We start from the raw sequence: 56,781 nt of genomic DNA, 5'->3' as shown, positions 1-56,781 counted from the left end.
GGCCTTTGGCGCGGCGACGCGCACGGCGAAGGAGGGCGGCTCGCTGCTGCCGCCAAAACATATTCTCAATTCGCCGACCAGGCTGATGAAGTCGGAAGGCTATGGCGCGGGCTATGAATACGACCACGACGCGCCGGACGCGTTCTCCGGGCAGGACTACTTTCCGGAAGCGCTGGGGCGGCAGACGTTTTACGATCCGCCCGATCGCGGCTTCGAGCGTGAGATTCGCAAGCGGCTGGATTACTGGGCCAAGCTGCGTAAGGAACGGGACAAGCGCGAATGAACAGTTTCGAGAATTATCTGAGGCAGGCTATTTGGGCCGCCGCATGTGTGGTGATGCTGGCGTCGCCGCTTGCTGCCGCGGCTGACAGCGTCGAGGTGGCGCCGGGCGTGCAGGTCACGAAGCGAAGCTATACAGCGCCGACCAACGAGCAGCCGTTTTTCGGATTTGCAGTCAAGAATTCGGAGGAGAAGGCCGCCGACGAGAAATTCGTAAGCGCCATCATCGGGGCGACAGGCTCTCGCGAAAAAGCCTTTGACGAAATAACCCTGCGTGGTTGGAGGGCCGTGAATACCGGCAAGATACGTGAGGCCGCTCTGCGATTTAACCAGGCGTTTCTCATTTCACCGGAACAGAGCGCCGTCTATCACGGCCTCGCGGTGGTCGCGCAATTTCGCTTCAATGATCTCGATGCCGCCGATGAACTGTTCAGGATCGCACTCAAACAGCCCAATCCGGTGAAGGCGCTCAGGGCCGACTATGGCCGCATGTTGCTGATCGCGAAGCGCCCGCGCGACGCGCAGCCCGTGCTGGAGCAGGCGGTCAAGGATGCGCCGGATTTCGGCGACGCCTGGACCAATCTCGCCATCGCGCGCTTCCAGAACGGTGACGCGGCGGCCTGCGCAGCGGTGGAGGAAGCCGCCAAGAAGCGTCCGTCCAACAATTCCGGGGCCGACCTGACCGCGGTGAGAAACGCCGCGCAGTGTAAGTAGCCGGAGCGATGCGGCCCCTCATGGTGAGGAGCGCGAAGCGCGTCTCGAACCATGAGGCCCCCGTCTATGGCCTACATCCTTCGAGACGCCCGCCCTGCGGGCTCCTCAGGAAGAGGGGTTGGGCCCTTCCGCGTCAGCCCGACCTTACTTCGTAGACTCGAATGCTCGAAATGAAAGGGTTGCCTTGCGCCATTTTCTCGGCGTCGTCGAGCGTTGCCGCGTTGACGATTGTGAAGCCCGTGATGGAATCGGGTCCGAGCGGAAGGTCCTTCGTTCCGCCTTTCGAGATTTCGCGACCATTGCCGAAGCCGCCCATGTCCACGGTATGCGGCTTGGTTGCCTCGAACCATTTGCCCCAGGCGGCCATGATTTCCGGAGTGGGTTTTTCAAATCCGTAGTGCAGCAGCACGAACTTCTTCATACTCGGCTCCTTTTCATCGACCGGGGCAATTGCTTTTTCTTTGGAGACGTCGCCTTCGGCGCGATTGCCTCGGCATAGTGCAGCGAAAGATCGATCCAGAATGCGCGCTTCTCCGCGTCGGCCAGTAGCTCCTCTGGCAACCGAACATATTCGCGCATCGGCCGACCTTTCATCGGTTCGAAGATCCGTTCACCAAATTCGGTGGTGAAACGGGCGCGATCTTTCTCCGAGAGCCGCATGACGAAGTCGTTCTGGTGCAGCCCGATAAACAGATTTCCGTTGGCGAAGGCCGCCGGGTAGCCGAACATCTTGCGGCGGGAGATATTTACGCCTGGCGGAACCGACTTGTCGAACAGGTCGATCAGCGACTGCGGTGATTTCGTCCAGGCCACCGGCCCCTCCGTCAGTTTGCAGCGGGCGCTATGCGCCGGCGTTCCGCAAGGTCGAACAGAAGGGGAAGCTTGCGGACGAGGGCCATCGAGCCGCTCACGCTGGCGCGCTTCGCATCGATAGCGTCCTGAAGGGACACGCTCGTCCCGACAATCTGGAGCACCGCGTCGAACGGAGCTTCCAGCGTTCCCCTGCAATCGGTGATGCCCCTCTCAATAGCCGTCCCGAAGCCGCCGCCGGCGACGGTGAAGCCGGCCGATTTCTTGCCATGGGTGACAGTAAGGCCGATTCTGATTTCCGGCACGGGTGAACGCTTTGCAATGGCGTCTAGGCCAAGCAGCACCCAATCCGGCTCGAACGTGTCGCCCGGCACCGGCGGGAACAGGAAGCGGCCGCCCCAGCGGATCAATTCCCGGATCGCGGGCTGAACTTCCCGGCCGATCTCGGTCAATTCGTATACCTGCGCATTGGCCGGTGGCGGCAAGGCGGTCCGCCGTACGACGTTGCACTCGATCAGGGCGGTGAGGCGTGTTGTCAGCAAGGTGGGGCTCATGCCGTCAAGATGATCCAGGAGATCGCCAAATCGCTTCGGCCCAAGAAGAAGCTCGCGGATGATCAGCAGAGTCCAACGCTCGCCGATGATCTCCGCCGCGCGGGCGAGTGCGCAAAATTGCGGATAGTGAAGATTGCTCATGCCGTCGAGCTTGGTTCCTCCGCATCATGTCGGTAGGCGAGGGCGATCAACGGGCCCACGACTGCGAATTGCAGGATCGTGAACGCGGTTTCGAGCAGCACGTAGTCCGGCACGGAGACCATCACATGCTTGGCTGCGACCGCCAGCGTGGTGAACGACCACGACAGCAGGCCAGCCCCAAGTCCGTACAAGAGCCCGTCCTTCAGGAACGAGCCGCTGCGTTGTGAAAACACGCGCGGGAACAACCACGAGAAAATCGCGCCCTGGATGATCATCGAACCCAGTCCGAACGCGATCACCGGCTCGTCGCGATAGATCTGGAGCGCGTGGTATTTCTGCTCGAACAGGACGAGGTGCCAGACATAGGCGATCGGAAACGAGGGAAGCAGGTAGGCGGCAAAGCCAAGCCAAAAGCCGCGGGCGCCAGTCGGACGGGCAACGTAAGATGCTGTCGGCATCGGAAAACCCCAAGCTTACTACATTTTTTATAGTACATGCTATAAAATCTGGAGTCAACTATTCGTGGCGGCAGCAGCTTCGCCGTGCGGCGTTCCGGGCGCGAGGTCGTAATGCGCCCTGAGCTCTGTCTCTATTTCCCTGTCTTCACGAAGTCCAGGAGCTGATCGGTCAGGCGCGTGTCGGCAGTGTTGATCGAATACACCTCCGACATGTGACTGTGCTGCGGCAGCAGGATAGCGCGTGCGCATCCGCTGGCTCGTTTGCAGCTTGCATCTTTCGCGAGATCGAATTGCAGCACGAAGCCTTCCGGGTCCAGTTCGGCGGCAGCCATCATCAGCGGTATATCCGTTGTTGCCAAACCGGACAGCGAGGATCGTTCGGCGTAGCGCGCGGGATCGGTGCCGAAATAGGCGCGCTGCGTCTCGGCGAGCGGCGTCGCAGTCAGGTCGTAGATGCCCGAGAGCATGATCGCGCCAGCCAGCCCGCCACCCTTCATCTTGTGAAATTCGGGATGCGAGACATAGGTTGCGACGTGGACCGCGCCTGCGGAGTGCCCCATCAGATAGATGCGCGTGGAATTGCCGCCGCGCTCGCCAATCGTGTCGGTGACCCACTTGACCGCGGTGGCGAGATCCTCGGCGCCTGCCGGCCAAGGTGCCAGTGGCGCGAGGCGATAGGTGACGTTGACGCCGATAAAGCCGTTCTTTGCCGCCCACAGCATGACGTTGTCATAGAAGGGGCTGGTCGGTGTTCTCCGCTTGTTGCCGCCGACGAAGGCGCCGCCATGGGCAAAGATTAACACCGGCCGGGCTGACGCCGCTGTCTCCGGCACAAAGATATCGAGCAGATTGCGATTGGCCGGACCGTATTTGATGTCCCGCTCGACCTTGACGCCTTGATACGGCTCTTTTTCCTGCAGCGGCGCGTAGAGCTCTGCGGTCTTCGGCGGGTCGATGACGCGGCCGAGTTCCAGGAGCTTCCACGCGATATCCTCCGGCATCGGGCTCCGCTGCGCTTCAGCCGCGTTCGCGAACATTGCGGCCACAACGACCAAAGCCAATCTTGATAGGGCCATCCGGGCTTCCCACGCATCGTCGAAATTAGCCTAGTTTGGCCGATCCGGCGCGGAATTGGCACCGAATTCACCGTGACGATTCGCTGCATTTGCGCTAGGCAACGATCTACCCCTTGGAGCGAAAACCAGATGAGCCGCCGCGACCGAAAACCGCTAGCCAAGTCGCGCACACCAGGCGACCGTCCCAAGGGAGCCACGCCCTTCCGCAGCAAGAAGCCTGGCGACCGGCCGCAGGGCAAGCGTCCAGGTGGCAAGCCTGCGCGGTTTGCCGAGCCGCGCCGGGAGAAGCCGGCTTTCGTGGTGGCAGAGCCCGAAAAGACCAAGGCCGAGGTGCCGCTGCCGACCAAGGTTCAGACCGTCGTCGTCACGGCGGACGAAAACAACATGCGCGTCGACCGCTTCCTTGAGGCGCGCTTTCCCGGCCTGTCGTTCTCCCACATCCAGCGCATCGTCCGGAAGGGCGAGTTGCGCGTCAACGGCAAGCGCGCCGACAGCAAGGACCGGCTGGAAGAGGGCCAGAGCGTTCGCATTCCCCCGCTGCGGCTTGATGCGCCGAAGGGCGCAGGTCCGCTCTCCGAAGCCGCGACCAAGACGCTGCAGGCGCTGAAGGAGATGACGCTGTTCGAAGACGCCGACGTCCTCGTGTTGAACAAGCCGGCGGGGCTGGCGGTGCAAGGCGGCTCCGGCATCACGCGCAACGTCGACTCCATGCTGGAAGTGATGCGCGACGCCAAGGGGCAGAAGCCGCGGCTGGTGCATCGGCTCGACAGGGAAACGTCGGGCTGTCTTCTGGTCGCCAAGACGCGCTTCGCTGCCACCGCACTGACCGGCTCGTTCCGCCACCGCTCCGCGCGCAAGATTTACTGGGCGCTGGTGGCGGGCGTGCCGAAGCCGAAGCAGGGCCGCATCTCGACCTATCTCGCCAAGGAGGAGAGCGAGGAGGACAGCATCATGCGGGTCGCAAAACATGGCGACGAGGGCGCGAGCCACGCGGTGACGTATTACGCCGTGGTCGAGACCTCGGCGCAGAAGCTCGCCTGGGTGTCGCTGAAGCCGGTCACAGGGCGAACCCACCAGTTGCGCGCCCACATGGCGCATATCGATCACGCCATCGTCGGCGATCCCAAATATTTCAACAAGGAGAACTGGAATCTGCCGGGTGGCCTGCAGAATCGGCTCCATCTTCTGGCGCGACGGCTCGTGATCCCGCACCCGCGCGGCGGCGTGATCGATGTCAGCGCGCCGCTGCCGCCACACATGCTGCAATCCTGGAATCTGCTCGGGCTGGAGCACGACCGGTTCGATCCGATCGAGAACGCACCGGAGGAGTAGCAGGTACGCAACGCACCGGCTGGCGCAATAACTGTCAAACGCAAAAACACGCTGATTTGATATTGTGCGATCCGGACGGTCCTAACATCAGGCCGTCAAGTGCAGGGGACCGCGCATGAACGGAAATCTGGTCCGGCTCGCGTTTTGCTTTTTCGCTGTGATAGGAGCGTGCGGCGCACCTGGTTCTGCCCGGGCGCAGATGCTCGCTCTCGTCGGCGGCAGTGTCTACGCTTCGCCCGACGCTGCGCCGCTTGCTGACGCCGTGGTTCTCACTGCTAATGGCGCCATCGGCGCGGTCGGAAACCGCAGCGAGGTGCAAATTCCCTCCGATGCACGTGTCATCGATTGCACCGGCAAGACCGTGGTCGCCGGTTTCTGGAATAGCCACGTCCATTTCACGGAAGAGGTGTGGAAGAACGCCGGCTCAGCTCCTGCCGCACCGCTGGCCGAGCACATGCAGGCGATGCTGACCCGGTGGGGGTTCACGACCGTCTGGGATATCGGCTCAGACGGGAGAGATACGCTGGCGCTGCGCCGCCGGGTCAATTCCGGCGAGGTGCCGGGCCCGGATATTTATACGGCTGGCAGCATCTTCCCCAGGGACGGCCACCCCGCCTATCTGCCCGCCGAGATCAAGCTGCCGGAAGCTTCCACGCCGGAAGAAGCCACGCAACGGGCGTACACCTATATGGGCTTCGGTCTCGATGGCGTGAAACTGTTCACCGGCTCCTTCAAGGGCACCGGCAAGCCGGTCGTGAACATGGACCCGGCGATCGCCAAGGCAGCCGTCGATGTAGCGCATGCCGCGGGCAAGCCGGTATTTGCCCATCCGCAAAACATGACGGGCGTCGACGCCGTCATCGCCGCCGGCGTCGACATCATGGCGCACACGGTGCCCGGCGAGGCGGTCTATTCGCCCGAGCAGCTCGCGCGATTCAAGCAGCAGGGCATTGCCCTGGTTCCGACGCTCTCGCTGTTTGCAAAACTTCCCGTTGCGCCCGATATCGCTGCGCGCCTCGTCGCGACGACCGTCGCTCAAGTCAAGGCGTTCTCCGACAATGGCGGCCCGGTCCTGTTCGGCACCGATGTCGGCTTCACCAAACTCTACGATACCACGCTCGAATTTGAGCTGATGCATCGCGCGCTGTCGGAACGCCAGATCCTGGCCACGCTGACCACCAATCCCGCGCAATATTTCAAGGCGGCGAAGAAGGGGCGGGTCGAGAAGGAATTCGACGCCGATCTCGTGGTGCTTGACGGCGATCCGCTCGCCGACGTCACCAACCTCGCCAAGGTCGCTTACACGATCAGGGCGGGAAAGATGATCTATCAGAAGCAGTGAGAGGACGTCGACGCCTCTCTCCGTCGCTGGTTCGATTGGGGACCCCGAATCGAGGTGGTTTTGATTCAACATGCTGGCTGCGGCGCTTCAGTTGCGCCGCAAAGTCATTTTAGTGTTCTTCCCTGCAAAAAATTCCGCTAAGAGATGGCCATGAAAAACGCTGACGGTCTCGATATTCCACAAACGCTTGAAGAAATCTGCACCCCCGCGCGACTGGCGCTGGTCGTCTATGACATGCAGATCGGGATTCTAAGCCAGCTCAAGAACGCCGACGAGATCGTTGCGCGGGTATCGAACGTCCTTGCGGCGGCGAGAGATGCCGGCGCCCGCATCTTCTTCATGCGGCACCTGTCGTTGCCAAAGGAATTGATGGGCGTCTTTCAATATCGCATGGCGATGGCTTGGCAACGGGTCGACGATCCGGCCAAGGTCAGCCCATGGTTTTTGCGCGACTCGCCGGGATTTGCGATCACGCCCGAAGTAGCTCCGCGTCCGAGTGAGGCGATCTTCGACAAAATCACGATGTCCGCATTTGAAGGCACGCCGCTGTCCATTGCATTGCGCGACTGCGGCATCTCGGCGGTCGCACTCGTCGGCGTTGCCATGGAAATCGGTATCGAGCCAACCGCGCGCCACGCCGCTGACCTCGGAATGATCCCTGTCGTCATTACCGACGCGTGCGGTGCCGGACACGCCGATGCGGCGCAGCGTTCGATCGACTCGCTGAAATTCGCAGGAGACGCGGTGTTGACCGATACGAGCGCGTTCTGCCAGGCGATCCTTTCACGTCGCTAGTCTAGATGTTGCGCACCGGCGATTCTGACGAGCGGAACCCGGCATAAGCAGGCTGGGACGACCAGCCGCCAGCGGAACCAGAATCACGAGTATTCGCCGCAACCCCCTCATCAGCTTTATTTGCATCCCCCGATATCGTATTGTCAGGGTTGGATTATCACTGACCACTGGGCTGCATGCGCGAACTATTCGATGAAGTCGCCGGACATTCTCCGCTCGATCCGGAGGAGGCGGTGCGACGCGCCACGCGCACGCCGCAGCGCAAGCGCATCTACAAGGAAGCAGGCGTCGCGCCGGCCGATGGCGGGTTTGCGGTGACGTTGGATGGCAAGCCGATCCGCACGCCTTCCGGCCGCCAGGTCGTAGCGCCGGCCAGCGGTATTGCCGAGCACATCGCCGCCGAATGGAATGCGCAAGGCGAGACTATCGATCCACTGACCATGCCGCTGACGCGCTTCGCCAATTCTGTCGCCGAAGTCGCCGATCGCGTCGATGTCGTGGCCGACGATGTCGAAAAATACCTCGGCTCCGACTTGCTGTTCTACCGCGCCGGCCATCCCGAGGCGCTGGTCGCCCGGGAAGCCGCGCATTGGGACCCGGTGCTGTCATGGGCCGCGAACGAGCTCGGGGCTCATTTCATCCTGTCCGAGGGGATCGTGCATGTGACTCAGCCGGAGCAGGCGATCAAGGCCGCCCGTAGCGTGTTTCCGGCCGACCCCTGGGCCGTGGCGGCACTGCATGTGGTGACGACGTTGACAGGCTCCGCGCTACTGGCGTTGGCGTTGCTGCGCGGGGCCCTCGATTCCGACCAGGTTTGGGCGGCCGCCCATGTCGATGATGACTGGAACGCCGAGAAATGGGGCGTGGACGAGGAGGTGGTGGCTCGCCGGGCTGCCCGGCAGGTCGATTTCCGGGCCGCGGTGACCATTCTGGACGCCCTGAAGGCCTGAGCGCCTGCTGCCGGTTAAGGAGAGGTTTACGGCGGCGGGGTAGCCTGCGGGCCTGGCCCTGGCCGAGACCTCACATTATGGCGAATTCGATCAATCCCGTTCTCCCGGTGCTATCAGCCCAAGAAGCTGGCGGCATTGCGCCCGAACTCGTGCTGCAGCCGGGTAGCGTGGTCAACGCCCAGGTTCTGAAAGTGCTGTCCGCCGATCTCGTCCGGATTGCGATCGCCAGCCTCTCGATCGACGTGGCCACGGAAATTCCGTTGCAGCAAGGCCAGAACCTGCAGCTTGCGGTATCGCAGACCAAGGACGGCATCCGCCTGGCCGTGGTCGGGCAGGGCAGTGATGCCGCCGGGGCATCCGCCGACGCCGTCACGTTGTCGCCCGATGCGCTGGCCGATGCGGCCGTCAATCGGCCGGCCATCGTGTCGGCGAAGAACGTGCTGACGCCGCTGGAGCGCGCGGCCGTCTCCGCCGCCGCCCAAGCTGCAGTTACCGAACAGGATAGCCTGGCGCCGTTGTTTGCCAATCTGGGCGCGGCGATTTCGTCCAGCAATCTGCCGCCGAAATTGCAGGCGGCGATCGCGCAGGTGCTGGCGCAACAAACCAGTCTCGATCAGAATCTCGACGGCGCCGACATCAAGACGGCGTTCCAGAAGTCCGGGATATTCCTCGAGGCGTCGCTGGCGTCGGGCTCAGTCCCCCCAAGCGGCGTACCCGATCTGAAGGCCGCGCTGATCGTGCTGCGTCAGACGTTGCAGTCGGCGCTCGGCGTCAATTCGGCGATGCCGGCGGCGACACCGGCCGGCGCACAACTAGCTGCGCCGCCACAGGCCGCCGCGAGCCTTGCGCCGTCTTTGTCGCCCAACGTCGATGTGCCGGAAGTCCTGCTGCCGCAAGCGCGATTGCTTGCAGCCGAAAATCTCGCGCTGCCGCTCCACGCCCGAAGCTCACTTGCGGCTCCGCCTGATGCCGGCGGAACGCTGAAGTTGCTGCAGGAAGCGCTGCAGGAACTCGGCATTCCAATCAGGAGTGCCACAGCCACGCCGAAAGACGTTCGGGGCGACGTCACCTTCCATACCAACACGCCGCCGCCGCCCATCCGCGGCGGACTGCCGGCCGCCCAGCCGATCGCTTCTCCCACCATTGCGCCGCATGCGCCGCTCGAGGCGGCCGCGCATCATTTGCTCGATGATACCGACGCTGCGATTGCGCGGCAGACGCTGTTGCAGGTCGCGTCCTTGCCTGATCGCGTCGATGCGGGGCCGAAAGCCGACGCCACGGCGCCACGCTGGAATTTCGAAATTCCCTTCGTGACGCCGCAGGGCACCGCGATGGCGCAGTTCGAGATTTCCCGCGATAGCGGCAGCGAGGCCGTCGAGGCGGTCAAGCGGGTGTGGCGCGCGCGATTTTCGCTCGACGTCGAGCCGGCCGGTCCGGTTCACGCGCTGATATCGCTGACCGGCGACAAGACTTCAGTGCGGATCTGGGCGGAGCGGCCCGCGACCGCAGAGCAACTGCGCGCCGGGACATCGCAACTGAGCGAGGCGCTCAGCCGGGCCGAATTGCGGCCTGGCGATATCGTGATCCGCGACGGCGCGCCGCCGCAGACCGCGCCCACCGCCCGTGCCGGTCATTTTCTGGATCGCGCGCTATGAGCGTCGAAACCAGAAGCAAGCTTGCGGTCGCGCTGCATTATGACAAGACCGGCGCCCCGCGGGTCGTGGCGAAGGGCAAGGGCGTCATCGGTGCCAAGATCATCGAGCTGGCTCGGGAACACGATATTCCGATCGAGGAGAACGAGGTGCTGGCGGGCGCCTTGTCGCATGTCGAGATCGGCGACGAGATTCCGCCGGAGCTCTACAAGGCGGTCGCCGAAGTGCTGATCTTCGTGCTGCGGCTGTCGGGGCGAATACGCTAGTCTTACTGTCATAGCCCCTCATGGTGAGGAGCGCGAAGCGCGTCTCGAACCATGAGGCCCGTCTGTGGCCTACATCCTTCGAGACGCCCGCGCTGTGGGCTCCTCAGGATGAGGGGACAGCCTTGCTGTGCCTTCGCGATTTGATGCTAGCCGGACCTGGCTGGCAGGCGGATTGTCATAGTTTTTCCACGATGCCATCCGCATCGTCGGCATTCCTCAACCAGTTCGGATATCCTCGTGATCAATCGTCGTTATGCGCTCGGTCTCCTTGCCGCGACCACGCTGTTTCCCGCGCGCGGCCTTGCCAACGTTTCCTATCAGCGCAGCGAGTTTCGCGACGATCTTTCCAAGCGGTTTTTCGATCTCGGCACCGTCGGCACCTTCGTCGGCTACAAGGTGGACGACTACCTCATCATCGCCAGCGACAAGGTGCGCTCGGGCGAGGGCAGGCCGCCGGCCTCGACCTTCAAGATTCCGAATTCGATCATCGCGCTGGAGACCGGTGTGGTCGAGGATCCGGACAAGGACGTCTTCAAGTGGGATGGCGTGACGCGCAGCATCGAGCCCTGGAACAAGGATCATACGCTGCGTTCGGCGATCGCGGCTTCAGTGGTGCCGGTGTATCAGGAGATCGCGCGCCGCATCGGGGCCGAGCGCATGCAGAAATATGTCGACCTGTTCGACTATGGCAACCGCGACATCGGCGGCGGCATCGATCAGTTCTGGCTGACGGGCAACCTGCGCATCGACCCGATCCAGCAGATCGATTTCGTCGACCGGCTGCGGCGCGGCGTGCTGCCGGTCGGAAAGCGCAGCCAGGAATTGACCCGCGACATCCTCCCAGTGACGAGGGTCGGTGACGCCACCATCCGCGCCAAGAGCGGCTTGCTGGGCGCGGAAGCGGGCAAGCCGTCCTTGGGCCGGATGGTCGGTTGGGCCGAGAAGGGCAGCCAGCAGACGGTGTTCGCCATGAACATGGACTGCAAGGAGCAAAGCCACATCGCCGCCCGCATGACGGTGGTGCAGCAATGCCTCGCCGATATCGTCGCGATCTAATTCTGCTGCGTCATAGCTGCGGACCCCTCATCCTGAGGAGCCCGCGGAGCGGGCGTCTCGAAGGATGTAGGCCACAGACGGGGCCTCATGGTTCGAGACGCGCTTCGCGCTCCTCACCATGAGGGGATGATGACGCAGTAAGGCTAACCGGCGGCTAGCGGCGGTTGAGCGCCAGCGAGACTGACGTGACGTTCGTGCCCTGGGGCTGGATCGACACCGTCTGCTTGCCGCCACGGGTCGTCAGCGACAGATGGGCCGAAAAATTGTCGCCTCGGGCGGCAGCCTCGACATGATCGCCGGCGGCGCGGCCGGTCAGCGTTCCGGAAGCGTTACGGCTCGCTTCGCTCCATGAGCCCGAAATCGCGCCGCCACGGTATTCGACTTCGCTTGCGAGATCGAAATTGTAACTCTGGCTGGCGCACCTCAGGTTGAGTTGAAGCTGATCGCCCCTTCCGGTGACGTCGTACGACGCGCGGCAGCGCAATTGCTCGCGTTGTCCGTCACTGGTGCTGAGCACGCCGCCGCCCGACCATGTACCCGCCATGGCGGTGAAGGGCGAGGCGGGTGCGGCCAGCGCGCTGCCGCTCAGGCATAACGATGTGGCCACTAACGCTGTTCGCGCAAAATGATATCCAGACATCTTGATGGCCTCCTTCGGTTTGGCAAATCAACGCCCCCAACGGGTTCACGGTTCCTCCACCGGCACAGTGCGCAGCGAGGTTCCGTGCCCGAGATTGCAGCGATGCTTCTCCGATATCCGGACAATGCATTGGCGACCGCGTCCGGTCGACTGGTGCGCGGGAGCAAGTTGTATTAGCTTGCCATGGCTACCAGGGGGATCGTGCATGCCGCATCGTCGCTCGGTGCTGTTAGGAGGCTTGGCGTTTTCGCTTTGGCCGGATTGGGGTTGGGCCCAGATGTCACCGGGGCAGGATGTTGCCGCCATCCTCAAGGAGAGGGTGGATGTCGGGCATGAGACGATGGGCCTCGTTGCCGCCTTCCTCGACGGGGACCGGCACAGCATCACGGCGTATGGTCAATCCGGCTCCCCCGACAATCGGCCGCTCGATGGCGACACCGTGTTCGAGATCGGCTCCATCACCAAGGTGTTCACCGCGCTGGTGTTTGCCGACATGGTGCTGCGCGGCGAGCTCGCACCTGATGACCCTGCGGCGAAATATCTGCCTGCCAGTGTCAGGATGCCCGATTTCGAGGGGGCGCCAATCACGTTGATGGACCTTGCGACGTATACGTCGGGCCTGCCGCGGATGCCGTCCAATTTCGCGCCGAAGGATTGGAGCAATCCCTATATCGACTACACAGCCGAGCGTCTCTACGACTTTCTCTCGACCCACAAGCTCGCACACAAGCCCGGCAGCCACTACGAATACGCCAATCTCGGTTTCGGCCTGCTCGGCCACATCCTCGAACGGCGCGCCGGCAAGAGCTACGAGGAGCTGGTGGTCTCGCGGATTTGCGCGCCGCTCGGCATGGAGGATACGCGCATCACGCTTTCGAGCTCGATGCAGCAACGGCTGGCGCGTGGCCACAGCGCCGCGCTGACACCCGTCGCGAATTGGGATTTTTCAGTGCTCGCCGGCGCCGGCGCGTTCCGTTCGACGGCGAACGATCTGATGAAATTCTTGCGGATGTGCATGAATCCCGACGGGTCGGTCGCTTCGGCGCTGAAGATGACACTTTCCAAGCGTCGTCCAATGATGGAGGAGAGTGACGTGGCGTTGGGTTGGTTCATTTCGTCGCGGTTCGGCGATGAATTGATTTGGAAAAGTGGAGGCACCGGCGGCTATGCAAGCTTCATCGGCTCCTCGACCAAAACCCGACGAAACTGCATCGTGCTCTCCAATGCGGCTGACTATAACCCGAATATCGCGCTTGGCATGCATCTCATCAATGCGGCATACCCGCTCGCAAAAATTCGCCGCGAGGTGCCGATCGATCCTGCCGTGCTTGCAACCTATGCCGGACGTTACGAGGTGTCACCGAACTTCATCCTGACGGTGCGTGCGGAAGGTGCGCGGCTGTTCGTGCGGGGGACAGGTCAGGAAGAGCTCGAGGCCTTCGCCGAGAGCGAGACCGAGTTTTTCAGTCGCGTGCCCGATGCCCAGATCACTTTCGCGTGGCCAGAGCGCGGCGTGGCGCCGTCGTTGACACTGCATCAGAACGGCAAGCATCTGCCGGGCAAGCGGCTGCCTTAGTGATCCAAATGCTGCCAATGTCAGTTCGAAGACTTCCCGATCCGCCCCAGATGCGTAAAGCCAAAGCCGCGGGTGTATTTCAGACCGTAGCCGAGCGCGCGGTCGAGGCCGATATGGGCCAGCCAGATCATGGCGATCGAGAGTGTGAGCGGCGCGGCGGTGGCAAAGCCGGTGGTCATGATCGCCATCGGCGCGAGGTAGCTGTGGGCGGCGTTGTAGACGAAGGCCCCGGTTCGCGGTCCTCCCAGATAGGCGGCAAAGCTGAGGTCCGGCACGAAGAACAGCAGGGCGTAGACCCACCACGATCCGTCCCAGATATAATAAAGCAGCGTCATACCGATAAAGAGCGCTAATCCCTCCAGCCGCAGCACCGTTCGCACACCCCCTGTAACGGCGCCCGAGGCGTCGGCGCTTGCGGTATCGGTCATTCCGGTCCCCATGGTCAGGATGCGCATATAGGGGCCGTGGGGCGGTGGTACCAGAGGGTTTCCGCTTCCGAAAAGGCCGTGTTAGAAGGCCTTCAAATCGTTACTCAAAAGGCGGGCGGAAGCACCATGAAGGATATCCTGGACACCCTCGAAGAACGGCGCGCCGGCGCCAAGCTCGGCGGCGGCGAGAAGCGCATCGAGGCGCAGCACGCTCGCGGAAAATTGACCGCCCGCGAGCGCATCGAGCTCCTGCTCGACAAGGGCTCGTTCGAGGAATTCGACATGTTCGTCGAGCACCGCTCGACCGAATTCGGCATGGAGAAGACAAAAGTGCCAGGCGACGGCGTCGTCACCGGCTGGGGCACCGTCAACGGCCGCAAGACTTTTGTGTTCGCCAAGGATTTTACTGTGTTCGGCGGCTCGCTGTCGGAAACCCACGCGCTGAAAATTACAAAACTGCAGGACATGGCGATGAAGGCGAGGGCGCCGATCATCGGCCTCTACGATGCCGGCGGCGCGCGCATCCAGGAGGGCGTGGCGGCACTGGCGGGCTATTCCTACGTGTTCCGACGCAACGTGATCGCGTCAGGCGTGATTCCGCAGATCTCGGTCATCATGGGCCCCTGCGCCGGCGGCGACGTCTATTCGCCGGCGATGACCGACTTCATCTTCATGGTGAAGAACACCAGCTATATGTTCGTCACCGGCCCCGACGTGGTGAAGACCGTCACCAACGAGGTGGTGACGGCGGAAGAACTCGGCGGCGCCTCGGTGCATGCGACGCGCTCCTCGATCGCCGACGGCGCGTTCGAGAACGACGTCGAGACGCTGTTGCAGATGCGCCGGCTGATCGACTTCCTGCCATCCAACAACGCCGACGGCGTGCCGGAATGGCCGAGCTTTGACGACATCGGCCGCGTGGACATGTCGCTGGATACGCTGATCCCGGACAATCCGAACAAGCCCTACGACATGAAGGAGTTGATCCTCAAGGTCGTGGACGAGGGCGACTTTTTCGAAATCTCGGAAGCGTTCGCGAAAAACATCGTCACCGGCTTCGGCCGCATCGCTGGCCGCACCGTCGGCTTCGTCGCCAACCAGCCGATGGTGCTGGCCGGCGTGCTCGACTCTGACGCCTCGCGGAAAGCCGCGCGCTTCGTCCGCTTTTGTGATGCCTTCAACATCCCGATCGTGACGTTTGTCGACGTGCCGGGCTTCCTGCCTGGCACAGCTCAAGAGTATGGCGGCCTGATCAAGCACGGCGCAAAACTGTTGTTTGCGTACTCGCAATGCACGGTGCCGCTCGTCACCGTCATCACCCGCAAGGCCTATGGCGGCGCCTTCGACGTGATGGCGTCCAAGGAAATCGGCGCCGACATGAACTACGCCTGGCCGACCGCGCAGATCGCGGTGATGGGCGCCAAGGGTGCGGTCGAAATCATCTTCCGCGCCGACATGAACGATCCCGAAGCGATCGCCAAGCGCACCAAGGAATACGAAGACCGCTTCCTCTCACCCTTCATCGCCGCCGAACGCGGCTACATCGACGACGTCATCATGCCGCACTCAACGAGGAAGCGCATCGCAAGGGCGCTGGCGATGCTGAAGGACAAGAAGGTCGAGATGCCCGCGAAGAAGCACGACAATCTGCCGTTGTGAGGGGGCCGGCATGCAGGAAGATGACAACAATTCGGTTGTTCCTGCCGCAGACTCTTCAATTGGCGATACGTCCGGAGCGGATATCACTGATGCCCAAATACTGGCAATCAAGGGATCCTATGAAAGTAACTTGACCCGCAACAGTGCTCTGCTTGACGAAGTCGTTTTTATATTGACGGAGCGTATCGCCGCGGCAGGTGTGAAAATTCATTCGATTGAGCATCGAGTCAAAGCGTGGCCGTCGGTAGCCAAGAAATGCCACCGCAAGGGAATAACCAATGTTGACGATTTGGTCGATGTCGTCGGCGCGCGCGTCGTTTCTTTATTCCGATCGGATATGTCGCGAATTGGAAAAATAATCACCGATAATTTCGAGGTGATACATGTTGATGATAAGCTGTCGAGGGAGCAGGGCCCGCTGGGCTATATGTCTGTTCACTATGTTTGCAAAATTCCTTCGCGTTACAGCGGCCCTCGATATGACAACACAGCCGGCATTAGGTTCGAAATACAGGTGCGCACCCTTTGCATGCATGCTTGGGCCGCAGTTTCTCACTACCTTGACTACAAAGGCGACTGGGATGTTCCAGTTGAGCTGAAGAGGTCGCTCAGCGCCCTGAGTGGCTTGTTTTACGTCGCTGATACCGAATTTGAGCAGTTCTACGCAGCTCGCGTTGACTCCAAGAAAGACGCCGAGCGGTCGATCCTGGCTTTAGACACGACTGAAATAAATCTGGATACGGTGACAGCATTTCTCAGGCGGAAATTTCCTGATCGGCGACAGACGCATGAAGATAGTTACTCAACCTTTGTGCGGGAGTTGAAGCGTGCGGGATTCCAATCTTTGGTTGACGTGGAACGGGAGATCGATCGTGCCCATGGAGCGTTCCTAGAGTACGAGAAACTTCATCCGCCAACAAAGCAAAGGCAATACGCCGACCTTGGTGTCGCGAGACTGTCGCTGGGATTGGCCTCGAAAAAATACTACTCGCAGATCAAGAAAGATCGAAAAACGCAACCTGACAAACTCTTGGAGTTTAGAGAGTTCATGGACTGATGCTTTGCGGGCCGGATTTGTGGACGCCTCAGTTTGCCGAAATTTTTCATGTGAGTTATGGCGTCTAGGCCCATCGGCGATACTATGCATATCGGGGATAGTGCGACTGCTCGACGCCGCTAGGTTGGCTGCACCGACGCCAGACCAGCGAGAGGCTCAACGGCGCAGCTTTGTCTACGGCAACACTCGGCTTGAAAACGAACTGATTACGCGCGAGTTGGTCGATCGAGTGGCTGAAGGTTTGGTGAAAGAGAGAGGCTGTTAGCGGCAGCGCGTAGGGCGGGTCAGGCGAAGCCGTAACCCGCCGCCTCCGTGACTGGCAGATTGGCGGAATCCGCCTACGAAGCTTACGCGTTTCGCCTACGCCGCCTTGTGCTGCTGCTTCATGAACTCCGTCGCGCGCTTCTTGAGTTCAGTCGGTGATACGTCCTCGATATGGGTGCCGATGTGCCAGCTATTGCCGGCCGCGTCCTTCACACTGCCGCTGCGGTCGCCATAAAATTGATCCGCGGGCTCCATCAACGATGTCGCGCCGGCCTTCAGCGCCTTCTGATAGACTGCATCGACGTTGGGTACGTACAGATGCAGCATGGTGGATGTTGCTTGTGCACGCTCCGAGGAGTCGGAAACCATCACGATGGAATCTCCGATCTTGAACTCCGCATGCATGATTTTGCCGTCGGGCCGCATCATCGGCTCGAATACCGGTTCGGCTCCGAAGGCCTCTTTCATGAAGCGAATGACCTTATCCGCCCCATCGACGACGAGATAAGGCGTGACGGTGTGAAATCCCTTGGGAACCGGCTTTACCTGTGTTGCCATGGCTGTCTCCTCTGGTTTGATGGACTTGATCCATGCAGAACGGCCCAGCCCGCTTATTGTTTTGCCCGGGATTTTCGATCCGGTCTTTGAGCAAAGTGTGGCGGCTGCGGTCCGCGCACTGGCGGTCGCGTCAACGTGTCCGCTGCCAAGTTCCCCTAGCCGACGAAGCTAACCCTGCAAGAGAGGAACAAAATCGTATTCGCCGACCCCTTGCAGAACCAGGAAGGTGAGCGACTTCGTACTCCCGTTGGTCACCAGATGCGGTCGCGTGGGCCTGACGACATAGACTTCGCCGGGGCTCAAATTCACTTCCTCTTTCGGATCCTGCAGGAACAGCCTCATCCGGCCTTCCAGAACGTAAAAAGTATCGGAGACATTGGTGTGGGTGTGCCACGGCACCTTCTGGGTTGCCGAGAGCTGCAACTCCATGATGCGAAAGCCGGGGCGCGCGGCGTGCTCGGCACGACGCTCGACTTCGTAAAGGTGACTGGCGTCCTTGATGGGCTGCGGCTGGTTCATGACGGCCTCGTTCGGATCATCCGCCCCCATCGCCCGGTGATGCCGCGCAAATGATAGCCTTGCTCTGCCGTTCGCGAAACCTGTCAGGGGAGGTCCGCCGCGGTTCGTAGGATGGGTATCGCGCAGCGAAACCCATCCTACGAAGCTGCTGTCGTTCACTCCTTGTCGTCCCTTATGCGCTGCTCCCCTTCGCGCAGCCGTTGCGCGATCGCCGTTCGTCTTGGGATCAGCGCGGCTTCGTCGGCGAGCCGTTGCGCAAGGTCGGAGTGATATTGCTGCACGACGTCGAGCACCGCTTCCTTGGCGAGTCTTCGGTGGTAGTCGGCTAGGAATCGGTGCAGGTCAGCAAGCTGTTCGTCATCCATCTCTATCGCGCCTCAGCCGCGATGGGCGGAATATACCGCAACCCGTTGATCTCGCACAGCTTGCATCACCCCAATCTCGGTGGGATTCACCACCCCGCCGAGCAAGGTGGCGGCCGCGGCACGCTCAAGCCGGCGCCTGGCCGCCCTTTAACAGTTTGTTAACCATAGGGCCCCTAACTTAAGGAAACTATCCGGTCATCATCAGACGATTCCAGTACGGTTCGTTCGAGGAGAACAGCCGATGTCCGTTGAGATTCTGACCTATGCAGCCCTGGGCGCCCGCCTCAACATCTCGGCAGCGGCCGCCCGTTCGCTTGCCAGGCGGCTCCGATTGCCGCGCTCGCTTTCCGAGGATGGGAAGGCCCTGGTGAGCGTTGATCTCGCTGAAATCAGGCATACGCCACACCCACCGAGTGGTCACCGGGCGGGCGAGGCCGCTCAGTTGAGGGCACTCGTCGCAACGCTGCAGGCGGAGGTCGCGCAGTTGGAGGCCAGGGCAGCCGGTCACCGCGCAGATTTCGAGTACGAACGCCAGCGCGCCGATCACCTGATCGCGGAACTGCTGCAGGCGGCTGCCGAGACCAAAGCCGCCAGGGAGGCGACGGCGCGGCTTGAGGGGGAGGTGGCAGCGCTTCGGACTGCTCTCCGAACTAGCAGTCCGAACGAGAATCACGGACATTCTGCGCGCCGGCTGGGGCATCTGGCTGCGAGCTTGGTGGAAGCAGACCGCAAGGCTGGTCGTGGATAACAAATCTCTTCCTATTCCGCGGTTTGGCGGAGCAACCGTGGGGCAAAAATGGGTGGCACCGATATTCGCGAGTTGAGGGCGCGCATTATCGTGTTCGGGGTGGGCGGTGCCGGCGGCAATGCCGTCAACAACATGATCGACGCGGGGCTTGAAGGCGTCGAATTCATCGTCGCCAATACCGACGCCCAGGCGCTCACCAGCTCAAGGGCCAGGCGCGTCATCCAGATGGGCACGCAGGTGACCGGAGGGCTTGGCGCCGGCGCCCAGCCCGATATCGGGCGCGCGGCGGCGGAAGAGGCCATCGACGAGATCCGCGATCATCTGACCGGCGCGCACATGGTGTTCATCACCGCCGGCATGGGCGGCGGAACCGGCACCGGAGCCGCGCCCGTCATTGCCAGGACCGCCCGTGAACTCGGCATCCTCACCATCGGCGTCGTCACCAAGCCGTTCCAGTTCGAGGGCCAGCGCCGCATGCGCTATGCCGAAGCCGGCATCGCGGAACTCTTGAAGGCGGTGGACACCCTCCTGATCATCCCGAACCAGAACCTGTTCCGGGTGGCCAACGAGAAGACCTCCTTTGCCGATGCCTTCGCGATGGCCGACCAGGTGCTCTATTCGGGCGTGGCCTGCATCAGCGACCTCATCGTCAAGGAAGGCCTGATCAATCTCGATTTCGCCGACGTCCTCTCGGTCATGCGCGAGAAGGGCAAGGCCATGATGGGCAGGGGCGAGGCTTCCGGCGACAAGCGCGTGCTCAACGCTGCGGTAGCTGCGATTTCCAACCCGTTGATCGAGAATCCCTCGATCAAGCGCGCCAGCGGCCTGATCGTTTCCATCACCGGCGGCAGGGATTTGACGCTGTTCGAGGTGGACGAAGCCGCCACCCGCATTCGCGACGAGGCCGATCCGGACGCCAACATCATCGTCGGCGCGACCTTCGATGCGACCCTCGAAGGCATCGTCCGCGTTTCGGTCGTGGCCACCGGCATCGACAATCTCGACGCGACCGGCCAGACGAAAGCCGCGGAAGGCCTGCTCACGGACCTCGCCGGTAGGCTGAGCAACGACCGGCGTCGCATCGCCGAGCGTGGCGTATCGCCGCCGCAATTCGCCAGCCCGCCGTCGCTGATCCCGCCGCCGCGCCACCTCGAAGCACGGCCGCCGATCGCCGAACAGGCGCGGCATGTGGCACCGCAGCGCCTCGATCCATACGGTCGCGCTTCTCCCGCGCGCAATCCGATCGAGGAAAAGGTTCTGGATATCCCGGCTTTCCTGGGCAGCAAGGCCAACTGACCCGTCATAGGAGCCTACTCGCCTCAAGGTTGTATACCGCCGCGATCCGACTTCAACAGGTCCCTCGTCGAGGCACCCGGGCGGTGCCTGAAGCTCTAATGCCCAAAATCGGTCCTATACTTTCCATCCTCCAGCCTTGCTTTGGTCAAAACGGCGGTAGGAAGTGTTTAAAATCCGACGACCGTCCATTCAGGTGATCGCAAACCGGGCAGGAGGCGCTCATGGATACCGCGGTGAATACCAGGCAAACCGATCCTCGCGACGTTAATCCGGGACTGTCCACGCAAGATATCGAACTGGTCGCGCGCGCCGATGAACGGCTCGCGCATGCTTATGAAAAGATCGCGCGCGCGGACGAACAGCTCGCGCTTGTCAATGAACAGATTGCCAGGCTGGAGAAAAAGCCCGTTAACAGGCTTCGTCAGCCATCGCGCGGCAGGCCGGCGCTGCGCGGCTTTGTCGGCCTGCTGTTGACAGCGGGCATCTGTATCGCTGCTTTCGCTTCGCAATCCTATGGCGAGGCGGCGAGGCTGATGATCGCCCCGTGGGTACCGCAGCTAGCTCCGGCTTCGTCGTTGCCATCGGAAGCACCGAAGCTCGCCGCCCAGCAGAGCGAGCCTATGGTTCAGGTAGCTGCGGCGGATGCTTCGGTTTCGCAACTTCCACCTCCGGCCCAGGCCGCACCGCAAGACGCAGTCGCTGCCCCGATCTCTCTCGAGGTGACACAGTTGCTTCAAACGATGGCGCGTGATCTCGCCAACATGCAGCAGGAGATCGAACAGCTCAAGGCTGGCCAGGAAGAATTGGTCCGCGAAAATGCCAGCACCGCCGAGCAGCTCAAGGCAAACCAGGAGCAAATGGCGCGCGTGATCGCGAACGCCTCCGCGCAACAGCCGCGGCCCAAGGCACCAGCGACGACATCAGCCAATCCGCCACCGCCGATTGCCGGCTCTTCGCGTAAGCCCGTGTCGACGCCTCCGCCGACACAAACCAGAGTGCAAGCGCGAGCGCCGGTGCAGTTGCAGTCCGGACAACAGTAGTTTTCGTCGGCGCTGGCCGAAGGCTTGTGCCGGCGAGAGGACAAACGACAGTTGGACTAGCCCTATTGGGTCACCAAATCCTCATGGTGAGGAGCGCGAAGCGCGTCTCGAACCATCTGGCCCCGTCTGTGGCCTACATCCTTCGAGACGCCCGCTTCTCGCGGGCTCCTCAGGATGAGGGGTTGAGACAACTTGTTCCACCGGGGCTTCGATCCTAGATAGCGGACGGTGCCTTCGATTTTGGATGGCCGCATGATCATGAAGATCTTGCTGCTGCTTGTTCTGTCCCTGGTTGTCGTCGCGCGGGAAGCGCCGGCACAGGAAGTACAATGCGACCGCGAACGCGCGGCCATGGTTGAGTCCATCAGAGCCTACGCCCGTCATTCCCACGCCAGTGTTTTGGGACAACAGGGCCTCTCCGAGAGAGTTCTTGAGGCCATGGGGCGAACGAAACGCCATCTGTTCATCCCTGAGCGGTCCTGCTCCATCGCATACGCGGACAGGCCGGCTTCGATCGGCCACGGCCAGACCATATCGCAGCCGTTCATCGTGGCCTTGATGACAGAGTTGGCCGGGGTCGCGCCCGATCATGTCGTGCTCGAAGTCGGTACGGGGTCGGGCTATCAAGCCGCCATCCTTGCGCATCTGGCACGGAAGGTCTGCACCATCGAGATCGTCCAGTCATTGGCCGAGGCCGCCGCGAAAACACTCAGAGAACTCGCATATGACAATGTGAGCGTCAGGCATGGCGATGGCTATGCTGGCTGGCCCGAATGCGGTCCATTTGACGGCATCGTCGTCACCGCGGCACTTGGCGAGGTGCCGCCGCCGCTGATCGAACAGCTTAAGGTGGGTGGCCGGATCGTGATGCCGGTGGGATCGGCCTATGCCAGTCAGCAACTCACGGTCGTCGAGAAAGTGGCCCCCGACAAGACGACGACGCGTGCCGTCGCTCCGGTGCGCTTTGTGCCCTTTACGCGTTCAAAAGATTAGGAGCCGGTGCGACGGCTCCGATAGAAAAAAGCAGGGAGGAGGCCGTGAGCGGTGCAAGGCTAAAACATTACGGCTGGGGTCGCGAAGACGAAGGCATGACTGCCGAGGAGCAGGCTTTTGTGCTCGGCCGCTACAGCGAAAAATTTGCGCGCGATGCGTTTGAGACCAAAGTTGTCCCGCGCCTCGAGGACCTGGCATTGCGCGCGCCGCGCGTGGTACCACCAGCCTCACTTGCGGCTTTTTGCACGAGCGACCGATACGACCGCGTCGCGCACGCCTACGGCAAATCCTATCCAGACTACGTGCGAGCCATGCTCGGCGATTACGATAGCGCGCCCGACGTGGTCGCCTATCCCAGCAACGAAGCAGAGATTGCCGCTGTCATGGACTGGGCCGGCGGCGTCAGCGCGTCGCTTACGCCGTTCGGGGGCGGGTCGAGCGTTTGCGGTGGTGTCGAGCCGCGCGTTGACGGTATCAGATATAAAGCGGCCGTCACACTGGACTTGCGCAATCTCGGCAACGTCGTCGAGGTGGATCAGATATCGCGCGCCGCACTGATCGAGGGTGGTGCCTTTGGTCCATCGCTGGAGAACCAGCTTAAGCCGTATGGCGTCACGCTGCGTCATTTTCCGCAGAGTTTTGAGTATTCAACCCTTGGCGGCTGGATCGCGACGCGGTCGGGCGGTCATTTCGCCAGTCTCTACACGCATATCGACGATTTCGTTGAAAGCCTGCGCGTCGTGACGCCGCGCGGCATAATGGAAACGCGTCGCCTGCCGGGATCGGGTGCCGGACCGAGCCCCGACCGCATGTTCATAGGCTCCGAAGGAACGCTCGGGGTGATTTCGCGCGCCTGGATGCGATTGCAGCCGCGCCCGAAATTCCGTGCCGGCGCATCGGTTCGTTTCGATTCGTTCTTCGGTGCGGCCCGCGCGCTGCGCGCGATCGCACAGGCTGGCCTCTATCCGTCGAACTGCCGCATCCTTGATGCGCAAGAGGCATTCAACACCGGGGCTGCCGACGGCAGCGTCGCGATTATGGTGCTCGGCTTTGAATCGGGCGACCATTCGCCGGATGCCTGGATGGCCCGCGCGCTCGAATGCTGCGCCGACCATGGCGGGATACCGGAGGCGGCAAAGGTCAGCGATGCACATCTCGAAGGCGCGGCAGGAATCTGGCGCAACGCATTCATTCGCATGCCCTATGCGCGCGAGTTTCTGACCCCGGCCGGCATCATCAACGACACCTTCGAGACCGCCATCACCTGGGATCGGTTCGAAAGCTTCCACGACAAAGTGAAGGCGGCAACGGAGCGTGCGATTCTCGATGCGACTGGCGTAAAGGGCGAGGTCACATGCCGCTTCACCCATGTCTATCCTGACGGGCCCGCGCCATATTTTTCTTTCCATGCACTTGGCCGCCACGGTGCTCTTCTGGAACAGTGGCAGGCGATCAAGAATGCGGCCAGCGATGCGCTGATCGAGGCGGGCGGGACGATCACCCATCATCATGCCGTTGGCCGTGATCATCGTCCTTGGTACGATCGTCAACGCCCGGAGCTTTTCGCGACCGCGCTTCGGGCTGCAAAAAGAGAGCTCGATCCGCAAGGCATGCTCAACCCTGGAGTGCTCATCGACCCGTAAGGAAATTCCACTCAGCTTTGCGCCTTATGGTTTGCGGCCGATCACGGTGCCGTTCGCGGCGGGTGCGTCGAACCAGACCGTCTCGACGTGCCGAAATCCGGCTTCCTCAAGCCACGCCGAGTATTCGGCCGGCGCGTAGTTTCGTCCTTCCGTCTCGATCAGCATGTTGAGGCTCATCAGCGCGGCCGGCGCTGGTCCGGTCTTTTCGTCATTGACGAGAAGCTCGCTGATGACGACGGCGCCGCCGCTCGGCAAAGCCTCGAAGGACCGGCGCAGCAGGGCGCGATCCTTCGCCTCGTCCCAATCGTGCAGGATCATCGACAGGAGATGCACGTCGTGATCCCCGGGAAGCTGCTCGAAGAAGCTGCCGCCTGCGGTCTTGATCCGGTCGGTCAAGCCGGCCTCGGCAATCTTTCCCGCGGCAATCGCGGCCACATGCGGCAAGTCAAACACGGTCGCACGCAGCGCCCCATACTGTTTGCAAAGCTCGATGTCGTACGCGCCCGATCCGCCGCCGATGTCCAGGAGGCGGCGGAAATGTCCGAAATCCACGGCTTCGCCGAGCTTGCGCGCGGTCATCGTGGAAAGCGAATGCATCGCCTCCCAGAAGAGTGCCAGCATCGTCGGATCCTCGCCGTCGAACATGGAAGATTGCACTGCCGGGTCCCACGTGGTTGGCCGGTTCGTGCGCAGCGCCTCTGTAAGCCTTCCCCAGCCCGCGTAGAGCCGCTTGTCGGCCATCTGCACGAAGCCACCGAAGTAATACGGCTTCCCGCGCACGAGATAGGCTTCGCTTAACGGCGTATTGCGATAATGGCCGTCCGTCTTCTCCAGAAGCCCGAGTGAAGCGCAGCCGGTCAACAGCATCTCGGCCGGGCGTGGATGCAGACCGAGCGCTTCCGCCAGCCCGGCAACCGTGATGCCGGCGCCGCCCGCAAGGCGGCTGAAGAGGTCCAACTCGTGCGCAGCGGCCAGAGCCTTGAAGGCCCAGAAGCCGGTCGAAAGCGCCATCAGCGGGACGGCGGAAGGAAGCTCTGGCGTGGCGGCAATAGTTTTTGTTCGAGGCATTTCGGCCTCCCATGTTCCAGACTACGACCGTGGCTTGCACGACCGTGTTGGCGAACATTGCCATCGTCGTATCGTACGAAGTTACAGGAATGGTAGAAGTGCCAATTCATGGATTATCGGCCAGTCCAATTCTGCGGACATCTCTCGTCCTCATGTTCGTTCCAGCCTACCTCGGCCGAGCAATAAAGTTCCCTGCCAGCATCCACTCGGCCTCCTCATGAAGGAACTGGCTCTTTCGTCAAGCGTTGGATTGCTCGGTTGATCGAGTGGTTTCTCGCACCATCCCGCGCCAACAGTGACGAGTGCCGATAACGACCAATGCCAAGGGTGACAGGCGTCCGACGGGACCGACGTCTCAACGGCAAAGGGTCCAAAGGTCAGGGTCTAAACGGCCAGTGCAAAGCGAGCATCAACCCTGCGGCAGCCGCCAGTCTGTCCGCAGCTAACTGGCAACGTAAATGCAAGACGAAAGCCTCAAGGCTTTTAGGACCATCGGTTGTTCCGATGGTCCTTTTTTGCAAAGATTTTCCCAGGAAAGCTCAGCCGTCGCTCATAGCTGATGGATGCCTTGGCAGACAATAGTGACCAGTGTCCGAGGGTCTGTTGTCTAGGGCCAAGCGGACAAAAGCTTTGATGGCCGGTTGCGTCTGCAGATGACCCACGAGAGACATCAACCGAATCGCGAGATGGAACGAGCACCTCCGGGTGCGTTGATTTTTCTGGGCACTACGAAAGGCAAAACTGCACAGCGCCACGTATATGAACCTCTCATCCATCCAACCGAGACCCGACCCTAACTGGGCCTCGGCACGAAAGATCAATCCAATTTCTTAGGACCGAAGCGGATAGGCGAGGCACCGTCGCGACCGGTCGTTGCAAACCTCGGCAAGTCATCGAGCGCCTCGAACCAAGGTAGCTGTTCATCAACGAAGACGTGGCAGCTCGGCGACGCATAATTCGCATCGAGCAGCGACACCGCATATATGTGAATTTCTCCCTCTATCCGTTCATTTTCATATGTGAGGGGTGACCCACAATTCTCACAGAAACCACGCCGAACGCCCGGCGAAGAATGGAAATAGCGGGGCGCGCCCTTCGTGAACGCGAACGCGCTGCGTGGGACTGAAATCCATGTCGTCATTGGGGAAGAGGTTGCTCGTCGACAACTCTCGCAATGGCAATGCAACGTCCAGTTCGGTTCCCCGGTGTATTGGAAGACAATCGAGCCGCAAAAACATCTGCCAGACACTGAAGTAGCATCCATTGCCGCACCTTGTTCCTGTAAAGGACTGTTCGATTGTGCCGATTGACCATCGTGCGTCAACGATGTCGGCCTACTGGCCGATTTTGTTGCCCTTTACCGACCTCATCATTGCTTCGAGCGTCCGCTTTGCGCCAACAGCGGACCTCCCTACGAGGTCGCGTTTTGACCCAAAGCCGTGCTGCGCCGCATGTCGCGCTTGCGATCACCATGCGCACCCGCAGTGTGACCGCCATTTCCCCACTGCCGTCTTGTCTGGCCGAAGATGCGGTATTCGGACTTCCCTTTACTGATGTGGCCGCCGAATCGTGGCGCCTTCCTTTCCTGCGATACTAGCCTCGGGGCTAACGGGGCCCTTCTCGGCTGACATGCCGATCGACGGCACCCAGCGGCTTGCAATGATCACGATGGCGCAGACCGCATAAGAGCACACCCCCAACGCATAGGTCTTGGCGATGCCGAACTGGATCGACAACGCCACACCCAGCACCGACGCGAACATCGACGTAATTCCGTTGGTGCTCCAGAAGAACGGCAGCAGTTCATGATGACGGCGCCAGACACCGAGGCCGAGCGGAAACATCATCCCCATGCAGAATGCAGGAGGAGCCAGCAGCAGGACAGACACCAGAATACGCATGTCCGTTGACAGCGACCGCGCCCAGGTGGTGACCAGCGGCGTCAGCAGCCCTGCCACCACGAGCGTGGTGAGGAGGGCGGCAATCCTGAAGACGGTGACGCGTGATCGGGAGGAGGTATCCGCACCGACCGTGGCACTGCCAATCCCGCTAAAGAGAAGAATTGTGAATAGCACGACGCTCAGCCCGTAAACGGGATGTCCGAGAAAGACCATCAGGCGCTGCATCTGCGATATCTCGATCAGCATGAAGCCCATCCCGATCGCGCTGAAATAGACCACGGGCGGCGTCAGCGTCGCCATTGGCATCCGCGTCGCAAGACGGAGGAAGGGCAGCACGATGTAATATCCGCAAGCGCAGAGCGCTACGATGATGAGCAAACCGGTGATGCCGATCGCGACATTGTTGCTCATGATGTCCCAACTTTGCGTGCTCACGAAACTGCTGAAGCGGGACGTATAAAAGAAGAACGGATTGTCGTCCGTCGAAGCAGTGATGTTTTCGGGCAGCGAATCGAAGAAAGCCTGGTCCGCCTTGTCGGACAGCAATGTCGAGGTGACGGCATCGAAGGTGATGTCCGGCCCCAACAATATCTTGAAGCCCTGCGCCTGAAGTCTCTCACGCGCGCCTTGCCATTCTGCGTCGCTGAACGCGTCAGGCCGGGTAATCACCGTCACGATGCCGCCGACGTTGACCGCGACGACGTGATGCCGCAGCTCCCCGGCCGACACTCCCTTGCGCTGCAGCGCGCTCGCGGCAATAGCGATCAGGCGGTATAGCTCGTCACGGTGCTTCTCGGCATCGTACCAGCGCGATACCGACAACAGCCCGCCGGGCTTGAGCGCCCGGTAAAAATCATCCCACGCCTCCACGGTATAGAGACGATTTTCGGTGAGCGTCAGGCCACCGGCCGCCGTCGCCGCCCAGGTGTCGATGAGCGAAATCTGCACCAGGTCGTACCGCTCGGACGAGTGGTTGATGTAGCTTCGCGCTTCGGCATTGACCAAGGATACGCCGGGCTGACGATCGAGATGGCCGGAGAAATCGGCGAATTTTTCGGTGAGCACTTCGAAGATCGCCGGGTTGATTTCAATTCCGCGAATCCGGCTGGCGCCGAAGAGCAGACCGGAAAGGATGTCACGACCTCCGCCCACGCCAACGACAGCGACGTCGGCCGCCGGCTGCACGAGGTAGGCTGCATTGATGACATCATCTTTCAGGTAGGCGAGCTTTCCGATGTCGCCATCATACCTGGTGATGACCGTGCCTGCATCGGCATCGATGTCGAGATAGTGTTGGTCGACCCGGGCATCAGGAGTGCCAACCAGACCCCAGCCAAACGGGACCTTCTCGGCCAACTCGCGCACCCTTACCCGCGAATAGGTATTCCAGCGTTCGAACAGCGTGCCGGTCTGTTCAGCGCCCTTGGCCCAGAACACACCGAGATGGCTTCGACCGGTCAGGTCAAGGCCAGAGTGCACGGTGGCCGCGACGGCCAGCGTTAGCGCGACAGCCCCGCTCAAACGCACACTGCGGACATCATTGCTGGCTCGCACGACGATCCAGCCAATGCCGGCAGCAAAGGCTCCGATCCATAGCGTGGCGCTCACGGGGTCAATCACCAGCAGTATGAAGATCACCCCGAGACATCCAACTGCGGCGCCGAGGAGGTCGGCTGCATAGAGCCACCCGCCGCTATATGGCAGACGCGTCAGCAACAACGTTATGCAAACCCCGCCTTCCGTGAACGGAGCTACGAAGGCGATGATCGCCAGCGCCAGGGCGATGGGCACATTTGCCGCGGATACCAGCAACGGCACGCACAGGAAGACGATCATTGCGCCAACGCTGCTGAGTGCGAACCATGACGCGTGGCGCGCGAATTCGATTCCAACCCGCTCGGTGGCATAACGGGCGGGCTTGCCGTAGACCTGCATCGCTCCGCGGGTGAGTCCCAGCATGGCAAGTGAAATGGCCGCGAATGCGAAATGATAGTGGAGCATAACGCTGAAGAAGCGCGTTATCAGGATTTGGTAGGAAAGGGTCGCGAATGCCAGCACGAAGATTGCCAGATAATAGCGACCGGGAATCCTCGATATGGATTGCAATGAGCTACCCTCTTGGTGGAGCCTTGGTGGGCTCTGTTGGGTGCGCTTTGACCAACTCGCGCTGCGTCGCTGCTCAAGCATGTCATCGCGAGTATTTGTAGCGATCAACCAATCCAAATTCTACGAGCAAACAAGGCGGTGTTCATGAACAAGGATGCGCCGAAGAGTCCTATCACCCCTGCCAAAAGCCACTTTGCTCGCAATACTAAATCAGCCAACGTCACAAACAGGGGAAATGAAACGAGATTAAATCGACTCATGGAGACGAAGCCTGCTGGCCCACCGCTGAGTGTTAGATATGGCAGCAACAGGACAGCCATGGCGAACAGCGTCCAGCTTGAGCGCAGCCGAGACCAGCCCAAGACAATCAAGATAATGAACAATAACGTAAACCAGCTAGCTTGTCCCCAAGGATTCCAATCATTGAGCATCATTCGTGTGAACGGCTCAAGCTTTAGTGCTGCAATCAATCTTGTCGCTAGCGTCGTTCCTTGATGGAATGCCGCCTGCCCATCCGCAAAAGCAAACGGAGTTCCGAAAGCGCTCCAGAGGTAGATCATGAATAGCCAGATGCCCGACGTCGCAAGAAGGACGCATGGCACGAGGGCAAGAAGGAACTTCGTCTGATCGCGATTGGCCCACATCTCCCAAAGAAGGACAGGCAATAGGACAACGCCGGTCGATCGGGTAGAGACTGCCAAGCCTGCAAGCAGTGCTGCCGACAAGTAGTATTTTCGTTTCAAAGCAAGAAAAAACGAGACGATTAGCAGCAGTGCCAAGGGCTCGGTATACCCGGCCGACAGCAAGACCGAAGCGGGAAAAAAGCTGAGCAGCGCGGTTGTGGCGAGAGCCAGTTGATTACCAAATTCCTCGCGAACCAGCTTGAAAAGGACGACAATCGCGAGCAATCCCGCGACGTTCGATACCAACAGCAATGCATCCGCAGGCGTGAGACCGCTAATCGTCGCCAGGCCCCGTGCGAGCATCGGATACAGCGGGTAAAATACGATGTTCTGTTGAACAGTCGGATCGCCGTTATACTGATAGCCATCTGTGACGATCTTGAAATACCATTGCGAATCCCATTGCAACAATTGGTGGTACCAGATCGGTCCCGCAGACCAGACGTCAGCCCTCCCGATGGTCAGATATTTTTGAGAGAATACCAGTCCGAGCGCGACCACCACCCGCGAACAAAAAAATATCAAGATGGCCCAACAATAGGGAAGCCAGGAAGGATCTTTCCAGATCGGATAGCGCGTCTCCATGTCCATACTGTCGCTCCGTAAGAGCTCAAGATCAATCGCCCAGGTGTACCGCTTTGACATTTGGCAGGCATGACGCGGCAGACTTCCCGAACGTCCTGCGTTGAGATCGATCTCGGCCAGCCCTGAAGATCTGCATCGATTCTTGGAGGACGCGGGCTGTGGCAACCGTGATGTCTGCTTCTAGGGGAAGAGCGAACCTGGTAGGCCGTCTGAACGTCGCCTACTGGCCCTTTGTCGATCTCATCATTGCTCCGAGCGTCCGCTTTGCGCCAACAGCGGACCTCCTTCCGTTCACGAGCAACGATCGCGGTCTGCCGTCCATTGTTTGAGGCGCTTGCAACCTTGCATCGGCTGGGTCGACGCATTCAGGGATCTGGCCAGCAGCGGCGCCGTACCGGCGAAGCGACGCGTCGCGACTTCAAGCGCGCTCGGGCAAGACGTCATCTTGTTTGCGTGCGACGGCAGTCAGGCTGATCGGACCAGAGGATGAGCTTTCGTGACTGATACGAGGATATGGCCCGCAAGAAGTAAAGTCGGGCACTCTGCACACGAACTTAGGATTCTGCTCGGACGTCAAACAATCGTCCTCCGTCACGAGGCGCGAAACAGCCATACGATCTCCACAGTACATCAAATCAGGTGGGGTGGTGGAGGCCGAGGTATTCCGCAACACGAAAACGAGCAGCCAACCTATCCGCACTGCGGCTCTACGAAGAAGCAGTCCCGTCGGTGTAGTGTGGTCTTCATCGCCCTCGGCCGATGAGCCTTTCGAGATTTCCGGAACGGCCCGGCGGGAAACGGCGTGCATCGCATCGTACATGTAACGCTCCTGCTTCGTTGAGCGTGCGCACGATGGGGTCCGGATGTCGCAGAACTTTGCCGACCGCTGCCGGAAATTGTCGCGATCTGTCTCAGGAATACTGCATTGCATAGTTCGCGACAGTTGCGGCCAAGGTGATGGCCGCTCCTGTCATCCGCTCCTGAATGACCTTGCTCTCAATGCGGCTTCTTAAGTTGCATCAAGGCTGAACAGGCATACCGGTTTGCGACAAATTGCGACAAAGTTGGCTCACCGGGACAACGTTCTGCGACAGCTTGCGCCTAGATTGTTTCAGCCAGATCGGGGAATCATGCACCTGAGGCCGGTTCCCGCTCGGATCGGCCGGCATCGGGATCCTGCGATCCCGATGCCGCGACGCTGTCAGTGAAGCCAGCCACAAGCATTTGATTTCGCTCGATCATACGCGGCCGATACATTCTGTTACACTTTTTCGATGGGGTGGGTGCAGGACTTCAGTATGATCCGGGACGGAGCAAACTAGATGGACTCGGCACCTCACATCGCCGTAGTGGATGATCATCGCGATATTCGCGATCTGGTCGGCAAATACTTGATGCAGCATGGCTACCGCATCAGTCTTGCGGAGAGCGCTGTTGCACTCCGCCGCTTGCTCGAACGAAGTGCTCCGGACCTGGTGGTTCTTGACGTCATGATGCCGGGTGAGGACGGACTGTCCCTCTGCCGCCATCTGCGCAGCACCACGGACCTTCCCGTTATCCTGTTGACTGCGATGGCTGAAGAGACCGATCGAATCGTCGGCCTGGAAGTCGGTGCCGATGACTATGTGAGCAAGCCATTCAATCCACGCGAACTCCTCGCCCGCATCAAAGCAGTGCTTCGACGAGTCCAAAGCCTGCCGCCGCAAAAGGGCCGGCTTGCGACCAAGGTTGTACGTTTTGATCGATGGACCTTTGACGTCAACAGGCGCGAGTTGACGGGAGATGACGGCGTTGCTGTGCCGCTCAGCACGGCGGAGTTCCGCCTGTTGTGTGCATTTCTCGACCATCCCGGCCTGGTGCTCAGCCGCAATCAGCTCCTCGACCTGACGGTCGGCCGGGATGCCGATCCGTTCGACCGGAGCATCGACAATCAGGTCAGCCGCTTACGGAAGAAAATTGAGGCCGACCCGAAAGTACCAGCCTTGATCAAGACTCACTGGGGCGGAGGATACAGCCTCGCCGCGCAGGTCGAGCAGCCATGATGGGCTTGTGGAAGCGTAGTCTTGCGGCCCGTTTCATCTGTTTCACGCTGCTGTCTTTAGTGCTGTCGCAAGCCATCGTGTTCTTCATTTCCTGGGATGAGCACGGGCAGGCGATTCGGAAGGCCGCGAAAGGCGAGATATTGAGCCGGTGCGCCTCGCTCGCCCGGGTCCTGGAGGCGATGCCTCCGGCGCTGCAGAGCGATATCCTTAATGCCAGCAACACCAGTTCAGCGAGATATTGGATATCGACCAACGGTCTGAAGGATGCCTCCGCGTGGCGAGAGGAAGCATGGGAGCGTTTGGCGCAGCCATTGCCGCGCGTGACCTTTGCCGGCCACAGCGTGCCCGCCGAGGTGCGACCGGATTTCGCCCGAAACTCCGCCAGCAGTAGCAGCGCCACCTCCTCACATTGGATCGACCTGAGGCCGGAAGCCTGGCCGCTGTCCCGACCAGCGAAGTTTCTCTATCTCGATGATGCCACCGGCATGGGCTTGGCCGTTCAGTTGGCAAACGGCGCATGGCTGAACACAGCGTTTGCCAAACCCGCGCAAGACGGCTTCTGGACCTCCAAATCCACCTTGGCACTCGGCCTTTCCGCGTTGTCGTTGTCGATCATTGCCGTATTCGCCGCTCGAGGCATCGCGCAACCATTGCGCCGCCTGGCGGTAGCGGCCGAAGCCTTCGGCCGTGGTCAGGAGATCGTACCGCTGCCGGAAACCGGCCCCGACGATATCCGGCGTACTGCAGAGGCATTCAATCGCATGCAAGAGCGCCTGCACCGTTTCGTCGACGACCGCACCAAAATGCTGGCCGCCATCGGCCATGATTTGCGCACACCTCTGACCTCGCTCCGTTTGCGTGCGGAATTCGTGCCCGACGAGGACATTCGCGCGAAAATGCTCTCCACAATTGCCGAGATCCAGACGATGACGGAGGCGACTCTCGCATTTGCTCGCGAGGATGCAACCGCAGAAAGCACGCGGACTGTGGACCTCTCGGCCCTCGTGGAAAGTCTCTGCGATGATCTCGCCGAACTCGGTTATGACATCTCCTTTTCTGAAGGGCAGAAGATCAGCTATAGCTGCCGGCCAGACGCACTGCGCCGCGCGTGCCGCAACCTCGTCGAAAATGCCATCCGGTATGGCGAACGAGCGCGCGTCAGCGTGGAAAGGCAAGCCGATAGTGTCGAAATCACCGTCTCGGACGACGGCCCAGGTATTCCAGACGGTGCCAAAGAGCAGGTCTTTACGCCGTTTTTCCGGATGGAGAATTCGCGGAACCGCGAAACAGGGGGCGTAGGTCTCGGCCTTTCCATTGCCCGGACCATTGTCCGCCACCACGGCGGCGATATCGTCTTGACCAACAAGCAGAAGGGGCTGCAGGCGACCATTAGCCTGCCAGCCCTGGACGGCGGGCCGCCGCCTCCCATCAGCCGCCCGGTCGCAGGAGCGAAGGACGTTACCAGCGCGCTCGAAAAGGCGGAGCCTTCGCCGGTGGCCACGCCAACGGCGGCCATTCATTGATCAGAGGTTACGCAAAGATAACTGACTTGGAAGGTCACATTTGTGCAGCGCGTCGGGTGTGTTGCGGCAAGCGGGTGCAATAGGAACTCGCTACTCACGGATGAGTTTATGGGTTCACAGATCTTCAATCCGGAGGGAAGCCATGGAGCATCTCCGCTACCCGAACGAAACCGCCGAGTATCGTGCTGCCAGAAACGCGCTTCTAGACGAAGAGATCGCGCTGCGTGCCCACATTGAAGCTGTCGCAGCCAAGCGCCGCGCCTTGCCGCTCGGCGGCGAAGTACCGGAAGACTATGTATTCGAGCGGATCGGCAAGAATGCAGCGCCTGAGAAGGTCAAGATGTCCGAGCTGTTCGGTCCGCATGACACGCTCATTCTGTACAGCTTCATGTATGGACCCGAGCGGGAGCTGCCATGTCCCGGCTGCACGCACCTGCTCGATGGGATCGACGGCGCGGCAAGGCACATCGGCCAGCGAGCTGCACTTTACATCGTCGCGAAATCCCCAATCGCACGTCTTGCCGCGTGGGCTCACGAGCGCGGCTGGGACCATCTGCCGCTGGTGTCTACGGCGGGCAATAGCTACGACGCGGATTATTTTGGTGACACGTCGAAGTTTCCCAAGGGCTTGCGTGCACAGCATCGCGTTCCGGACGGCGAGAACTGGGACGAAACGATCTTCAACGTGTTCAAGAAAAGCGGCGAAGCAATCCGTCACTTCTGGGGTTCGGAGATGAGCTTCGCACCAACCGAACCCAATCAACATCATCGCGCCGGGGATCTGGTCGACCCCTTGTGGGGTCTGCTCGACATGACCCCCGAGGGGCGTGGAGACTTTTTCCCCAAGGTAAAGTACGATTGACCCTTGGATCGACGGTGAGTGACCGAGGGAGCGACACGATGTCGGCGGTGCCGGAAGTCATATCCGCAGACGCGAACAACCGGGCAAGCGCGATCAGCACCATTGTGCTCGGCTTTGCGGCCGACCCGATGGCGCGTTTTGCTTGGCCCGATCCGTCCGTATACCTCAGAATAATGCCGCGGATGGTCAATGCTTTCGGCGGCGGTGCTTTCGAGCACGGCACAGCCTACATCACCGAAGGGGCTCGCGCTGCCGCCCTATGGCTGCCACCAGGCGTCGAGCCGGACGAAGCGGAAATGAACGCAATCATGGAGGAGTCCCTGCGCCCGGAGATATCAGGGGATATCGGGGCCATCATGAAAGGAATGGCCGAACATCATCCGCATGAGCCGCACTGGTATCTGCCCCTTATCGCCGCTGATCCGAAATGGATCGGGCAGGGACTTGGCTCGTTGCTGATGAAACATGCGCTCCGACGATGCGACGAGGAGGGGATCGCGGCCTACCTCGAAAGCTCGAACCCGCGTAACATTTCGCTCTATGAACGCCACGGCTTCAAGATTGTTGGCAGAATCCAAAGCGGCTCTTCGCCAGTTGTGACGCCGATGCTGCGTCCGGCATCCTGAACTCGAGTTCACTCAACCGAGCATCACCGCACCACATTTTCCAGCTCTCGGAAAATTGCAGTTCCAGATGCTATCATCGAGCTGACACGCCCGCGAGTTGTGGCGAAAGATCCGGATTTTGTTAACTGCGCTAATCTGTCCCGGCTTTCTGTTATGGCAGAAGCCGGGTGATGGGATACCCTCTTTGAAAAACCAAGGAGGAAAGATGCCCTTAAAATTCAACCGCCGTCATTTCATCGCGGCTGGTACCGCCGCTGCCGCGATGCCTTTGCTGTCGCGTGGCGCCTCCGCGCAAGCAGCGTGGCCGTCGCGGAATATCCGTATGGTCTGCAGCTACCCGGCAGGCGGGCAGACGGATCTGCTCGCGCGCGCCTTCGGCGATTTCATCTCCAGGCAGGTGGGGCAGAACGTCGTCATCGAAAACAAGGCGGGCGCTTCCGGCTCGATCGGCGCGGCGGAAGTGGCGCGCGCGGCGCCGGATGGCCACACCATCCTGTGCTCGATTTCGACCACCTATGTGATGAACCGGGTGATGATGAAGAACCCCGGCTACGACATGGACAGAGACCTGACGCTCGTCAGCATCATTCCGGGCGCCGGGCTGCTGCTGGTCGCGAGCCTGGCGTCCGGCGTCAAGACGCTGGACGATTTCGTCGCGTTCGCGCGCAAGAAGGGCCAGGTGAATTTCGGCACCTATAGCGCGGGCTCGGCCCCGCATATGACGATCAACGAACTCAACAAGCAGTATGGCCTCAAGATAGAACCGATCCACTACCGCGGCGAAGCGCCGATGTGGACGGGCCTGATGGACGGCACGCTTGACGTCGCGATGGGCAGCTACACGGCCGCTCAACCCGTCCTGCAAGGCAACCACGGTGTGGTGTTTGCGGTGCATTCGAAGAAGGTCGCCGCGATCCCGAACGTCAAGACCCTTCCCGAGCAAGGCGCGACATCGAAATTCACGGGCTGGGCGGTACCGAAGGCGACGCCGCAACCGATCGTCGATCGGCTTTCGGAACTCTGCGTGGCCGCCAACAACGATCCGAAAGTGAAGGAAGTTCTCGCGACGTTCGTGCTGGAGCCGGCGCTTGGTTTCAAGGAAAGCAATGCTCTGTATCAGCGCGAATTGCCAACCTGGATCGAGACCGCGCAGGCCCTCGGCTTGGAGCCGGCGTAGGTGTTGGACCCTCATGGTGAGGAGGCGCTTTAGCGCCGTCTCGAACCATGGGGCCCCGCTGGTGCCATTCATCCTTCGAGACGCCGCTGTCGCGGCTCCTCAGGATGAGGTCTGGCAGTAGATGTAGGGGTGGGCAAAGCGCAAGCGTGCCCACCATCATCCAAATGAGATTGTGGATGAATGGTGGGCACGGCGCAAACGCGCCTTTGCCCACCCTACAAGCCTCACTTCATCCCCGTACAACTCGCGTAAAACGTTGTCGTCGCCGGCCAATCCGAGAACATGCCGCGGATGCCGACCTGTTTGGCGAGCACGTCCAGCACCGTCAGCGTATCGCCGTCACGGTCAACCGCCGATTTGATCGACTTGTGATAGAAGCCGCCGCCCTTGTTGAGCGGGCCGTCGCGTTCCAGCGACCAGCCGATCAGGTCGAGGCCGGCGGCCTTGGCGGCCTTGGCGTATTTGGACGGGACGATTTCTTGTCTGTCGTTCAGCGTCAGCATTGTCCAGATCGGCGGGCCGAGGATCGCGACGCCTTGCGCCTTTAAATCCGCCATCGACGGTTTCCACGTCTCCGGCTTGTTGGGATCGAGACCCTGCTTTTCGTAGCGGTCTTCGAGATAGACCGCCTGTTTCGCGAATTCCGGTTCGGTCTTCACCCAATAGAGCACGTCGGCGAGATTAAAGCTTTGCGCAAAGACATCGCTCGGCGGAATGCCGGCCTTCTTGTAGGCGTCCAGCATCTGCGATGCGTATTTCTCCTGGGTGTAATCGCCGTCGAACGGCATGGGCACCTCGGGCGCCTTGAGCTCAGGCGTGAACTTGGCGCCGAGACTTTTGATCAGCGCGATGCTCTCATCGTGCGTCATCAGCGTGCCGGAGTTCGCATAGAGGTCGGTGCGCCAGCGCGGCGTGCCGTTCTGATATTCCTCAGGCGTCTTCGCGTCGGGATTGAAGCCGTCCATCTTCGCGCGCAGCCGCCGGAATTCGGCGAGCGTGATATCTGACGTGCAGCACTTTGCGGAGGCTTTCTTACCGGCCGCGGAATCAGCCGGGCTGAAGGCTTGCGTGCATTTTGCGGCAAGCTCGGGCACGGTCAGAATGTTGGTGGTGGTGTGCAGGTCGCATTGCGAATGGCGGCAGACGAGCTGGCGGTCTTTTGTAAACGTCACGTCGCATTCGATGATGCCGGCGCCCATCTGGGCGGCGGCGATATAGGACTCCCTGGTATGCTCAGGAAATTCCAGCGCGGCGCCGCGGTGGCCGATGGAAAAATCGGTCTTGCGAAACGGTCCGGTGCACTGGCTGAGTTGTTGCTTCAGCGGGCCGTCTTTCATCTTGTCGACGAGATAGAACGGCCGCGGCCCGATCTGCGGCTCGCGGGGCAGCAGGATGTCCTCAGCCGCGGCAGGAAGGATCGCGGTCAGGCACAGGAGCGCGGATAACAGGGCGGAGCGATGGCGGACGGACATGGAAGACACCTCGGATAACGCATTGCGCGCGGCCTTGATATCACGGAGCATGTGACAGTTGCGTGTTGAAGGGATGTAGGGTGGGCAAAGCGCAGCGTGCCCACCATTCCCTCCAACAACGCTGAATGAAATGGTGGGCACGGCGCTGCGCGCCTTTGCCCACCCTACAAGAACTGAGGGAGAAGAAACATGCCCGCAGCCCTTTTCGTCGTCCGCGCCACTGTGACCGATCCGGCCAAGCGAGCGGCCTTCGACACCTGGTACTCGCGAGAGCATCTGCCGGACGCGATGAAATCGTTCGGCGCGTCGAAGGCATGGCGTTATTGGAGCGCGACCGATCCGTCGCTGCATGAGGCGATGTACCAATTCACCGATAAAGCTGCGCTCGATCGCGCGATCGAGGGACCGGAGATGAAACGCCTGGTCGCAGACTTCAACCGCGACTGGCCGGACGTGACGCGGACGCGCGAGGTGCTGGTGCTTGCCGAGGAGCGCGTGGCGTAAGACGCGAGACGACGTGTCCGCCGTAGAGAAGACGCGTGGTCACACATGCGCGCGACGCAGAAATACCGCAAAGACGACAAAAGTTCCGCTGCAAACAACAGCGCGCGAAAATAATTCTCGATCGACTCCGTTCGGAGCAAAGCTGAACACGCAGTTCACTGCGCGTTCATCTCAGCACATCGAAACTCTCTTTCTTGCACACAGCAAACGGAGGAAGGGATGTGATGGAACGCCGCCACTTTCTGAAGCTCGCCTTTGGATTTGCCGCGGGCGGTGTCGCGCTCGCAGCGAGCGCGGAGGCCGCGCCGCTGATGCCGGCACCGCTCGCCGATGACGCGAAGCTGCCCGCCAACAAGGATGCTCAACCTGCTGTCACGTCAGACAAAGAGGTCGATCGTCTCACGCCCGAAGAAGTGGGCTGGGGCCGCGGCCGACGTCGCGGTTGGGGCCGAAGGTACTGGGGCTGGCGCCGCCGCCGTTGGCGCCGCAGGCACTGGGGCTGGTATCGCCGCCGTCGTTGGCGCCGCCGCTACTGGCGCCGTCGCTACTGGTAAGACTTCGCCGCGGATTATTTAGAAGCAATAAAAAAAGCCCCGCGCGAGCGGGGCTTTGTCATGCTTGCGAATTCTCAGTAAGCACGGCAGCGTCCGTAGCGCCAAACGGTGCCGTAGGGGCACACGCGGCCGGGCCGCACCACGACGGTCCGAGCTGGAGGCCGCACCACGACGACCGGGGCTGGACGAACCACAACGGCCCGGCGTACGGGCTGGCAGCGGCCATAGGGGCCGCGAGCCCAGCCGGGGCCGCATCCTTGCGCGGCTTCCGCCGCGCTGAAGCTGGCAACGGTACCCAGGGCCAAAACTGCTGCGAAAAGGTACTTCATATTTTCTCCCGTTCTTGGCCGCAAGGCGGCACGTTCGCAACCTAGTAGCGAACACCTGAATGGAACATGAATGTCGTGATTTGTCATGTGGTGATTTGTCATGGGGCGACAGCGAGAAATCCGAGCAACAGTTCGTCGTATTTCGCCGGCGCTTCCAAAAAGACCAGATGTCCCGTGTTCGGAATCACCTCGGCCCGGCCGCGTGCCATCTTGGCGGCGAGCCCCTTGGCCAGCTCGGCGTTCTGCCCCATCTTCGGGCGCAGCGCGTCCGGCGCATTGGCTTTTCCCGGCGCGTTATGATCGTCGGCGCCCATCACGAACAGCGTCGGCTGCGTGATCAGCGGAATCTCGTGCGCGACAGGCTCGCGATAGATCATCTGTGCCGAGCTGACGAACGCGCGCAGCCAGCGGGGATACTCGGCGCTGCCCTTGATGTTGAAGCGCGCGTCGATGAAGGGCGTGATCTGTTCGGGCGGCAGTTTGAGGGCGTAGTTGGTTTCGAGCTGTTTACGATAGGCGTCCGCGGTGAGTTTATCTTCGTTCTCCAATATCTTCTGGGTCGGCGTCGGCGGCACGTAGAGCCGGTAATCCTCCAGCCCGATCGGAGCGGTCAGCACCAGATGCGCGATCCGGTCAGGGTAGGCGCGTGCGATCCGCACCCCGAGCATGCTGCCGAGCGAATGCGCCACGATGTCGGCCTTGGCGATTTGCAGATGATCGAGCAGCGCGATCGTGTTGCGCGCCAGCGTATCGAAATGCAAATCGCCTTGCGGCTTCGATGATTTTCCAAAGCCGATCTGGTCCGGCACGACCACGCGGTAACCAGCATCGCTCAAGGTCTTGATGACCGGCGCCCAGTAGCTCGATGGAAAATTGCGGCCGTGCAGCAGCACCACGGTGCGTCCATTCGCTTGCGCGGGAGCTATGTCCATATAGGCCATCCGCACCTGCTCGCCATCGTTGACCAGCGGCAGCATATGGACCGGGTAGGGATAGGCAAAACCTTCGAGACCAATGCCGTAGGGTTCGCGTTGCGCGGCTTCCGCGGCTCCGGCCGGCAGCAAGGGCTGAGTGCAAAGGGCGGCAGTGAGCACGCCGGCAAGAATTGGTCGCATCGCAAACTCCATCTCAAGATGAAGCTGAATTGATGCCGTCCTCGCGCGCTGTAAAGACTTTGCATTTCACGTTTTGGCGAGAGCGCGAGTTGATTAATCCTCATGGTGAGGAGGCGCGTAAGCGCCGTCTCGAACCATGAGGCCCGTGGCCCATCCTTCGAGACGCCGCTGGCGCGGCTCCTCAGGATGAGGGCGGAGGGGGGCAGCACAGCATCGCTTGGTTTGTGCGTACGTCCAAGAAGTTCAAGCCATCACGAATGAGCTTCGCTGCCGCCAAACAGCGCAGCGAACCGCTTTTCGCCGGTGCGCGTGAAGTTCACGACGCGGCTGCCGGGCGCGGGATCGCGCGCCGCCCAGTTCAATTCGGTGAAGCGGTTCATTACCGCTGCGCCCAGCGTGCCGGCGAGATGGTGCCGCCGTTCGCTCCAGTCGAGACAGGCCTTGCACACGGGCCGGCGCGGATGGGCGAGCATGTCTGCGTCGATCTGCAGCGCCTCGGCGATGAAGCGCTTGCCCTCGCCGGTGAGTTCGATCGCCTGTTTGGTTTGTCGGACCAGCTTTTGCTTTCGCATGCTGTCGAGCATCTGCACGCCGAGATCGCCGGCCAGATGATCGTAGCAGATCCGGGCGCGGCGCAGCGCCGGCTCCTTCGGCCCAGTGCGCACGCGCGTGTGCCCGGCGCGCTCGGCAAGGCCCGCCAGCCCTTCGAGCACGCCCGCAACATCGGGGCCGGTGAGACGGTAATAGCGATGGCGGCCCTGCTTCTCCGGCTCGATCAGGCCGCCGGTCTCAAGCTTGGAAAGATGCGAACTCGCGGTCTGCGGCGTGATGCCGGCCTGGTGCGCCAGCTCGCTCGCGGTCAGCGCGCGGCCGTCCATCAGCGCGGTCAGCATGTTGGCGCGGGCGGGATCGCCGACCAGGGAGGCGACCATAGCGATATCAGGACCTGCTTTCATAGTTCGATGATAGCCGAAGCATCGCGGTAGGGCAAGCGGGTAGTCTCGCCTCGAACGTCATTGCGAGGAGCGCAGCGACGAAGCAATCCATTCCTCCGCTTGTGGAGCGATGGATTGCTTCGCGGAGCCTGTCATCCGGCGGCGCTTTGCGCCGAACGGGTGGCTCGCAATGACGGGGAAACATTGGAGAGCATCATGACCGTCACCGTCTTCATCCGCTATCAACTCGACCCGTTCAAGCGCGCCTTGTTCGAAGAATATTCCAAAAACTGGCTCACCATCATTCCGAAATGCGGCGGCGACCTGATCGGCTACTGGATGCCGCACGAGGGCACCAACAACATCGCATTCGCGCTGATTTCGTTCGACAGCCTTGCATCTTACGAAAGCTACCGAACGCGGCTGCGCGCGGACAGCGAAGGCAAGGCCAATTTTGATTTCGCCGAGGAGAACAAGTTCATCCTCGCGGAGGAGCGGACGTTTCTGCGCAAGGTCGTGGCGTGAGACATCTGGCGGAGCAGACGCAGCGTTACTATGTAGGCGGCGCCAAGCAAACCGAGGGGAGCGACCCATGCTGACATCTGCTGACAAACGCGCCGCATTCAGGAAGTTGCACGAGAGCGGATGCTTCATCATCCCCAATCCGTTTGACGTCGGCAGCGCGAAAGCGTTGCAGCATCTCGGCTTCAAGGCGCTGGCGTCCACCAGCGCCGGCTTCGCCTGGACGCTGGGCAAGGCCGACAACCATGTCACCGTCGACGACGTCTGCGCCCATCTCGCCGCGATCTGCGCGGCGGTCGATATTCCTGTTAATGCCGATTTCGAGGATGGCTTTGCGCACGAGCCGGACAAGGTCGGCGCCAATGTCGCGCGCGCGGTTAAGACCGGCGTGGCCGGCCTGTCGATCGAGGATTTTACCGGCGACAACGCAAAGCCGCTGTTCGATCGCGCGTTGGCGATCGATCGCATCAAGGCAGCGCGCCAGGCAATCGATGCCGACAAGAGCGGGGTGCTGCTCACCGGCCGCTGCGAGGCGTTCCTGCGCGGGCAGAAGGATTTGAAGCTCGTGATCGACCGGCTCACCGCCTATGCCGACGCCGGCGCCGATTGCCTCTATGCGCCCGGCATCGCGACGCCGGAAGAGATTTCGGCGGTCGTGAAAGCGGTGCATCCAAAGCCGGTCAATCTCCTGGTCGGCGCGGCCGGCCCGTCGCTGCAGGCGGCGTCCGATCTCGGCGTGCGTCGCGTCAGCGTCGGCGCTTCGCTGGCGCGGATGGCATGGGCCGGCTTCATGAAGGCGTCAAAGGAGATGGCGGAGAAGGGCACCTTCGGCGAATTCGCCAACGGCTATCCCGGCGGCGACATCAACAAGATGTTCAGCTAGGTCCCAAAATGGCCGAAGGCGTCAGATGACTGCTGCTTCTCCCGCATAGCGGCCATCGATCTTTAAAGGTGGTAGTCAATCGCGAGCCGCCCGTGTCATGCGAGGCGGGCGGCTCGACTCTCAACGCGGTTCTGTCTTTCGCGCTGAGACCAGGAGCATCATCGGCCGCTCCAGCTCTTCGGCCAGTTCGGGCAAGCGCTCGATCTGTTCGCGCGTCGGGGCGAATTCCTCGACCCGGCGCAACTCGAAGCCCGCATCAATCAGCGTGTTGAGCGTCGTTCCGAGGGTCCGGTGATACTTAAGCACATCCTTGGCGAACCAGTCCGCGCGGCGCTCGCCCTCGACCGAGTAGCCGTTGACCGGCCAGGTCTTGCGGCCATCTTCATCGGCGATCCAATGCGGATGCGCCGCAGCCATGAAGATCGGATGCTCGATCGTGAAGACCAGATCTCCGCCGCCGGCCAGCGCCTTGTGGATCATGCGCGCGAGGCGCCGGAAATCCTCGACATAGTGGAAGGTCAGGGCGCTGTGGATGAGGTCGAAAGCCGCTTCGGGCAGCTCCAATGTCTCGAGATCGGCGAGCAGATATTCAATGGCCGGGTCCGAGGTATCGACCTTGGCGCGTGCGATCATGTTCTGCGACAGATCGAGGCCAAGCACCGAGACCGCGCCCTGCGCGCGCATCCAGCGCGAGGCCCAGCCGAAGCCGCAGCCCAGATCGGCCACGCGCTTGCCGGTTAGCGCGGGCAGCATAGCCCGGACAGCCGGCCATTCGGGCGCGCCGTCCAGCCCCTGCACCTGGCGAGGTAATCGGCTGTAGCCGGCGAAGAAATCGGGATTGTCGTATATATTCTGCGCCACGTTTATCTCCATAAGGAGGGCGAGGCACGTTTCGAGGGCCGAAAGACCTCGTCCGCGAGGAGCGAGGCCAGGGTTGGCCAGTGTGCATCGCGCAACCGTTATCCTCTGGCTTTGATCAATCGGTCCTGAGCCTGGACAACGCAAAAAAAACAGCGGGCCATTTTGCCCGCTGTACGTCATTTGGGATTGATCAACCGCTACTGCTTGGAGCGATCGACCTCGGTGCCGGTCGGTTCCTGCGATGGCGGCGTCGGGCGATTGGTCGCGGCACCGGTGGTCGTGCCGGGGTCAGTGTTGCTGCGCGGCGTTACGTCACGCATGCCCGGAGGCGCCGACGGGTTGGCCGGTTGCTGCTGCGCGGCCTGGTTGGTCGACGAGGTACCGGCCTGCTGCACGGTGGTGTTGTTCAGGCCATAGAACAGCGCGCCGAGTACGAGCGCGATGGCAACGGCGAACATCGCAACCTTGCCGCCACTCGGCGGACCCTCGGACAGCGCGGGATCGGGTTGCAGCTCATTGTCGAGACTGTTGAAGCGGGCCTGACGGCGGACTTCTTCATCGCTCAGGCCGGCGCGGTAAGGATCGTTCGGATCGGGTTGGTGTGCCATGAATGGGTTCCTCCGTTAGCATCCCGAAGTGAAGCGTGAGGACAATGGCTGGCGTGCGCGGATGTTCCGCGCCAATGTTGCAACCCCGTAATGTTGGAACCCGTGATTTCCCAGGAGTTCCTGAATGAGATTGCCTTGCGCTGGCCGACGTTCCCCGGAGCAGCGTTTCCGGACGATGCTTTGCATCGCCGTCACCAGTGGCGCGGCATTGCCCAGGCATTGCGGAAATAGTTCGTCACGTCGGCGATCGCTGAAGCGATAGTTGAACGGGCCAGCGCAGCTCTAGCGCACGCGGTGCGTTCGTGACCGGTGTCAGTGTCGCCAAATAGGCGTCGATTGCCAAAATGTCCTGCCGCGTCAGTTAAAATTCGGATAGGGGAAGGCGGGGCAGTAGCGCGATCCGTCGCGCGCCACGCCGAAGCGGAGCGCGCGGTAGAAATCGTCATCGCTCCATGCGCAGAGCGCCGGCGTCCGTCAGCGCCTTGCCGCGCGCGATGTCCTGGGCCATCGCCGGTTCGCCTTGGGCTGGGCATGACCTTCGCCGGCTGTGAACGCAGTGCACAAAAGCAGTGCCGGGAGAATCGCCCGCATGGTCGTCCCTGCACCGATTGACCTTCCGGAGCGTTATAGCGCGAAAGCGCACACAGCGGGGGCTCATGCCATTTCGCGCCGCGGCTTCCGGACGACACAAACCGAAATGCCGCGCCGATTTTCCCGGCACGAAATTGCGAAGTTTGAGAGCGCGGCCTTCTTGCCGAGATTTGTGGTGCGCGGCCCGGAAAATCCGACATAGACTGGTTCTAACGAGTTCAGATGCTTAGCTAAACGAGCGTCGTCACGATCAAGGCTTACCGCCAAAGAGGGCTGCAATGGGAATTAACCAGGGTCCGATCAGTCTCGATCAGAAGTACACGCAAGGCTCCGGCCACATCTTCCTGACCGGGATCCAGGCGCTGGTCCGCCTGCCGATGGCGCAAATTCGCCGCGACCGTGCCGCAGGGCTCAACACCGCGGGCTTCATCTCCGGTTACCGCGGCTCCCCCTTGGGTGGTTATGACCAGCAGCTCTTCGCAGCCCGAAAACATCTCGAACAGTACAACATCAAGTTCCAGCCCGGCGTGAACGAGGATCTCGCGGCCACCGCGATCTGGGGTTCGCAGCAACTCAATCTCTCGCCCGGCGCCAAGTACGACGGCGTGGTCGGCATCTGGTACGGCAAAGGCCCTGGCGTCGACCGCTGCGGCGACGTCTTCCGCCACGGCAATACGGCCGGCTCGGCTAAACATGGCGGCGTGCTGTGTCTCGCCGGCGACGATCACGGTGCGAAATCCTCCACCGTCCCGCATCAGTCGGACCACGCCTTCATCTCCGCGCTGATGCCGTATCTCTATCCCTCCAGCATCCATGAAATGATCGAGATGGGCCTGTTGGGTATCGCGATGTCGCGCTACTCCGGCTGCTGGGTCGGCATGAAGGTGATCACCGAGACGGTGGAAACCACCGCCGAGATCGACCTCACCGACGAGATGACGCCGTTCGCGATCCCGACCGATTTCGAGATGCCGCCGGGCGGTCTCAACCTGCGCTGGCCCGACGATCGCTATGCGCAGGACCTGCGCCTGCAGGACTACAAGGGCTATGCCGCGATCGCGTTTGCGCGCGCCAACAAGATCAACCGCATCACGATGGATTCGCCGAATGCCCGCTACGGCATCATGGCATCCGGCAAGAGCTACGAGGACATCCGACAGGCGCTGCGCGAACTCGGGATCACCGAGGAGGTCGCCGCCAAGATCGGCTTGCGGCTTTACAAGATCGGCATGCCCTGGCCGCTCGAGCCGGAAGGCGTGCGCAATTTCGCCATCGGCCTCGAGGAAATCTTCATCGTCGAGGAGCGCCGCGAGATCGTCGAGAACCAGGTCAAGCAGGAGCTGTTCAACTGGCGCGACGACGTCCGTCCTCGCATCGTCGGCAAGATGGACGATCACGACAAACGGTTTCTCACCTTCGCCGCGGAGCTTTCCGTTGCTTCGCTAGCGAGCTCGCTGACCGAACGCCTGCTTCGACTTAATCTCAACCCCGAAATCGCCGCGATGCTGCGCGCCAAGGCCGACTGGTTCAATGGCCGACAGGCCACCCAGATGCAGGCGGTGGCACCCGTCACCCGCACGCCGTATTTCTGCTCGGGCTGCCCGCACAACACCTCGACCAAGGTGCCGGAAGGCAGCCGCGCCTTTGCCGGCATCGGATGCCACTTCATGGCGCTGTGGATGGACCGCAACACCGAGACCTACACCCATATGGGAGGCGAGGGCGTGCCGTGGGTCGGCGTCGCACCCTTCACCAAGGAAGAGCACGTGTTCGCCAATCTCGGCGACGGCACCTACTTCCACTCCGGCAGCCTCGCGATCCGCCAGGCGATCGCCTCGGGCGCCAACATCACCTACAAGATCCTCTATAACGACGCGACCGCGATGACCGGCGGCCAGCATGTCGACGGCGAATTGTCGCCGCAGCAGATCACCTTCCAGCTTCATTCGGAAGGCATCCGCAACATCTACCTCGTCTCGGAAAGTCCCGACGCCTATCCAGCCTCCGAGATCGCGCCCGGCGTCAAGACCGCGCATCGCGACGAGCTTCAGGACGTCATGAAGATCTGTCGGGCGCTGAAGGGAACTTCGGCGATCGTGTTCGTGCAGACCTGCGCCGCCGAAAAGCGCCGCCGCCGCAAGCGCGGCCTGATGGAAGACCCGGCGCGCCGCGTCATGATCAATCCGGCCGTGTGCGAAGGCTGCGGCGATTGCTCGGTGCAGTCGAACTGCATCTCGGTCGAGCCGCTGGAAACCGAGATGGGCCGCAAGCGCACCATCAACCAGTCGACCTGCAACAAGGATTATTCCTGCCTCAAGGGCTTTTGCCCATCCTTCGTCACCATCGACGGCGGCAAGCCGCGCCGTCGCGCGCCGGCCAGCCTTGATGGTACAGGTCTTGGCGACATCGGCGATCTGCCGGAGCCGGCCTCGTTCCCGTCGTTGGAACGGCCCTACAACATTGCGGTCGGCGGCGTCGGCGGCACCGGCGTCTTGACGATCGGTGCGCTGCTCGGCATGGCTGCGCATATCGAGGGCAAGGCCAGCATGATCCTCGACATGTCGGGCCTGGCACAGAAGGGCGGGGCGGTGCTCAGCCACGTCCGTCTTTCCGAACACACCGCCGACGTCACCTGTTCGCGCATCGTCACCGGCACCGCCGATCTCGTGATGGCCGCCGACGAGGTGGTGGCCGCTGCCAAGGACACCATCACGCTTTGTGAAGCCAGCCGCACCGTTGGCGTCATCAATACCCACGTGATCCCGACTGCCGACTTCATCCTCAACCGCGATTTCAACTTCCAGAGCCGCAAGGTCAACCACGTGCTGGAGACCGAGCTGCGCAAGGATTCCTGGTTCTACGATTTCACCAAGCCGGCCGAAGCGCTGCTTGGAGACTCCATCGCCACCAACATCATGATGCTGGGCTATGCCTATCAGAAGGGTCTGCTGCCGCTGTCGGCAAAGGCGATTCTGCAGGCGATCGAGGTCAACGGCGTCGCGATCAAGATGAACACGCAGGCCTTCCAGCTCGGCCGTCTCGCCGCGGCCGATCCGGCGCGGCTCGAGGCCATGATGAAGGGCCAGGACGAGCCGGTGGTGGCGAAGACGCTGGAGACGATGACGCTGGACGAGATCATCGTCCATCGCAGCGCGCACCTCGCCGACTACCAAAATACCGCGCTCGCCGAGCGCTATCGGGCTCTCGTGAAGCGCGTGCGCGATGCGGCGATCGACGGCGGCTATGGCGAGGCGCTGCCGCGCGCGGTTGCGGTCAACTACGCCAAACTGCTCGCTTACAAGGATGAGTACGAAGTCGCGCGGCTGTTCACCGATGGCCGCTTCGAAAAGCAGCTCCGCGACCAGTTCGAAGGTGAGTTCAAGTTCAATTTCAATCTGGCGCCGCCGATCCTCGGCGGCGGCCTCGACGCGCTCGGTCGCCCGAAGAAGCGCGCCTTCGGCGCGTGGATGATGCCGGTGTTCCGAACGCTCGCAAAGCTGCGCTTCCTGCGCGGCACGCCGCTCGACATCTTCGGCTACAGCGCCGACCGCAAGCTCGAGCGCGACCTGATCGTTGCCTACGAGAAGGATGTCGAAACCGTGCTCGGCTTGCTGTCGCCGGTGACACACGACACCGCTGTCGAGTTGTTGTCCTTGCCCGACCGCATCCGCGGTTATGGCCCGGTCAAGGAGAAGGCGGTAGCGGACGCCAAAGCCCGCCACGCCCAACTCACCGCCGACCTCGCCAGCCCACCCCCCGCGCCAAGGCAGTTGGCGGCGGAGTAAGCCCCGTGTCCCGGACGCGGCGCAACGCATAGCGTTGCGCCGCAGAGCCGGGACCCATCTCACCGCATAGGCCCCGGCTCAGCAGCGCAGCACTGTCGCGCCGCGCTGCGTCCGGGGCACGAGAGCCGCGTAGGGCGGACAAAGGCGCTCTTCGCGCCGTGCCCACCATCCAACACTCCGCTCGTGAATGGTGGGCACGCTTCGCTCTGCCCACCCTACGATTCACTGCTCAGTTGAATCAGACCTTGTCTCTAGAGCTTTGATGGGGTGTAGTCGCCATCAGCTTGCCATTGCGTTGACGCATTGCCTGCTTCACACCAGCAACGGGTTAGCGGATGGATTAGGCCCTCGCCGACATCGGCATCATTTCTGCCTATCGCTTCGCGGGCGACGGCTCCGCGACGAAGCTCGATGTCGCCAACCTCGATGCGGAACTCGCTGATCCGCACGGCTGGCTGTGGTTGCATTTCAATCTGTCCAACCGTCGCTGCCACGACTGGCTCGCCGGGAGTGCTGCACTGTCCGATGTCGCGCGCGAGACCCTGCTCGATGCCGACGAGCACATTCGCCTCGATATTTTCGACGAGGAGATCGCCGGCGTTTTGCCTGACCTGCGCCAGGAGTTCATACAGGAGGGCGACGATCTCGTGCGGGTGCACTTTGCGATATCGTCAAAGCTGATGATCACGGCTCGGCGCAAGCCGCTGCGCGCGATCGAGCTGACGCGGCGTGCGCTCGATAGCGGCCGCAAGTTTCCAACCCCGGTGTCGCTGTTCGATGCGATCGTCGACCAGTTCGCCGATGTGATCGGACGCTATTCGGCCAGCCTCGGGGACGAGCTCGACATCGTTGAGAATCATGTCCTGCACGATGAGATCGACGATGAGCGGTTGCGGCTCGGCCGCGTGCGCTTGCGGGCGATCCGCACGCGGCGGCAGTTGTCGCAGATCCGTGCGCTGTTTCATCGCATGGAGACGCGCGAGGACGTCGAATCCGAAATCCTGCTGTCGGCGATGCGCTAGCTTGCGCAGAAGTTCGACGCGCTCGACTACGAGTTCAGCGCGATCTATGAGCGCGCCCGGCTGCTGCAGGACGAGATCGCCGGCCGCATGACGGCGATCACCAACCGCCGCCTGTTCACGCTGTCGGTCCTGACCGCGTGCATGCTGCCTTCGACGCTGGTCACCGGCTTCTTCGGCATGAACACCAAGGATATGCCGTTCCAGACCGGCGACGGCGGCACCTGGTACGCGCTTCTGCTGGTGATCGCCGCGGGAGCACTGACCTGGTGGCTGCTTAGGCGGACCAAGGCCCTGTAGGCCGATCATGGTGTGACAGGAGCTTCCGCCGGCATCCCCGCGAAGCAGGCATCGCCCAGCTATGGCGAACGTGGCCGCCTCCGCTCGTTATGGTGGGCACGCGGAGCCTGTCATCGGGCGCGCGTTCGCGCGACCCGTTGGCTTTGCCACTCCATGCGGAATTTCATGAATCCGAAGAGGCGGTCAAATGCCCGCTTTTGTGCACATTCCGGACCTTACTCTCCGCTCTTCCGGGGGCGTGGAAAGAGAGTTAGAGTTCAGTCGATCAGCGCCAGACAGACGTGCCGAAATCCTGTGATTGAGGGCAACGTCGGTGCCTTCAACGGCAAGCATTGCACATTCATTCAAAACGGTTGCAGGCGCAGTTTGCCGCGCAGTGGACCGGTGCGCGCAATGTCCGGGCACAGAGCAACAAACCGAGATTGGAGAATAAGGAGGGACAGAGAGAGGTATCTGATCACTGAACTTACGGACGATTACAAGGCTCAAAGGAGACTCACGATGAACGCGAAATCGGGACGAACCTTATTTGCCGCCGGCGTGATCACTGCGGCGCTCGCAAGCGGCGCAATCGGCCAGCAAGACGAAAAGCTCGGTAAGGTGAGCTTTCCTATCTCCTGCGACCCCAAAGTCCAGGTCGAGTTTGACCGCGGCGTCGCCATGCTTCATTCGTACTGGTTCTTGATTGCCCGCCGAAAATTCGAAGAGATCCTGCAGCAGGATCCCACTTGCGCCATGGCGTATTGGGGCGTGGCCATGGACTTTCTCGGTAACACCCTTGCAACTACTCCGTCACGAGCGGATGCGCAGGCAGCTTGGGAGGCACTCGAGAAGGCGCGAGCTGCCGGGCCGAAGACCCAGCGCGAGCGCGATTGGATCGAGGCGCTGAGCGCCTACTTCCGCGACCATGACAAGGTCGCCGTAAATGCCCGGCTGGCGGCCTACAATGCCGCGATGGCGCAGATGGCGCAAAACTATCCTGACGACTACGAAGTCCAGGCCTTTTATGCCTTGACGCTTCAAGCCGCGGCACCGAAGAGCGACCTCACATATGCCAATCAGATCAAGTCGGCGGCGCTTCTGGAAAAACTCCACGAGCAGAACCCGCAGCATCCGGGCGTGACGCACTACCTCATTCACGCCTACGATTTCCCGCCACTTGCCGAGAAGGGGATCGCATCGGCGCGGCGCTATGCCGGCATTGCGCCGGCCGTGCCACATGCGCGGCACATGCCGTCGCACATCTACTCAATGGTGGGGCTTTGGGAAGAATCCATCGCCTCCAACGCGTCGGCGCTTGAAATCCAGCCCGACTACTATCACGCGTCGGATTTTACGGTTTACGCACATCTGCAGCTCGCACAGGACGCCAAGGCCGAGGCGATGATCAAGAAGTCGCTTGCCACCGCCGACCGCGGCGATCGTCCGATCAACTTCGTGAATTTCACCGCCAAGGCGGCGATGCCGGCGCGCTACGTCCTGGAAAGAGCGGATTGGGCTGGCGCTGCTGAGCTGCCGATGACTGCCACCCAATATCCGATGGCGGATTCGTTGATCCGCTTCACGCGTGGCCTGGGCATGGCCCGCACGGGTGATCTTGCAGGCGCCAAAGCAGAGATCGAAGCGATGAAGGCGCTACGAACGACACTGCAGCGCGCCGACCAATCCTACTGGGCGGATCGGACCGAGGAGCAGATGCTTGCCATTTCGGCCTGGATCGCACTGAAGGAAGGTGCGACGGATCAGGCGCTGCGGTTCATGCAGGCCGCGGCCGATGGAGAGGACGGTAGCGTCAAGCACGTGGCGATGGAGAATCGTCTGTATCCGTTCCGCGAATTGCTGGCCGAATTACTTCTTGAGACGGGGCAGCCTGTTGCAGCCCTGAACGAGTTCGAGACTGCACTCAAGCAGACGCCCAACCGCTTCCGCGCGTTCTGGGGAGCCGCTCGCGCGGCTGACAGCGCAGGTGATCGCCAGAAGGCCGCCGATTACTTTGGCAAGCTGGTGAACTTGGCCAGCAACGCCGATACGGAGCGGCAGGAAATCCGTGTAGCCCAGGCATACGTGCGCCGGGACGAGACGATAGGTGGTGTACGAAAATAATTCCTGGTTGCCCGGGCCAGTGGCCTGAAGCCATCAGGTCGGGAAGGTGACGATGATCCGGTCGGTCGCATTGGCAATGATGCTCGGCGTGCTGGTGAGCGGCGTGGCCGCCTATTCGTTAAGCTCGCCGGGCTGGCGGACCGCGACGACAGCGCCGTTCGACGGGCTCGAAAGTCGGGCTGATGCGGCCACCACGGCAGAAGCCTGGCCGATCTGCACCACCATGGCAGCCGTTGAGTCAGACACCGACTGGGCGCAGCTCGATCCTGATTTCACGGCCGGCAAGAGGGCACTGCGCGCGGAGAATTGGAGTGGCGCAATCGCAGCGTTCGAACTTGCGGCACTGCGCGATCCGACCAATGCCGATATCCAGAATTATATCGGCTATGCCTATCGGCGGCTGCGTCAGATCGGGCCGGCGATTGGCCATTATCAAAAAGCTCTGATGCTGAACTCACGTCACCGCAGCGCCCATGGGCATCTCGGTGAGGCTTATCTGGTGCTGGGGGAGCCGGCCAAGGCACAGCAACTGCTGGCGGCGCTGGAAAATCTCTGCCTGCTTCCCTGTGAGGAGTACGACGACCTCAAGCGCGCCATTACGGCGTACAAGACACTGGCCAGGCACTGAGATCGATTCAGATCGCGTTCGCGGAATGGCGTTGAGTTCAGCTCAGATCGGGGGCGGAGCCGCGGCCCGCCAGCAGACGTCATCCATCCTCAACGACGCGGCATTAACGACGAGACCATCTCCTCGCTCGAGCAACGTGAGCAACGACTAGCCTGTCGCTCGCAGTCGATGTATAATGATCGCCATGGGTTGGGATGCGAAAGACGTAGCACTGCTCAAAAAGCTCTGGGCCGACGGCCACAGCGCCGGTCAGATCGCAAATCGGCTGGGCCTGAGCCGCAATGCCGTGAGCGCCAAGTTGCAGCGCATGGGCCAGAAGCGCGGTCGTAAGCCGCCTACCGCGAACCCCAGGATCGTGTCGGTGCCGAAGCGAAAGACGGCGCTGTCGGCCTGCACCCGCCCGGTGGACAAGGTCATGTCCCCGCGCAAGCCAGCGGCAACGCAGCCCAAGGAATTCACCAAGCGCCAGCTCTACGCGATGCTGGTTGATGCGGTCAGGAATACCGGCTGACGCTTGCTGGTTGGCCCGTCAGCAAATCAGCGGCCGCCGATCGTGCGGCACCCATCCAAAACCGCCCCCAAGCCCGCTGCCGTCACCCGGCATTCCCTGCGCCTCTCATAAAGGAGGGCAGGCGACCATGCAGAACTCGGGCGCGCCGCGCCGCCAGAACGCGGCGTCGTGAAACGTGAAGCCGAACGGCCGACGCACGCTCCGGCCTGATAAGATTTTCGCCGATAATCATCCCGACTTGAGTCTAGTCGCTACGCTCTCGCCCGGCGGAATATTTCCGCGCTTGCCAAGGGGGCGGCGACAGGCCAGAAAAACTTTCGGAAAGAAGAAACGCCAACGGAGAACGATTTGACCATCAAAGGCAAAGCCTACATTGCCGGGATCTACGAGCATCCCACCCGGCACGCACCCGATAAATCAACGGCACAGTTGCACGCCGAGGTCGCCAAGGGCGCGATCGAGGATGCCGGGCTCACCAAAGCCGATATCGATGGCTATTTCTGCGCCGGTGACGCTCCCGGCGGCGCCTGGCCGATGGTCGATTACCTCGGATTGAAGGTGCGCCACGTCGATTCTACCGAGACCGGCGGCTGTTCCTATTTGATCCATCTCGGCCACGCGGCCGAAGCGATTGCCGCGGGCAAATGCTCGATCGCGCTGGTCACGCTCGCGGGCAAGCCGCGCACCGGCCCGATGCCGCCGCGCGCAGCGGGCGCAGAGGCCGATTTCGAGGCGGCCTATGGCGCCACCACCCACAATGCTTATGGCATGTGTGCCATGCGCCATATGCACGACTACGGCACCACCAGCGAACAGCTCGCCTGGATCAAAGTCGCGGCCTCGCATCACGCACAGTACAACCCGCACGCCATGCTGAAGGAAGTCGTCACCGTCGAGGACGTCATCAACTCGCCGATGATCTCGGATCCGCTGCACCGCATGGACTGCTGCGTCGTCACCGATGGCGGCGGGGCGATGATCGTGACCACGCCGGAGATCGCCAAGAGCCTGAAGAAGCCGCTGGTGCGGCTGATCGGCCATGGCGAGGCGATGAAGGGTCCGCGCGGCGGCAAGGATCTCGATCTCACGTATTCCGCCGGCGTCTGGTCCGGCCCGCGCGCGTTCGAGGAAGCGGGCGTGACGCCGAAGGACATCAAATACGCCTCGATCTACGACAGCTTCACCATCACGGTGCTGATGCAGCTCGAAGACCTCGGCTTCTGCAAGAAAGGCGAGGGCGGCAAGTTCGTCGCTGACGGCAATCTCATTTCGGGCGTCGGCAAGCTGCCGTTCAACACCGATGGCGGCGGCCTCTGCAGCAATCACCCGGTCAACCGTGGCGGCATGACGAAAATTCTCGAGGCCGTTCGCCAATTGCGCGGCGAAGCGCATCCGAAGGTGCAGGTGCAAAATTGCGACCTCGCGATCGCCCATGGCACCGGCGGTCTTCTCGGCGTGCGTCACGCCGCCTCAACCTGCATTCTGGAGCGCGTGTGATGGCAGATAGCAAGAGATATCCGGCGCCGGCGACCAATCCCGAAACCGCCCCGTTCTGGGAAGCCGCCAAGGCCGGCAAGTTCATGATCAAGCGCTGCACGGCTTGCGGCGAGGCGCACTACTTCCCACGCTCGATCTGCCCGTTCTGTTTTTCGGACAAGACGGTGTGGGAGGAAAGTTCGGGTGAAGCGACGGTCTACACCTACAGCCTGATGCGGAAATCGCCGACCGGTCCATATGCGATCGCTTATGTGACGCTGAAGGAAGGCCCCTCGCTGCAGACCAACATCGTCGATTGCGATCTGGAGAAGATCAAGATCGGCCAGAAGGTGAAGCTGGTGTGGAAGCCAACCGACGGCGCCCCACTGCCGTTCTTCACCGCGGCCTAGTAAGTACCTTCTCCCCTTGTGGGAGAAGGTGGCGCGAAGCGCCGGATGAGGGGTTCTCTCCGCGAGGGACATGTGTCCGCGGAGCCAACCCCTCACCCAAAAGAGTTTGAGGCGCTGCCGGTGTAGCCCTCTCCCGCAAGGGGAGAGGGCGCTGTAACGGGCGCCAGCAAAAGAGGTTCGGGGAGAAGAAACGAAATGCCGATCAACTACGAACAGCTCATGGCCCTGAAAAATCTTGGCCAGAAATACGCCTATACCGATCGCGAGGTGATGCTCTACGCCTATGGCATCGGCATGGGCGCCGATCCGATGGATGAGAACGAACTCGCCTTCGTCAATGAGGGCACGCTGACGCCGCGTCCGCTCAAGGTCGTGCCGACCTTCGCCTCGGTGGCGGCCTGGGGCTCAAGCCCCGGCGAGATGAACCTCAACCGTGTCATGGTGGTCGATGGCGAGCGCGACATCACCTTCCACAAGCCGCTGCCAAGCGCGGCCAAGATCACGGCCGACTCCACCGTGCTCGACGTCTTCGACAAGGGCAAGGATAAGGGCGCGGTCATCCGGCACCAGACCGTGTTGAAGGATGAGAACGGCGACAAGCTGGCCACGCTCGTCGCTTCGCGTTTCGCACGCGGCGACGGCGGCTTTGGCGGCCCTTCCGAAGGCCAGCCCGAGCCGCACAAGGTGCCGAACCGGGCGCCGGACAAGATCGTCGACATCACGACGCGGCCGGACCAGGCGCTGGTCTACCGCCTCTGCGGCGACCGCAATCCGCTGCACTCAGATCCCGAGTTTGCGAAGAAGGCCGGCTTTCCGCGGCCGATCCTGCACGGCATGTGCACCTACGGCATCACTTGCCGCGGCGTGCTGCAGACCTACGCCGATTACGATCCGTCCGCGTTCAAGCAGCACGTCGCGCGCTTTTCCTCGCCGGTCTATCCCGGCGAAACCGTAACGATGGAGATGTGGAAGGACGGCAATATCGTCTCGTTCGAGGCGAAGGTGAAGTCGCGCGGCGTCACGGTGATCAAGAGCGGCAAGACGGTGCTGGGTTAGAGGCGAGGGCGGTGCGCTCCCTCGCCCCGCTCTTGCGCAGGGCTGTCCGGGGAATGATTCACTATGTCGCGGTGCATGCTCGGCGAGACCGAGGCAAATCGGCCTTTTCTGGTTGTCGAGACACAGAAGGCCGAGCATGCGATTTCGCGATAGCATTTTTGGAAGGCTCCTTGAACCGATCAATCGGCGGCAGTTTCAGACAGTTGTGGATCGTCTGGGCGGGGATGCCTACGACAAGTCATTCAAGAGCTGGGATCATCTGGTGGCGCTGATCTACGCGCAGCTGAGCAGGAACGACAGTCTGCGCGGGGTGGTGGCGGGCTTCAATGCCAATC

At 61.5% G+C, this 56,781-nt stretch carries 54 protein-coding genes and 1 pseudogene (1 of these 55 only partly in view); 35 read left to right on the top strand and 20 right to left on the bottom strand.

Annotated features, from left to right (window positions below; all coding sequences use genetic code 11):
- Window positions 1-283, top strand: the 3' portion of a protein-coding gene (locus tag YUO_RS0120875) for a replication-associated recombination protein A (RefSeq protein ID WP_028349027.1). 1,055 nt of this gene lie to the left of the window's left edge; only the last 283 of its 1,338 coding nucleotides appear in the window; its start codon lies off the left edge, out of view; the stop codon is at window positions 281-283.
- The gene (locus tag YUO_RS0120870; protein WP_028349026.1) at window positions 280-993 is read left to right on the top strand and encodes a tetratricopeptide repeat protein; all 714 of its coding nucleotides are present in this window, start codon (window positions 280-282) and stop codon (window positions 991-993) included. Before YUO_RS0120875 ends, YUO_RS0120870 begins: the two co-directional genes overlap by 4 nt.
- A 133-nt stretch (window positions 994-1,126) precedes the next feature.
- Here YUO_RS0120870 and YUO_RS0120865 read toward each other — a convergent pair whose 3' ends face one another.
- The 5 genes from YUO_RS0120865 to YUO_RS0120845 all read right to left on the bottom strand — a co-directional run bounded on the left by YUO_RS0120865 (window position 1,127) and on the right by YUO_RS0120845 (window position 4,032).
- Window positions 1,127-1,414, bottom strand: a complete 288-nt coding sequence (locus tag YUO_RS0120865) for a YciI family protein (RefSeq protein ID WP_028349025.1) — start codon at window positions 1,412-1,414, stop codon at window positions 1,127-1,129.
- Entirely contained in the window at window positions 1,411-1,806 is a 396-nt protein-coding gene (locus tag YUO_RS43865; RefSeq protein WP_051379554.1) for a TfoX/Sxy family protein, read from the bottom strand. Before YUO_RS43865 ends, YUO_RS0120865 begins: the two co-directional genes overlap by 4 nt.
- Before the next feature lie 11 nt (window positions 1,807-1,817).
- Window positions 1,818-2,498 carry a winged helix-turn-helix transcriptional regulator gene (locus tag YUO_RS43860; RefSeq protein WP_051379553.1) on the bottom strand — a complete coding sequence of 227 codons (681 nt, stop codon included), beginning with the start codon at window positions 2,496-2,498 and terminating at the stop codon, window positions 1,818-1,820.
- Window positions 2,495-2,956, bottom strand: coding sequence for a hypothetical protein (locus YUO_RS41275; RefSeq protein ID WP_051379552.1), 462 nt, complete (start codon window positions 2,954-2,956; stop codon window positions 2,495-2,497). The genes YUO_RS43860 and YUO_RS41275 overlap by 4 nt, the downstream gene beginning before the upstream one ends.
- Before the next feature lie 131 nt (window positions 2,957-3,087).
- Window positions 3,088-4,032: an alpha/beta hydrolase gene (locus YUO_RS0120845; protein ID WP_028349024.1), complete on the bottom strand. Its 945-nt coding sequence runs from the start codon at window positions 4,030-4,032 to the stop codon at window positions 3,088-3,090.
- Between the two features lie 129 nt (window positions 4,033-4,161).
- On the opposite strand from YUO_RS0120845, the gene YUO_RS0120840 reads away from it, so the two are divergent.
- From YUO_RS0120840 to YUO_RS0120810, 7 genes are all read left to right on the top strand, one after another.
- A complete protein-coding gene (locus YUO_RS0120840) occupies window positions 4,162-5,364 on the top strand; it encodes an RluA family pseudouridine synthase (protein WP_028349023.1) in 1,203 nt (400 codons plus the stop codon).
- Between the two features lie 199 nt (window positions 5,365-5,563).
- Window positions 5,564-6,706 carry an amidohydrolase family protein gene (locus YUO_RS0120835; protein WP_051379551.1) on the top strand — a complete coding sequence of 381 codons (1,143 nt, stop codon included), beginning with the start codon at window positions 5,564-5,566 and terminating at the stop codon, window positions 6,704-6,706.
- 150 nt (window positions 6,707-6,856) lie between these two features.
- Complete coding sequence (locus YUO_RS0120830) at window positions 6,857-7,501, top strand: cysteine hydrolase family protein (protein WP_028349021.1); 645 nt, start codon at window positions 6,857-6,859, stop codon at window positions 7,499-7,501.
- A 176-nt stretch (window positions 7,502-7,677) separates the two neighbouring features.
- Window positions 7,678-8,451: an ATP12 family chaperone protein gene (locus tag YUO_RS0120825; protein WP_028349020.1), complete on the top strand. Its 774-nt coding sequence runs from the start codon at window positions 7,678-7,680 to the stop codon at window positions 8,449-8,451.
- A 77-nt stretch (window positions 8,452-8,528) separates the two neighbouring features.
- Entirely contained in the window at window positions 8,529-10,106 is a 1,578-nt protein-coding gene (gene fliK / locus YUO_RS0120820) for a flagellar hook-length control protein FliK (protein ID WP_028349019.1), read from the top strand.
- Window positions 10,103-10,369 carry an EscU/YscU/HrcU family type III secretion system export apparatus switch protein gene (locus tag YUO_RS0120815; protein ID WP_028349018.1) on the top strand — a complete coding sequence of 89 codons (267 nt, stop codon included), beginning with the start codon at window positions 10,103-10,105 and terminating at the stop codon, window positions 10,367-10,369. The genes fliK and YUO_RS0120815 overlap by 4 nt, the downstream gene beginning before the upstream one ends.
- A gap of 237 nt (window positions 10,370-10,606) precedes the next feature.
- Window positions 10,607-11,425 (top strand): penicillin-binding transpeptidase domain-containing protein, encoded by an 819-nt coding sequence (locus YUO_RS0120810; RefSeq protein WP_028349017.1) that lies wholly within the window; start codon window positions 10,607-10,609, stop codon window positions 11,423-11,425.
- A gap of 154 nt (window positions 11,426-11,579) precedes the next feature.
- Here the strand turns inward: YUO_RS0120810 and YUO_RS0120805 are convergent, their stop codons facing one another.
- A complete protein-coding gene (locus YUO_RS0120805; protein ID WP_028349016.1) occupies window positions 11,580-12,065 on the bottom strand; it encodes a hypothetical protein in 486 nt (161 codons plus the stop codon).
- A 205-nt stretch (window positions 12,066-12,270) separates the two neighbouring features.
- Between YUO_RS0120805 and YUO_RS0120800 the strand changes: the two genes are divergently transcribed.
- Window positions 12,271-13,641: a serine hydrolase gene (locus tag YUO_RS0120800; protein ID WP_198028064.1), complete on the top strand. Its 1,371-nt coding sequence runs from the start codon at window positions 12,271-12,273 to the stop codon at window positions 13,639-13,641.
- A 20-nt stretch (window positions 13,642-13,661) separates the two neighbouring features.
- Here YUO_RS0120800 and YUO_RS0120795 read toward each other — a convergent pair whose 3' ends face one another.
- Entirely contained in the window at window positions 13,662-14,069 is a 408-nt protein-coding gene (locus tag YUO_RS0120795; protein ID WP_028349014.1) for a DUF4260 domain-containing protein, read from the bottom strand.
- Between the two features lie 126 nt (window positions 14,070-14,195).
- On the opposite strand from YUO_RS0120795, the gene YUO_RS0120790 reads away from it, so the two are divergent.
- Window positions 14,196-15,728, top strand: coding sequence for an acyl-CoA carboxylase subunit beta (locus YUO_RS0120790; RefSeq protein WP_028349013.1), 1,533 nt, complete (start codon window positions 14,196-14,198; stop codon window positions 15,726-15,728).
- 10 nt (window positions 15,729-15,738) lie between these two features.
- The gene (locus YUO_RS0120785) at window positions 15,739-16,785 is read left to right on the top strand and encodes a GTP pyrophosphokinase (protein ID WP_028349012.1); all 1,047 of its coding nucleotides are present in this window, start codon (window positions 15,739-15,741) and stop codon (window positions 16,783-16,785) included.
- 360 nt (window positions 16,786-17,145) lie between these two features.
- Here YUO_RS0120785 and YUO_RS0120780 read toward each other — a convergent pair whose 3' ends face one another.
- The 3 genes from YUO_RS0120780 to YUO_RS0120770 all read right to left on the bottom strand — a co-directional run bounded on the left by YUO_RS0120780 (window position 17,146) and on the right by YUO_RS0120770 (window position 18,491).
- On the bottom strand, window positions 17,146-17,607 hold the full coding sequence (locus YUO_RS0120780; RefSeq protein WP_028349011.1) for a VOC family protein: 462 nt from the start codon (window positions 17,605-17,607) through the stop codon (window positions 17,146-17,148).
- Window positions 17,608-17,775: 168 nt separating this feature from the next.
- Entirely contained in the window at window positions 17,776-18,126 is a 351-nt protein-coding gene (locus YUO_RS0120775) for a cupin domain-containing protein (protein WP_028349010.1), read from the bottom strand.
- A gap of 155 nt (window positions 18,127-18,281) precedes the next feature.
- Entirely contained in the window at window positions 18,282-18,491 is a 210-nt protein-coding gene (locus YUO_RS0120770) for a hypothetical protein (protein ID WP_028349009.1), read from the bottom strand.
- 241 nt (window positions 18,492-18,732) lie between these two features.
- On the opposite strand from YUO_RS0120770, the gene YUO_RS0120765 reads away from it, so the two are divergent.
- From YUO_RS0120765 to YUO_RS0120745, 5 genes are all read left to right on the top strand, one after another.
- Window positions 18,733-19,239: a hypothetical protein gene (locus YUO_RS0120765; RefSeq protein ID WP_028349008.1), complete on the top strand. Its 507-nt coding sequence runs from the start codon at window positions 18,733-18,735 to the stop codon at window positions 19,237-19,239.
- Between the two features lie 48 nt (window positions 19,240-19,287).
- Window positions 19,288-20,535, top strand: a complete 1,248-nt coding sequence (gene ftsZ / locus YUO_RS0120760; protein WP_028349007.1) for a cell division protein FtsZ — start codon at window positions 19,288-19,290, stop codon at window positions 20,533-20,535.
- 221 nt (window positions 20,536-20,756) lie between these two features.
- Entirely contained in the window at window positions 20,757-21,575 is an 819-nt protein-coding gene (locus YUO_RS0120755; protein ID WP_051379548.1) for a hypothetical protein, read from the top strand.
- A 252-nt stretch (window positions 21,576-21,827) separates the two neighbouring features.
- Window positions 21,828-22,568 (top strand): protein-L-isoaspartate(D-aspartate) O-methyltransferase, encoded by a 741-nt coding sequence (locus YUO_RS0120750; RefSeq protein ID WP_035727197.1) that lies wholly within the window; start codon window positions 21,828-21,830, stop codon window positions 22,566-22,568.
- A gap of 95 nt (window positions 22,569-22,663) precedes the next feature.
- On the top strand, window positions 22,664-24,211 hold the full coding sequence (locus YUO_RS0120745) for an FAD-linked oxidase C-terminal domain-containing protein (protein ID WP_051379547.1): 1,548 nt from the start codon (window positions 22,664-22,666) through the stop codon (window positions 24,209-24,211).
- Between the two features lie 24 nt (window positions 24,212-24,235).
- Here YUO_RS0120745 and YUO_RS0120740 read toward each other — a convergent pair whose 3' ends face one another.
- The 4 genes from YUO_RS0120740 to YUO_RS0120725 form a co-directional block, all read right to left on the bottom strand.
- Window positions 24,236-25,279 carry an acetylserotonin O-methyltransferase gene (locus tag YUO_RS0120740; protein WP_235782778.1) on the bottom strand — a complete coding sequence of 348 codons (1,044 nt, stop codon included), beginning with the start codon at window positions 25,277-25,279 and terminating at the stop codon, window positions 24,236-24,238.
- A gap of 817 nt (window positions 25,280-26,096) precedes the next feature.
- Window positions 26,097-26,543 carry a GFA family protein gene (locus YUO_RS48950; protein ID WP_083754653.1) on the bottom strand — a complete coding sequence of 149 codons (447 nt, stop codon included), beginning with the start codon at window positions 26,541-26,543 and terminating at the stop codon, window positions 26,097-26,099.
- Window positions 26,544-26,826: 283 nt separating this feature from the next.
- Complete coding sequence (locus YUO_RS41270; protein ID WP_235782777.1) at window positions 26,827-29,403, bottom strand: spermidine synthase family protein; 2,577 nt, start codon at window positions 29,401-29,403, stop codon at window positions 26,827-26,829.
- Entirely contained in the window at window positions 29,391-30,560 is a 1,170-nt protein-coding gene (locus YUO_RS0120725) for a mannosyltransferase family protein (protein ID WP_198028063.1), read from the bottom strand. Before YUO_RS0120725 ends, YUO_RS41270 begins: the two co-directional genes overlap by 13 nt.
- Window positions 30,561-31,876: 1,316 nt before the next feature.
- Here YUO_RS0120725 and YUO_RS0120720 point away from each other — a divergent pair.
- The 5 genes from YUO_RS0120720 to YUO_RS0120700 all read left to right on the top strand — a co-directional run bounded on the left by YUO_RS0120720 (window position 31,877) and on the right by YUO_RS0120700 (window position 36,784).
- Entirely contained in the window at window positions 31,877-32,596 is a 720-nt protein-coding gene (locus YUO_RS0120720) for a response regulator (protein WP_028349001.1), read from the top strand.
- Window positions 32,593-34,119 (top strand): sensor histidine kinase, encoded by a 1,527-nt coding sequence (locus YUO_RS41265; protein WP_051379545.1) that lies wholly within the window; start codon window positions 32,593-32,595, stop codon window positions 34,117-34,119. The genes YUO_RS0120720 and YUO_RS41265 overlap by 4 nt, the downstream gene beginning before the upstream one ends.
- Window positions 34,120-34,261: 142 nt before the next feature.
- The gene (locus YUO_RS0120710) at window positions 34,262-34,981 is read left to right on the top strand and encodes a DUF899 family protein (RefSeq protein ID WP_028349000.1); all 720 of its coding nucleotides are present in this window, start codon (window positions 34,262-34,264) and stop codon (window positions 34,979-34,981) included.
- A gap of 38 nt (window positions 34,982-35,019) precedes the next feature.
- Entirely contained in the window at window positions 35,020-35,607 is a 588-nt protein-coding gene (locus YUO_RS0120705) for a GNAT family N-acetyltransferase (protein ID WP_028348999.1), read from the top strand.
- A gap of 205 nt (window positions 35,608-35,812) precedes the next feature.
- Window positions 35,813-36,784, top strand: coding sequence for a Bug family tripartite tricarboxylate transporter substrate binding protein (locus YUO_RS0120700; protein ID WP_028348998.1), 972 nt, complete (start codon window positions 35,813-35,815; stop codon window positions 36,782-36,784).
- 224 nt (window positions 36,785-37,008) lie between these two features.
- Here YUO_RS0120700 and YUO_RS0120695 read toward each other — a convergent pair whose 3' ends face one another.
- Entirely contained in the window at window positions 37,009-38,256 is a 1,248-nt protein-coding gene (locus tag YUO_RS0120695; RefSeq protein ID WP_028348997.1) for a glycerophosphodiester phosphodiesterase family protein, read from the bottom strand.
- 189 nt (window positions 38,257-38,445) lie between these two features.
- On the opposite strand from YUO_RS0120695, the gene YUO_RS0120690 reads away from it, so the two are divergent.
- Both YUO_RS0120690 and YUO_RS0120685 read left to right on the top strand, forming a co-directional pair.
- A complete protein-coding gene (locus YUO_RS0120690; protein ID WP_028348996.1) occupies window positions 38,446-38,760 on the top strand; it encodes a hypothetical protein in 315 nt (104 codons plus the stop codon).
- A 224-nt stretch (window positions 38,761-38,984) separates the two neighbouring features.
- Window positions 38,985-39,314, top strand: coding sequence for a twin-arginine translocation signal domain-containing protein (locus tag YUO_RS0120685; protein WP_035727196.1), 330 nt, complete (start codon window positions 38,985-38,987; stop codon window positions 39,312-39,314).
- Window positions 39,315-39,388: 74 nt separating this feature from the next.
- Here the strand turns inward: YUO_RS0120685 and YUO_RS47825 are convergent, their stop codons facing one another.
- The 3 genes from YUO_RS47825 to YUO_RS0120675 all read right to left on the bottom strand — a co-directional run bounded on the left by YUO_RS47825 (window position 39,389) and on the right by YUO_RS0120675 (window position 41,714).
- Entirely contained in the window at window positions 39,389-39,643 is a 255-nt protein-coding gene (locus YUO_RS47825; protein WP_083754652.1) for a GCG_CRPN prefix-to-repeats domain-containing protein, read from the bottom strand.
- Window positions 39,644-39,741: 98 nt separating this feature from the next.
- Window positions 39,742-40,758, bottom strand: coding sequence for an alpha/beta fold hydrolase (locus tag YUO_RS0120680; protein WP_028348994.1), 1,017 nt, complete (start codon window positions 40,756-40,758; stop codon window positions 39,742-39,744).
- A 251-nt stretch (window positions 40,759-41,009) separates the two neighbouring features.
- Window positions 41,010-41,714, bottom strand: a complete 705-nt coding sequence (locus YUO_RS0120675) for an ArsR/SmtB family transcription factor (protein WP_028348993.1) — start codon at window positions 41,712-41,714, stop codon at window positions 41,010-41,012.
- Between the two features lie 195 nt (window positions 41,715-41,909).
- On the opposite strand from YUO_RS0120675, the gene YUO_RS0120670 reads away from it, so the two are divergent.
- Window positions 41,910-42,218 carry an NIPSNAP family protein gene (locus YUO_RS0120670; RefSeq protein ID WP_028348992.1) on the top strand — a complete coding sequence of 103 codons (309 nt, stop codon included), beginning with the start codon at window positions 41,910-41,912 and terminating at the stop codon, window positions 42,216-42,218.
- 67 nt (window positions 42,219-42,285) lie between these two features.
- Window positions 42,286-43,098 carry an isocitrate lyase/PEP mutase family protein gene (locus YUO_RS0120665; protein ID WP_028348991.1) on the top strand — a complete coding sequence of 271 codons (813 nt, stop codon included), beginning with the start codon at window positions 42,286-42,288 and terminating at the stop codon, window positions 43,096-43,098.
- A gap of 120 nt (window positions 43,099-43,218) precedes the next feature.
- Here the strand turns inward: YUO_RS0120665 and YUO_RS0120660 are convergent, their stop codons facing one another.
- Together YUO_RS0120660 and YUO_RS0120655 are read right to left on the bottom strand one after the other, a co-directional pair.
- Window positions 43,219-43,959 carry a class I SAM-dependent methyltransferase gene (locus YUO_RS0120660; protein ID WP_028348990.1) on the bottom strand — a complete coding sequence of 247 codons (741 nt, stop codon included), beginning with the start codon at window positions 43,957-43,959 and terminating at the stop codon, window positions 43,219-43,221.
- Window positions 43,960-44,156: 197 nt separating this feature from the next.
- A complete protein-coding gene (locus tag YUO_RS0120655) occupies window positions 44,157-44,567 on the bottom strand; it encodes a superantigen-like protein SSL4 (protein WP_028348989.1) in 411 nt (136 codons plus the stop codon).
- Between the two features lie 869 nt (window positions 44,568-45,436).
- On the opposite strand from YUO_RS0120655, the gene YUO_RS0120645 reads away from it, so the two are divergent.
- The 9 genes and pseudogenes from YUO_RS0120645 to YUO_RS41255 form a co-directional block, all read left to right on the top strand.
- Window positions 45,437-48,943 carry an indolepyruvate ferredoxin oxidoreductase family protein gene (locus tag YUO_RS0120645; protein ID WP_028348988.1) on the top strand — a complete coding sequence of 1,169 codons (3,507 nt, stop codon included), beginning with the start codon at window positions 45,437-45,439 and terminating at the stop codon, window positions 48,941-48,943.
- A 461-nt stretch (window positions 48,944-49,404) separates the two neighbouring features.
- Window positions 49,405-50,262, top strand: a pseudogene (locus tag YUO_RS0120635) (CorA family divalent cation transporter).
- Window positions 50,263-50,556: 294 nt separating this feature from the next.
- Window positions 50,557-52,365 carry a hypothetical protein gene (locus tag YUO_RS0120625; protein ID WP_235782776.1) on the top strand — a complete coding sequence of 603 codons (1,809 nt, stop codon included), beginning with the start codon at window positions 50,557-50,559 and terminating at the stop codon, window positions 52,363-52,365.
- Between the two features lie 76 nt (window positions 52,366-52,441).
- Window positions 52,442-52,993, top strand: a complete 552-nt coding sequence (locus YUO_RS41260; protein WP_051379544.1) for a tetratricopeptide repeat protein — start codon at window positions 52,442-52,444, stop codon at window positions 52,991-52,993.
- A gap of 175 nt (window positions 52,994-53,168) precedes the next feature.
- On the top strand, window positions 53,169-53,504 hold the full coding sequence (locus YUO_RS0120615) for a GcrA family cell cycle regulator (RefSeq protein WP_235782775.1): 336 nt from the start codon (window positions 53,169-53,171) through the stop codon (window positions 53,502-53,504).
- 348 nt (window positions 53,505-53,852) lie between these two features.
- Window positions 53,853-55,001, top strand: a complete 1,149-nt coding sequence (locus tag YUO_RS0120610) for a thiolase domain-containing protein (RefSeq protein WP_028348982.1) — start codon at window positions 53,853-53,855, stop codon at window positions 54,999-55,001.
- Entirely contained in the window at window positions 55,001-55,390 is a 390-nt protein-coding gene (locus YUO_RS0120605) for a Zn-ribbon domain-containing OB-fold protein (RefSeq protein ID WP_028348981.1), read from the top strand. The genes YUO_RS0120610 and YUO_RS0120605 overlap by 1 nt, the downstream gene beginning before the upstream one ends.
- A 195-nt stretch (window positions 55,391-55,585) precedes the next feature.
- Window positions 55,586-56,446, top strand: a complete 861-nt coding sequence (locus tag YUO_RS0120600; RefSeq protein WP_028348980.1) for a MaoC/PaaZ C-terminal domain-containing protein — start codon at window positions 55,586-55,588, stop codon at window positions 56,444-56,446.
- A gap of 136 nt (window positions 56,447-56,582) precedes the next feature.
- Window positions 56,583-56,781, top strand: a 199-nt coding sequence (locus YUO_RS41255) for a DUF4372 domain-containing protein (protein ID WP_028351528.1), incomplete at its 3' end; no start/stop codon positions are given.

The organism is Bradyrhizobium murdochi (assembly GCF_000472965.1).
Taxonomy (GTDB): domain Bacteria; phylum Pseudomonadota; class Alphaproteobacteria; order Rhizobiales; family Xanthobacteraceae; genus Bradyrhizobium; species Bradyrhizobium murdochi.
The sequence above is the reverse complement of the archived record's forward strand: the minus strand, read 5'-3'. Positions and strand labels throughout refer to the sequence as shown.

Coding starts and splice junctions, on each gene's coding strand:
- YUO_RS0120720 (WP_028349001.1), top strand. CDS start 31,877: ATGGACTCGGCACCTCACATCGCCGTAGTGGATGATCATCGCGATATT.
- YUO_RS0120750 (WP_035727197.1), top strand. CDS start 21,828: ATGATCATGAAGATCTTGCTGCTGCTTGTTCTGTCCCTGGTTGTCGTC.
- YUO_RS43860 (WP_051379553.1), bottom strand. CDS start 2,498: ATGAGCAATCTTCACTATCCGCAATTTTGCGCACTCGCCCGCGCGGCG.
- YUO_RS0120865 (WP_028349025.1), bottom strand. CDS start 1,414: ATGAAGAAGTTCGTGCTGCTGCACTACGGATTTGAAAAACCCACTCCG.
- YUO_RS0120815 (WP_028349018.1), top strand. CDS start 10,103: ATGAGCGTCGAAACCAGAAGCAAGCTTGCGGTCGCGCTGCATTATGAC.
- YUO_RS0120765 (WP_028349008.1), top strand. CDS start 18,733: ATGTCCGTTGAGATTCTGACCTATGCAGCCCTGGGCGCCCGCCTCAAC.
- YUO_RS0120780 (WP_028349011.1), bottom strand. CDS start 17,607: ATGGCAACACAGGTAAAGCCGGTTCCCAAGGGATTTCACACCGTCACG.
- YUO_RS0120785 (WP_028349012.1), top strand. CDS start 15,739: ATGCAGGAAGATGACAACAATTCGGTTGTTCCTGCCGCAGACTCTTCA.
- YUO_RS0120870 (WP_028349026.1), top strand. CDS start 280: ATGAACAGTTTCGAGAATTATCTGAGGCAGGCTATTTGGGCCGCCGCA.
- YUO_RS0120645 (WP_028348988.1), top strand. CDS start 45,437: ATGGGAATTAACCAGGGTCCGATCAGTCTCGATCAGAAGTACACGCAA.
- YUO_RS41265 (WP_051379545.1), top strand. CDS start 32,593: ATGATGGGCTTGTGGAAGCGTAGTCTTGCGGCCCGTTTCATCTGTTTC.
- YUO_RS47825 (WP_083754652.1), bottom strand. CDS start 39,643: ATGAAGTACCTTTTCGCAGCAGTTTTGGCCCTGGGTACCGTTGCCAGC.
- YUO_RS0120755 (WP_051379548.1), top strand. CDS start 20,757: ATGGATACCGCGGTGAATACCAGGCAAACCGATCCTCGCGACGTTAAT.
- YUO_RS0120700 (WP_028348998.1), top strand. CDS start 35,813: ATGCCCTTAAAATTCAACCGCCGTCATTTCATCGCGGCTGGTACCGCC.
- fliK (WP_028349019.1), top strand. CDS start 8,529: ATGGCGAATTCGATCAATCCCGTTCTCCCGGTGCTATCAGCCCAAGAA.
- YUO_RS0120745 (WP_051379547.1), top strand. CDS start 22,664: ATGACTGCCGAGGAGCAGGCTTTTGTGCTCGGCCGCTACAGCGAAAAA.
- YUO_RS0120790 (WP_028349013.1), top strand. CDS start 14,196: ATGAAGGATATCCTGGACACCCTCGAAGAACGGCGCGCCGGCGCCAAG.
- YUO_RS48950 (WP_083754653.1), bottom strand. CDS start 26,543: ATGGATGCTACTTCAGTGTCTGGCAGATGTTTTTGCGGCTCGATTGTC.
- YUO_RS0120690 (WP_028348996.1), top strand. CDS start 38,446: ATGCCCGCAGCCCTTTTCGTCGTCCGCGCCACTGTGACCGATCCGGCC.
- YUO_RS0120795 (WP_028349014.1), bottom strand. CDS start 14,069: ATGACCGATACCGCAAGCGCCGACGCCTCGGGCGCCGTTACAGGGGGT.
- ftsZ (WP_028349007.1), top strand. CDS start 19,288: ATGGGTGGCACCGATATTCGCGAGTTGAGGGCGCGCATTATCGTGTTC.
- YUO_RS0120600 (WP_028348980.1), top strand. CDS start 55,586: ATGCCGATCAACTACGAACAGCTCATGGCCCTGAAAAATCTTGGCCAG.
- YUO_RS0120665 (WP_028348991.1), top strand. CDS start 42,286: ATGCTGACATCTGCTGACAAACGCGCCGCATTCAGGAAGTTGCACGAG.
- YUO_RS0120825 (WP_028349020.1), top strand. CDS start 7,678: ATGCGCGAACTATTCGATGAAGTCGCCGGACATTCTCCGCTCGATCCG.
- YUO_RS0120770 (WP_028349009.1), bottom strand. CDS start 18,491: ATGGATGACGAACAGCTTGCTGACCTGCACCGATTCCTAGCCGACTAC.
- YUO_RS0120710 (WP_028349000.1), top strand. CDS start 34,262: ATGGAGCATCTCCGCTACCCGAACGAAACCGCCGAGTATCGTGCTGCC.
- YUO_RS0120835 (WP_051379551.1), top strand. CDS start 5,564: ATGCTCGCTCTCGTCGGCGGCAGTGTCTACGCTTCGCCCGACGCTGCG.
- YUO_RS0120605 (WP_028348981.1), top strand. CDS start 55,001: ATGGCAGATAGCAAGAGATATCCGGCGCCGGCGACCAATCCCGAAACC.
- YUO_RS0120740 (WP_235782778.1), bottom strand. CDS start 25,279: ATGCCTCGAACAAAAACTATTGCCGCCACGCCAGAGCTTCCTTCCGCC.
- YUO_RS0120705 (WP_028348999.1), top strand. CDS start 35,020: ATGTCGGCGGTGCCGGAAGTCATATCCGCAGACGCGAACAACCGGGCA.
- YUO_RS0120655 (WP_028348989.1), bottom strand. CDS start 44,567: ATGGCACACCAACCCGATCCGAACGATCCTTACCGCGCCGGCCTGAGC.
- YUO_RS0120840 (WP_028349023.1), top strand. CDS start 4,162: ATGAGCCGCCGCGACCGAAAACCGCTAGCCAAGTCGCGCACACCAGGC.
- YUO_RS0120685 (WP_035727196.1), top strand. CDS start 38,985: ATGGAACGCCGCCACTTTCTGAAGCTCGCCTTTGGATTTGCCGCGGGC.
- YUO_RS41260 (WP_051379544.1), top strand. CDS start 52,442: ATGATGCTCGGCGTGCTGGTGAGCGGCGTGGCCGCCTATTCGTTAAGC.
- YUO_RS0120725 (WP_198028063.1), bottom strand. CDS start 30,560: ATGGACATGGAGACGCGCTATCCGATCTGGAAAGATCCTTCCTGGCTT.
- YUO_RS0120830 (WP_028349021.1), top strand. CDS start 6,857: ATGAAAAACGCTGACGGTCTCGATATTCCACAAACGCTTGAAGAAATC.
- YUO_RS0120615 (WP_235782775.1), top strand. CDS start 53,169: ATGATCGCCATGGGTTGGGATGCGAAAGACGTAGCACTGCTCAAAAAG.
- YUO_RS0120805 (WP_028349016.1), bottom strand. CDS start 12,065: ATGTCTGGATATCATTTTGCGCGAACAGCGTTAGTGGCCACATCGTTA.
- YUO_RS0120670 (WP_028348992.1), top strand. CDS start 41,910: ATGACCGTCACCGTCTTCATCCGCTATCAACTCGACCCGTTCAAGCGC.
- YUO_RS41275 (WP_051379552.1), bottom strand. CDS start 2,956: ATGCCGACAGCATCTTACGTTGCCCGTCCGACTGGCGCCCGCGGCTTT.
- YUO_RS0120695 (WP_028348997.1), bottom strand. CDS start 38,256: ATGTCCGTCCGCCATCGCTCCGCCCTGTTATCCGCGCTCCTGTGCCTG.
- YUO_RS0120775 (WP_028349010.1), bottom strand. CDS start 18,126: ATGAACCAGCCGCAGCCCATCAAGGACGCCAGTCACCTTTACGAAGTC.
- YUO_RS0120845 (WP_028349024.1), bottom strand. CDS start 4,032: ATGGCCCTATCAAGATTGGCTTTGGTCGTTGTGGCCGCAATGTTCGCG.
- YUO_RS0120680 (WP_028348994.1), bottom strand. CDS start 40,758: ATGCGACCAATTCTTGCCGGCGTGCTCACTGCCGCCCTTTGCACTCAG.
- YUO_RS0120800 (WP_198028064.1), top strand. CDS start 12,271: ATGCCGCATCGTCGCTCGGTGCTGTTAGGAGGCTTGGCGTTTTCGCTT.
- YUO_RS0120675 (WP_028348993.1), bottom strand. CDS start 41,714: ATGAAAGCAGGTCCTGATATCGCTATGGTCGCCTCCCTGGTCGGCGAT.